Genomic DNA, 55,844 nt, shown 5'->3' with positions numbered 1-55,844 from the left:
GAATCGACCCACGGATCTACCCAGTCTTCAAGCTTGTGCTGCCATTGGTCAAATGGGGCTGATACAAACTTGGTCAAGTGTATTGTTGAATCACAATATTCAATCTGCCCAAGTTTTATTGACTCATGATGACTTGGCTGACCGTCGCCGTTATTTGAATTCTTGTGATGCTTTACAACATTTAATCGATTGGAAAGTGATTCCAGTGATTAATGAAAATGACACTGTATCTACTGATGAGATTCGATTCGGAGACAATGATACTTTAGCTGCAATGGTTGCAGGCCAAGTTCATGCTGATTTATTGATTATTTTGACAGACCAAGAGGGGATGTTTGATTCAGATCCTCGCTCAAATCCTAATGCGAAGTTGTTTCATACAGTTCGCGCATTAGATGAAAGTTTGTTTGATATGGCAGGTGGTGGTGGTAAGTTTGGTCGAGGTGGAATGCTGACCAAAGTACGTGCTGCTCGTTTAGCTGCGAAATCAGGATGTCCTACACTGATTGCCAGTGGAGACAGTAATCATGTGTTAACTCGATTAATGTCGGGTGAAATGCTAGGTACGTTGTTTATCACTGATAATGATCGAATCACTGCTCACCAACAATGGTTAGCTGCGCATTTGCAAACTGCAGGGCGATTGGTGATTGATGATGGTGCTGTGAAAGCGATCAAAGAAAATCATCGGAGTTTATTGCCTGTAGGTGTGAAAGCAGTTGAAGGGCATTTCGAGCGTGGTGATGTGGTGGAGTGTGTGGATCAGCAACGGCATCGCGTCGCAGTTGGTCGTGTCAACTTTAGTTCACGTAGCGCTGAAATTGTCAAAGGCTTACCCTCAGATAAGGTACACCAAGTTTTAGGTGAAGCACGTTCATTAGAAATGATCCATCGCAATCATATGGCAATCTATTAATTTCTTATTAAAAAAAAGCTCGCTTAGGCGAGCTTTTTTTGTTGGGTCAATATCGGGTAATTGATGAGATGATCCGACCATATAAGGATAATCAGCCATATCCAACATCGCTTGATCCTCATAAGAATTTCCATAAGCATAAATTGATTGAAATTGGTCTACATCATATTGCTTGAGTATGCGCTTTCTTTTTTCTTCGCCACTACAATCAGGAGAGGAATAATGACCCGTATAAAACTGATTGAGCACTTCAGTTTCAGTACAAATCAAATCTACATTTAAAATCTGAGAAATGGGTTTTAAATAAATATCAATCGATGCAGAGACAATCGCAATGCGGTCACCACGGAGTTGATGCTTTATCAGTTGTTCATAAATGGGTGAGTTTAAATGTTGTTGTAATGAATAGGCGTATTCAAGTGCAATCGAGTCAGCATCAGATTTATAGAATCCAGCAAACATTGCCTTGAATAGCTTAGGGCGCATTGCATGCGCGGGGTAAATATTTAAAAAATAGGCTTGAATCCAAGGCAGGGTTTTTAGTCCTTGCTTAACAATATGTCGTTTTGATAAGGCGTAAAAGATAAAGCTCGTAAAACTATCTTTTTCACACAGTGTTCCATCAAAATCAAATAACGCTAGGTTTTGATTCTTTTTGCTTTCTGCATACATGTTTGATATCGACCGTTAACTCGCGTAGCAAACCAGTTGGTATTGTAGTCGCGACTAAGCTTAGGACCTGAAATAACCACTTCAGGCATAATGGCATAAAATTTTTCTTTTCCAATTTTCTTTTCGTAAAGCTCAGTCACAGCTTTATAGGTTTGCGTATCTTCAAACTTTTTCTCTTTTTCTTTCTTTAAATCAGCTCGAATTTGACGAGGTGTAATAAATACATTATTTGCGGCAAATACATTGATAAGTTCTTGTTCAGATTGACTCTTTTCAGCTTTTGGATTGCCATTTTTATTGTACAGTAATAAGTCTCCATCAAGCGTTAACTCCGCTGCTGTTAATTCATTGAGCATGCTTTGGAAAGCGGCGTTACGACTTGAATACATGCCTGAATTGTAGTCTGCAAAGCGATATATGGGTTGATCATAATCTGCTGGATACATCATCAGGCGGTGAATACCATAATAGAGTCCGCCATATTGACTATAAAGGTCTGATCTTAGATCTGCGATACTTCCACCTTGGCGCTTATGATCTTTTGCATAGCTAATATGAACTTGCATAGAGCCTAAAGTGGTAATGGGATTTAGTTTTTCACCAATATCTTGACCAACGAGTTTAGCTGCACCAGTGAGTGCACTGACATGGTAGTGTTTTGCCATGTGAGCAAAAATCTCACGATACAATTCATCTAATTCTCGTTCGGTGGAAACTTTTCGCATTTGTTTTAGATAATTGTCTTCAGGTGTTGGTTGATTTTTTAAGACTTCTTGGAAATACCCCGCAACGGTGCCTCCGATACTATCTCCTAATTTATCTTTAAATTTTTCATCTAAACGATCTTCAATTTCTTTAACTGCTTTGGCACCTAGTCCGGGTACATGGGGATCTGCAACAAAATTAGATTCTTGATCGACTACAGCAATAATGGTACACACATTTTCTTTCGTTTGGGGTATACCGAGTTGCTCGGTTATTTTATAAATATCCTCGGCCCATGAACCACGATTATTAACGCGGCCAGGAATGAGTTTTGAGATTTGTTCTGCATCAATCGTTTTATCTTGTGTGTTCCACCATGATGAGTCACCACAAGCACTCATGAATAAACTTAATGTAGCAACACTACAGGCTTTAAAAATTACATTAGAGCGAAAGCTATTTTTCATAAATGCAAAGTATCAGGGATAAAGATTCTAGCGAAGTATACTATTTCATTCACGATTTGTGAGAACTTATATGTATACAAGATAATGGCAGCATGCTTCAAATATAAATCTAAGTGTTGAGCTTAAGTTCATCCATTAACATTCAAGCAAAATGAGATAAAACATATTTTTAGTTTCAAACGTTATATAATTTAATGCTTGTATCTAATTTCAATCTCTCAATGAGTGCAGATTTAAAAAGTTAAGCATTCTGAAACTGTTTCATCATCATTGGTATTATTCATGTCTCAACATCCTGTGATCCGTGATTTATTTGATCGCGAAAAAACAACTCCTGTTTTTGTAGCACCCATGGCAGGTGGGATAGATTTAAAGTAAAAAATTATAATTATTATATATTTGGTATGTATCCGCATGGTGCAAGGTGCAAATATGGTGCAACCATGCGGGATATTTTGAAGAATTCACCATTAATGGTTCATTGCTTCCCAATCTTTCTTAGACTCTTTTTGTATTGATTCAAGCCAGAAAGCCACATCACTTAAATGAACATAAAAAGGTGAGTTACGTCCATCTGATTTGAATGCAGGAAATGGAAGTGTACATTTATTTGCACGCTTGTTCGCCTGTTCAATTGTAAGATGAGGCAAGTAATCAGGCAAGAGCTCTTCAAGTTTGATCACTGGCTTACGATACTTCATCAAAAGCATGAAGCCAATATCAACTGGATCCTCAACTCGTTTGGCCAGTGCACCCATTAAGAAACCTCCTGTAAACTTTGGACCAGTGGATTTTCTAATTCAGCTTTCAGCTTTTTTAACTGTTCGAGGCTGTAGCTGTATTCTTCACCAGTCTTGATTTTAATTTCGATACACACACCTGACTCTTCAAGTGTCAGCCCAAGCACTTTCATACTTGGATCATCTTCATAGTCATCAAATTGCTTCTGAAGCTCAGGGAGAATTTTATTAATCAGATCCAAACTAAGATTCAGCGGATTTTCAGTTTTCTCAAGCATCACACCACCTCATCTTCAAGAAAGGTTGTTTCATTCCACCAATTTGGGTTTTCTGCTAAATGTTTTGCATGTTCTTCAGTTGTGCCATCCCACACTTCAAGAGTGATGGCTTCAGCAATACATTCACCAACTGTTTCAAAAACTTGAATGGCTTCCTGACGCAGACGATTAACGACTTGCTCACCTAATTCTTTAGATGGAATAGGGTATAAAATTTCTTCTGAATCTGGCTCTTCAGGTATATTCACAGCCCATAATTTATTATTTTCCATCACGCCACCATTTCTTCAGTTTTGATCATCGTTGCCACCAATGTTTCACCATCAGTGGTCCATTCGATACGATTAAAATCAAAATACTCCATGAGCGCTTGACCGATCTGATCTTGAGTTAGTTCCAGTGTTGAAGTCTGAACAATCTGAGTTTCAGCCAATTTCATCAGAGCATTTAAAACTGGTTTATTTGAAGCTGTCATTTTGTTTTCCTTAACTGGTTGCTCAGGCTCAATGATCTGAGGTGCATCGACTTGGGTTGAATCAGCCACCACAGATGTGTGGAATTCAATGATTTCTGAAACTGGCTGTTTAGGTTCAGGCTGTGTCAGTTCAGATTTAGGTTTGAACAGTGTGTAGATATAACTGCCTAGTTTTCCAGAACGTTCAATTTTTTTGGCCTGTGTCAGCTTGTAGGTCAAATTTGAAAATTGCTTATCTGAAATTTTTAATACAGCCTGAATATCAGTTTTATTTAGACCGTCAGGGAAGTCCTCAAGCAAATTCAGGAATGCTTCACTGATATTAACTGCAGTTGGTTCTTCTGAAGGTTTAACCGGTGCACTAGGCTTAGCAGTTGGAGCAACTTGAGGCTTGTTTTGAATTTCAACCTTAGGCTTGCCTTTTAAAAAGAACACGCCGTCTTCCTGGTCAACGTCGATCACAGCTAGAACATTTTTAACGGTTTTGATGCTTAACTGACAGATCGTCATAAGTTGTGCAATCGACAAGCCCAGCGGATCCTTTTCTAAAGCAGCAATCACTTTGTTTTTAGCTTTCTGTAAGCGTTGTTCGTTTTCTTCTTTTTGGATGTCTTTTACAGAGCTCATTTCATTCTCCAAGTCGCTTCTTTTAACTTTGCATTGATGACCAAAGTATCAATTTCACCAACGCCTACATTTTCAAAAATATGGGTCATTCTCGCCCCGAACACTGTGAGTGTTCGGGTAATAGAGGAATAGTTGAATTTCATAAGGCACCTATGCATCTGCATGTTGCATTGCAGTCTTACGCTCAGCGTAGATTCGCAATAGCTCTTGGTGATCTTCAGGGTTGAGTTTTGCAGCTGGTATCGCAGGTGCAAGACGTTCCAATGCTTCAATAGAATCCATTTCTTGAATTTTACTGATCAGCATCTTTTTCTTTTGGTTATAAAGCATGTCGATTGGATAACTTGATTGGCCACTACCTGACATTGCATCTTTATACATTGTGTCCTGAACTGCGCTCTTTGCTTGATCGTCAATTAAATCAATCAAGCTAGGTTGCTCAGTTTCAGTGATTTCGTTTTCCACTGGCTCAGGTTGGGCAGTAATCACAGGTTGTTTAGCTTCAAAAAAGCTTTCACGTTTTTCAGCAATACGCTGCTTTAATTGCTCATATTCAACGTTGCACAATTTATGTTGATTGCCATCAAGATTGCGCTCAACACCCTGTAAATCATAGTCAGAAGAACATTTATTAATAGCATCGATAAACTTTTGAATGACTGGATCTGCTTCATCAAGTACTTCATCAACTGAATCTGATTCAGCCTGTGTAATTGATTCGATTTCATCTTGAACTTGTGCTTCAACAGCTGGTTGCGTTGTGCCACTACCGATCACGATTAATGCTTGTGCATGAATGACGGCATGTTCTTGCTCAAGGTGAACTTGGCCACGTTGTAATAGTGCTAAATCCAAGTCTGAGTTTTTCCATTTGAATGACTTGCTAAGCTCTTCAGTCAACAAAGATGGCGCAAAGCATTGAGTACCTTTTGCTGGCGCTTCTTTCAAAGGCTCAGGTACCTGCATTTCACCAATGGTGATGAACGTCAGCGCAATACGGAATTCATACTCAGGATTCACCATAATTGTCGCTGGGAAGTTATCCAGGGAATCAAATTCAGTTGTTTGTTTATGACGCGCTTCAATTTTTTGACCTGCAGAAAGTGCTTCAAAGGCTTCTTTACCATTTAAAATTTTCATGCTGACCATCCCTCCATATCTGATTTCGCCTGACAGGCGTTTAAAATTTGTTGTTCGTACTTTGTGCCTTTGAAGTAGTCCGCAGGCCGATTTAGATCATTGACGTGATTAGCATTCCGAATATCTCTCAACGCAGCCTGATAATCATTTTCTAGGCGTGCTTCATTTTCAGCATGTAGCTGTTGTTCATTAGCTCGTTGTGCTTGTTGGTTACGCTGGATGATTGCGTGAATGCCTGCGCATGTTTCATCAAACTTCTGCTGTTGAACATCGTGAAGACTATTTAGACCTCGTTTGGCACAATACTTTTCAATATCAATTCCAGCTTGTTGCATAAGTGCCTCAAGTTCTAAGAATTGATTGCCATTGATACACGCATTAGCAGATCCAGAGTTCAACCATTGTTTAAGTAGTACACCAGCCTGTTCAGAAAGAAGCATGGGTTCATTAAAAATGCGGGTACGATCTTTTGTTCTAACTGCATAGTTATCGTGAGTTAGATCCAGAACGGTGGTGAACTCATATTCGATACCATCACGCTGCTCAGCTTTCATCCCCACTTTTTCTACTTTCTTTTTACCGTTACCTGCATCAACCTGAACGGTATCCATCTTGCTGCGCATGGTCACAATGATATTGATGCTAGATTGAAGCATTGCATCGATAAACTTACGGTGTCTTGGTGTAACTTGGCTCCATGCACCCCAGCTATTACCCTTGAAAGTTGTGCTGGCAAGTTTGTCTACAATCTCCAAACAACCGCCAACGCCGGACCATTCATGAGTAATGCTATCTAGAATTAAGGTGTCGAAACCTGCTTTTTCTGCAGCATGAATAGCATCAATAAACTTTTCAGGAGTGTAGGGAGGTTGAATGTTCGCATGCTCAAACTCAACAATATCTTCATACAGCTCAGCACTACTATTTTCTGTATCAGCGACAGCAATTTTCCCACCAATTCCTTTAGCTAAAAGAAGTGCACCTAAGGTTTTACCTGAGCCGGTAGGCCCAGCAAGAGCAAGGCGTAATTTTGCATTTTTACGTTGCGCTTTTTTAAAAAATACAGTCGACATTAAACACCCCCTAGCATGCGATTCTTGTGCATGTGAGTGATCAACATTTGATTAATGTTGTAATGGTCATTGTGATCTGTGAAATCTGATACAGAGTTACCTAAGACATCGTGAATTTTGTCGATTGTCAGCGATGTAATCATTGCATCGTCAAATTCACTACCAGGAACGCCGTAATCATTCGTGAATTTTTCATAGTCGAATGACACGTCGAGCGTATATTCATCAAGACGTACTACAGCGTAGCCAGTCGTTTCAGAGGTCAGTTTTAGGGCTGCAACTGATGTTTGATTAGGTACATAGCTTGAATAGCTAAGCTTTAAATCTGTCGCTTGAGGTTGTTTAGTGAAGACTAATGCACCAATCGTTACACTTGATACTAATAAACTTACCGCGACGGTATTGAATGGGGTGAAATTTAGATTCATAATTGATCTCGCAGTTTGCAAAGCACACTTGATTTGACGGTCGGTGTGCTTTTTTTGTTTTGATAATTAAAGCATACTTTAATAAATTAGGTGTGTAAAGCATACTTTAATAATTATTTTAAACTTTGCTTTAATTTGTGCTTTAATAGGCAAAAGAAAACCCACCGCTGGGGTGGGTTGGATGGATTTAAGCAATAGCTAAATTAAGTTACTGTTGATGTTGTTTAGATGGGATATTAACTTTTTTTATATTGTCGCAGTAGATCATTACTTCAGAGCCTTTAACCTTATAATAGGCACTATAGTTAAGTTCATAATCTTCTTGGCGATACCCTAAATAAATTTCTTTAATTTCTGGGCAATTATCATAAGAAACTATCCATTTTGTTCTTACTTTATCTAAAGCTTTTCGAATTTGTACATGATCTTCATGAACATAAAAATTACGATATAAACCCTGACCTTTGACGTAGTAAGGAGGATCTAAATAAATGAGAGAATTTTCCGGAAGTAAAGAATCTACTTTGCTTAATAACTCTAGAGCATCATAGTTGTAGACTTTGATGCGCTCCTTAAACTCTCCAATTTTTTCAATTCGCTTGGCTAAATTTTCTTTATGAAAACGCGCATCAAGCTTATAGTGGCCATCCTGATTTTTACCACCAATTACTCCACCTTTTAAGATCCCTGAACGGTTAGTACGATTTAAAAAGAATGCAGCGAAGCCATGTTCAAGTTCAGAATGTTCAGTGGGAGCAGAAAGAATAGCTTTTTGTTTATACCATTCTTCAATAGTTACTGGAGTATCATACAAGACCTTTAGGAATTCCTCTGTTTCTAAAGTCACTGATTTCCAGAAATTATAAACAGCTCTGTCAAAATCATTGATATGTATATTTTTACAATACTCACTAAAGAGCAAATCTAAAGCTACACCTGCACCTCCCGCGAAAGGCTCGAGATAATCGCCCGAAAGATGGTTTATTTCCATCAGATCTTTTACAAAGGGCGCAAATTTGGCTTTTCCACCAGGATAGCGTAGCGGGGTTGAGAAGCGCATAAAGATTTAGAGCCTTTAGTGTAAGTGTGCAAGAACTTCGAAAAATTCTTGTTTAAATTTTTGAACTGATGAATCGTTCTCAGCGCACCATTTTTCAATAATTTCCATATTATCAAAATGTGTGGTATTGGTGTTAAACCATTTTTTCATAATTTCATTATTAGACATATCACTTTGATTTAATTTGAGTATATTTTGTTCAACATAATCGGATGTATACTTACAATTCTCCCAAAAATCTAAGTTATCATAGTAATTTTTTAATTTGTCATTGAGATAACTATAAATAATATTTTCAGGATTTCTTAAATAAGGAGGAGTGGAGGGGGTAAATGATTTATCCCCAGGTAACGTCAGAATATTCTTTTGAGAAAGTACATATTCCAGATAAGTTGATTTAGTAACGATATCATTATCAAGAATAATAACTACATTCTTAAAATAATCATCTGCTTTATTTAATTTTATTAGAACATCACAACCCAGTGATGCTGAAGTTAATTTAAGAGAACGACCAAACTCAATAAGTTCGTCCTTTAAGTTTAAATATTTCATTATTTTTTCGAAGAAAAAACAAGCTTCTTTATCTTCAAAATAAACTTTAATTGATGGTAAATCTTTAACCTCTTCAATACTAAGAAGCATATCATTTTTAATTTTTTCATATGTTGGAAATGGCATTGGCCTTGGCATTCGAGTATCTTGTAAATAAACTACTGAATCCTTTGGCTCTTCAAACTTACTTTGGTCTTCTTGATCTTTAAGAACAGATTTAATGATAGTAAGAGAGTGTGTCGTAGCCATAATTTGCAGTTTCAGGTCTCTTCCTTGTTTTTTTAATACTTCAATAAGATTCATTTGAGCTTTAGGATGAAGCCCCGACTCTATTTCATCAATAACTAAAATTCCACCAATATAAGCTTCTTTTAATTCTCTTTTTAATTTATTAAAAGAGGCTAAAGCAGTGACGATTGCACTGACAGAATCTTGCCCTAAAGATATAGATAAAGTATTGAAATCCATATTTGGTACTTTAGATCTTTTTTTACTTCCTTTGAAATCATGGTCAATTACTTCAGAAGCAGAAACACTATTTATTCTAATTATTTTATTGAATATTTCATGTATAAACCTTTTATCTTCATCGTCCATATTTTTAAGAATTTTTTTGCTGATATCAGCATCTTCAAACTCCCCAATTGGGGTCATTCGACTCATTCCTAAATATATAGTTGGTAAAGGTATTTTACCATCGCCAGCACCAATTCCAATTTCTTCACTTTGTTCGCGGTCTTCACTTCTCGGAATTAAACGAGGCCTTATTGTTGATAACGTAGTATTTTTACTAATATTGCATTTCTTTTTATGGATTGCACAAAAATCAAAGCCTTCCTTATTTTGTGTTTCAATATAATAAGTAAGGATTGCATGGCCACGATGACCTGGGGGTAGTATTTCAGAATCATCTAGATAAAATAATTCTTCAAATTTTGATTGATAAGTTTTTTCAAAATACGATTTATAATCTGCAGATTTAATTCCTGAACTGTTTGCTATTATTCCAAGAATTGTTGATTTACCAATAGCATTATGCCCAGCTATTAAAGTTATTCTTTCAGTAATAGGTATACTAAAATTTTTTAATTTTCTTATACCTATTTCATCAAAGGATAATTTAGATAACTTTATATATTTCATTACCGCCCCAATAAAAATAAATTCAATAAATTAAAGTTGTAAAATCATAAAATGAAAGTAAATAAAATTTTAAACATCCCTATACAATCCAACTACCTTACCCAAGCCGCATTAGCGGCTTTTTTATCAATCTTTCTTATCAACCATTTTTTGACCCAACTTTCCCTCATTGCACAGCTGGATTAATTGCTCATTACTAAGCACAGGGATGAAATGAAGGTCGCCAATTTCTTCTGAGAGAATTTTAACTTCTTCAGGGTTTAGCGTTAGCGGTTCGTTAGCAGCTGCAGCACTGTTAATACGCTCTATGATTTGATTCATTATTTGTTTTGGGTGCATAAGTATTCTCTATTTTTAAATTTATCCCGCCCGCCAAAACTGGCGACCTATTACTTTAAAATTCCTTCCATTTTCTTCACTTACAATTCTGTCTGGAAACTTCTCGTTTAAGCTATGAAGCACTAAAGAGCCATCAGCTTCTTTAAATATTTGCTTCAACATGCCTTCTCCAGCCAAATACACAGCGTAAATTTCACCATCAATAATATCGGTTTGCGCTAGGTTGATACCGACCAAGTCACCATCCTTGATGAAATCCGCCATGCTTTCGCCTTTGGCTTTAATAATTTTCATGGTTTTTTCAGTAACGCCTTTTTCTTTCATAAACGTAGGTGAAAATGGGATTTTTCCATTAATGGTGTCAAAGTGAAATTCAATTGATTCGCCAGCGCCACATGAAAAGACAGCCTCAACAACATCGATCCACACAAATTCATCTTTGTAGTCTTCAGTTGTAACCACGGTTTCTACAGCAATAAGTGGGTCAAACTTAATTGTTGAATCAACATCGTCTAGCATTTTAAATTTTGAATCGCCAGCTAACCAGTGTGGGTTTACGCCCAAGTACTGTGCAGCCTTTGCGTTTTTTAAACTATCAAGTGAGTTGGTTTGCCCGTTTATCCATTGACCTATGGCAGCAACTGATACACCACAAAACTTTGCCATTTCACTTCTTTTTAATTTTTTTTCATTTCTGCTTGTCAAGAAATGGCTAATAGCAAGGTTAATCCTATCCTGAAGAGTGTTCATAAATAAAACCCACTTTAAATTTAAAGCTAGCTTACAACATGAATAATAAAGCTTGCTTGCAAATATTTATTAAAGTATGCTTTAAAAATAAAGCGTACTTTGAGGAATAAATGTGAAAGTACTGATTAAGACAAGTGATGCTATGAAATTTTTCAAAAATGCATCCCACTTAGCAGACGAGATTGGGGTTACTCCACAAGCTGTAAACCAGTGGGGGGTGTATGTTCCAGACTCATCCGTTGGAAAAATTATGGCTTTGATTCCGAGTATTCATTTCGAGATCCGCCGTGATAAGTCAGTTTCATCTATAGCTCCCGTATTAACTGCATAAATCAATTATTAACCAATTGATTTTATTTAAACACGTTCAAAGGAAGCCGATATGAACATCACTGATGCTGCATATAACACAGTTCACGATTATCCAGGCGGAGCAAATGCACTTGCGCCACGCCTTGGCATTAAAAGTCCTGCTGTGCTGAACAGCAAAGTCAATCCTAATACGGAAACCCATCATCTAACGCTTGTCGAAGCTTCAAAGTTAATCGCAATCACAGGGGATTGCAGGATTTTGCAAGCACTTAATGCTGAACACGGAAAGGTCTCAATTGATCTTCCTCAGATTCCTGAATGTAGAGATACGGCGCTAACAGATCTAGTTTTAAGCATAGGTAAGGGTGGTGGGGATGTATGTGAAGTCTTTAGGGAAATGATGGCAGATGGTCGAATTACGCAAGGAGAAGCCTTGGACATGTCTAAAGTCATACATCAACTGCATTTATTTTTAGCAAAGCTGGATTCGCAAATTCATGCATGCGTAGACGAAAAAGCCTGACGGTCGAGGTCAGGCTTTTAGGCATTCAATAATTTAGGAAATCATGAATGAAAACAAATCTATCACAAGACCTTATTCAAAACAATCCAAACACAGACTTCTTGACTGGTGATGTCGTGGTGTACATGAACCATATCAAAACTGATGACCTCGTGATGGTTGAGGCATTTCAACCTGCAGAATATTACTGGTTAGAAGGTGGCCAACTTGTACATCGCGCGGATATCCGACTGGCAACACCAGCAGAGCTCAAATTAAAACGCCGTTTAACAGATGCTGAAATGGCATTAGCGGAGGTTTCATGAATACTCAATTTCAAAAGCAACCTGACTATAAACAGCAACAAGGTGTGCAGTCATTCTATGAGCCGACACTGCAGTTGTTAAATGAAGTTTTAGCAGTAAAAAAAGAAAACCTTAAACGTCGTGGCTATAACCAGGATAACGCTGCAGTAACGAAAGAAGAACTCGCGCAAAGGATGGCATATCGCTTTCGCATCACAATCTGGTTAGCGCAGCAAGTTATCTTGAGTTTAATTAAGGCGGATCAAGTGGTGACATTTGGTGGTTATGTGAAGCCAAAGGAGAGTGAGGTAAATCCATGAGCTTAGATGCAACGGTATGGGCTTGGAAAACTGAAATGCCCACCAAAAAAGGCGGAGCTTTAAAACCCCTTAAAAAATTAGTATTGCTCTCACTTGCTGATCGTGCCAGTGAAGATCATTGTGCATATCCAAGCATGAGCAGATTGGTTGAAGATACAGAAATGGACCGTAAAACTGTTCTTAAAATCATCGATGAGCTAATCGAAGATGGATTAATTGCAGATACTGGTGAACGCAAAGGCCGAACTAAACAAGTTAAAGTCTATCAATTAATAGGTGTAAATGGCCGTGAAACAGCCCCAACAACGGTACCCTTTAATACTGAAAATGATGATTTAAAGAGTCCCAACAGTGGAACAGTTCCAACAATGGAACAGTCCCAACAATTCCATGAAAGAGTCCCAACAATTCCGTTAAAGGGTCCCAACGTTGGGACACGGAATCTTTCAAAGAATCTTTCAATAGAATCTAAAAATAAAAAAGGCTGGCTTTGCTTCAAAAAACTTCGTGAAGAAATTTTTTTGGCTGATCCCGATTTGGATTTTGAAATGCTCATGAACGCAACTTGGGGTGATCGTGAAAAACGTGCATTTGAAATCTACAACGCTGGAAAGAATCTCTGTGATGAACTGATGAATTTCCATTTTGCAGATTGGTTGATCAACGCATACCGCACCAAGTACTCAAATTCGAATGGCCATCAGAAATCAAACTCTACTGCAGAACCAAAATACCTCACAGAAAAACAGATCCAGGTGTTTGCTCAGAAATTAGCTAATCACCCAGAGTTTGCTGGTAAGTACGCTGAGCCAGGTGAGTCCTATGAAAACCTTGCAGCACGTATCGCGATGAAGCTTGAAAAACCTGAACAGGCTAAAAAGTGGGAATCCTATTTGAAACAGGTAGGTTTTAACGGCGTTTTAATGGGAGGTGTAGCGTGACTGAAGCTGATCGCACGATTACAAACCTGATGATCTTGAGAATCATATCTTCAACGAATGGAAGAATCTCTGTGAAACAAATTTTCGATGAGATTCAACCGAACATGGGAATTTCAATCCGTAGCCTGCAACGTTATTTGAATGGACTAGCGAATTGGGGGCTCGTGGAAAAGGATGGCCAAACTCCGCAGGGATTCAGATTGAGCAAATCAGCAAGGGAATTATTTGCTGATATCGCTTTTGGAAAATCAGTATGACAAGTATTTCCCTTGCTGAATATAAAAGCTTGTACGGCTCAAAAAGTAAAAATTTAATTAAGTCAAAATCTCCGCGCCGTGATAAGCAAATTGAAAGTATGGGAGAGTCGATATTAGCTTTACAACTTAAGGCGCACAGAATCGAATTTGAGAGAGAGTTTAAGTTTCACCCCAAACGTAAATGGCGTGCGGATTTTCATTTGATAGGTAAAAAAATATTGATTGAGGTTGAAGGCGGTATATGGAGTGGTGGACGTCACACTAGGGGCAAGGGGTATATCGGTGACATGGAAAAATATAATGCAGCAACGATGATGGGTTACCAGGTAATACGGTTTAGTACAGAGCAAGTGAAGTCAGGCTCAGCGATTGAACAAATTGAAAAGATGGTAGGGGATTTGGGATGAAACGTAGAAATAATGACTGGCTTTGGATTGCTGGTTTCATCTTGTTGATGATGCTTGTTGTTGCTGTAAACACATGGAATACGGTTCAGGTTTGTAAAAGTCAGGATGTGTACTGGGTTAATGGTACCCAACATACATGCAAATTATTTAAATAATTGGGTGAAGGAATGAATGCAGCGCTAACAATTATGCAAGCGACTAATTGGCAAAAATATAGTTTTGAAGAGTGGTCAAGACAGTTAGGCGCATGGATTAATGGTGATAATGAAAGATTAGTAATGATCGTGAAAACCATGCCTACAAAACGCATCACTCAAAAGCAACGTGAAGCATTGCTGGCAATGTATATGAAAGGTGAAAGTCTGGTTGATAGATTGAGAGTTAAGCGTACAGGCACATGTTGTCAAATTGATAATAATGAAGCACGTGCTATTCATAAACTGTATTTGGATTTACAAGTCATTGAAGATGAGGTTTTACAAGATTGGATTGGTTCAATTTGGTCGCATTATGTCATGGATGAATCGATACGAGATATTGCTGCTAGCAATGATACGTACGTATCTCAAATTCAACAGGATATAAAATGTGGTTTAGCTTTTATTAAATCTCGATATCCTCAATTTAGTTTTGAAAAATTCACCAAAAAACCAATCGTTTTAAAGTCTGATAATTGTGCTTGACGTGTATATACGGGGTATGGCATATTTGTGATATAGTGACCGAAGTGTACGTTGATACATGAAGTTAACTTAAAAGCTCGCCAAATGGTGGGCTTTTTTGTTGCCTAGAGAAATGTCATGTGTAAGCAATATCTAGGTAAATTAGGCGGCATTCCTTAATCGTAGTGGTTTAATGTGAAGCGCCGCCCACCTAATTCTAGGAGAACCACATGCTCCGTAAATTGCTTTGTATTTTAGGTTTTCATGGCGCTACTGAGATCGATTACACGATTGATGGTGATCAAATAAAAGTGTGCCGAGATTGTTTGAAAGGAGTTAAGTAGGCCCACTCATAGGAATGGATCACGTCTTGCTTTTTTTGATTCAATGTAAGTTAAGATTGAGGCCACAACTAACAATGCTCCAATTGCCATGAAAAATAAATCCTTTGTATAAATCCCAAGCCCAAAACCAATGACACCTCCAGTAAGTAATAATACGAAGAATATCAGTAAAAAAGTGTATTTCATAACTTTCATCACATTAAGGAAATAATCGAATGAATAGTAAAGTATTGTTGTTAATGTTGCATTAAAAAATAATTACATTTGCCGAACGGATTGCGGCATGCAAAACCCTGCTCAATTCTAGATATTGGCAGGGTTTTTTATTAATTCAACGTAGCGCCGTGCGGAGAGTATCGATGACAGACCGTGTACAAGCCAAACAAGATTTACAGTTCTGTTGTGCGGAGCTGGCGAAATATCAAAACCTCAGCCGTTCAGGTCTTAAGCGTCATCAAATGATTGCCATTGACGAAATCATGATTGAGCTGAAAGATCGCATTCGTAATTTACGGAATGTGCTTGAAAATTAATCAACAATCCATATATAACTCAGATAACAAATAAATATTTTATGAGGGGTTATATGGATTGGATTAAAGAAAAATGTGAAAGCCTTTTAGGGGTCTTTTTTGAGTTTCCGAGAGTGTTTATTCTTACTATGTTTTATGTGGTAGCTGCGCTTGTAGTAATGTTGGCTTTTTTCCCAGTTTTGCATTCAATCGCAACTTTTAATTTAATGGGTAATACACCATTTTACAATTTAATAGCGGATAATTATCACATCCTTAAATGGGGATTCTTGGCAGTACCTGCAGCAATTTTATTATGGGGTTGGGCAGATGCTGAAGATCTTTACCTAAAATTAAGAAATCGCAAATATCGTTTTTAAAAGAACCTCCTTCGGGAGGTATTTTTTTGGGTGAAATATGGATGAAAAAGCATATAAAGCCCTGACCGATAAATCCATTCCAAAGAAAAAACCACGTAATACGCCGTTGCCAAAAGCATCAGAAAAATACTTGGATGCTTTTGATCGCATCAAATACATGCTTGATCTATTGGAAATCAAATACGAAGAATATTTTCATTTCAAAAGCACGAAACATTGGCGTTTTGATCTGCATCTTATTGAATATCGAATGCTGATTGAAATCGCTGGTGGTCCATGGTCAGGTGGTCGTAAAGGTAAATTAGCTAAAAAAGCGTGGAGTGTGGATCGATATGACCATGCCGAAGAGATGGGTTATCGATTCCAACAATTCTTGCCTGCCGACATTATGATGGGTCGTGCGTATATTTGGTTGAAACAATTGAAGGCTTCTTATGGAACAACAAATTCGACCGTTTCCACCTCAAGATCTGATTGATCAAGCCGAAGATGAAGACGCTATTCGATTAGCACCTGCGCCTGAACTTTACCAGTGGGTAGTAAAGAATTGGCTCACCTTGGGTGGTGAACTTCACAACCCTGACCATGACCATATTGCTGAACTCATTCACGACAACGAAGAATTCCTTGCATTCGCATGGGCATCAAGTGCCGCCGTGTCAAAAAAGCGTATGGTCCTTGGTCAATGCGAAAAAGTGATGTTTAACCAAGGTGGATGGAAAAAAGCACGCCAAGAACAACAAATGCGAGATTGGTTCGGCTTTGTGCCTCAATACCTGATTACTGTTGATGCTGCATTCTGTGAGCAAGCTACTGATCGTGAATTCTGCCGTTTGATTGAACATGAGCTATATCACATTGGTGTAGAGCGTGATGAAGACGGCGAAATCATTTACAGCGATATGACTGGTTTACCTAAGCATTACTTAGCTGGCCATGACGTTGAAGTGTTCTTTGGTGAAGTAAAACGATGGGGAGCAGATGACTCTGTGAAGCGATTAGTTGAACTTTCAAAACAAGCGCCGTTTGTATCTGAAAAAAGTATGGCTGCGTGCTGTGGGAACTGTCTAATCGGTTAGATTCAAATTTTTTTGCCCACTTTCCTTGATGTACCTTGATGGATGGTGATTTATGGCAAGACTTAAAAAACTCGAAAAAGCCTTTATTGTACGGTCACTTGCACAGTTCATGACACCGACTCAGGTGGTAGAAGAGATCAAGGTAAAATTCAATATTGATGTCACACCTCAGCAAGTCGAATGCTACGACCCAACCAAGGTGGCTGGTGCTGATTTATCTGAAGAGTTTGTGGATCTATTCCATGAGGCACGGAAGAAATACATTGAGCAGCCGATCTACAACATTGAAGGCGCAAACGACATTGTTCAGCTGAAAATCCTCAGTGATCTTCTGATTAAGAAGAAAAATAATACACGTGATGCAATCAAGCTTTCCGATCAGATTCAAAAAATCATCAAGGGCTTTTACGAAAAGAAATTTGAAATCACAGGTGCTGACGGTGGACCATTACAAAGCGAAAATGTTACCTACGTGGATGCTAGCCCTGAATTAGTGAAGCAGGTGTTAGATGAACTCGAAAGTAAATACTAGACCGCTTGAGATAAAGATCGAACGTGAGAAATGCGAACGTGAACATTTGTTTTTCACACGGCGTTTTTTCATGCCGAGAATGGGCTTTAAGTTCTCAGTCAATTGGCATCATGAATACATTGCTTGGGCAATTGATGAGGTCATTGCTGGTCGCATTGATAACTTGGTGATTAACGTCCCACCTGGTAGTGGTAAAACTGAATTACTGACAAATCTGATCGCACGCGGTATCGCACGAAACCAGCGCTCACGATTCTTGTATTTGTCATTCTCGCAGTCACTTGTAGAGGATGTTTCATCCACGGCGCGAAACATCGTTAAATCGGCAGATTTTCAGGGCTTATGGCCAGTTAAGATCTCGACCAGTACCGATGCTAAGGCAAGCTGGAAAACGACTGTAGACGGCTATGAGGCAGGGCACGTTTATTCAGCTTCGATGGGTGGTCAAGTTACGGGCCGCCGTGCAGGTACTTTGGCAGATGCTGGATTTACCGGTGCCATTATCCTGGACGATCCGCTCAAGCCTGAAGATGCATTTAGTAAGACGGCACGTAACAAGGCAAATCGTAAGATTCTGAACACGGTCAACTCACGTAAAGCCAAATCATCTACACCGATTATTCTGATTATGCAGCGTTTACACGTTGAGGATCCGACTAACTTTGTGATGACTGGCAACGTGCCAGGGAAATGGCATCAGATCTCGATACCGGCACTGATTGATGATGCTTACATCAATACCTTGCCTGAGCATATACGCCGTAAAGTGCCACGTGATGTCGAGCGTGATGAGAAAGGACGTCAGAGTTATTGGCCACTGAAAGAGTCGTTACAGTCATTACTGCAGTTAGAGAAGGGCGGTCAGGATAAAGACGGCGCTACAGTGTCACGTTATACGTTCAGCAGTCAGTACCAGCAAGAGCCTAAAAAGCTTGGTGGTGATCTTGTTAAGGCTGAATGGTTCGATAGGTACCATGAGTTACCAGTACTCAAGTGGCGTGCAATATGGGCAGATACGGCGCAAAAAACCAAAGAGCATAACGACTATTCAGTGTTCTTATGTGCAGGGCTTGGTTATGACAATCGCTTGTACATCATCGACGTGCGCCGTGGCAAATGGGAAGCACCTGAGCTGATTAAGGAAGCTAAGGCTTTCATCAATAAGCATAAGGAAAGCAATACCAAGATCGGCAAGCTTCGATACATGGCCATTGAGGATAAAGCATCTGGAACGATGCTGATTCAAAACATTTCGCGTGAAACCACATTACCGATCAAAGCGATTCAGCGTGATACAGACAAGCTGACTCGTACTATGGATGTGGTGTTCTATGTTGAAGATCGCCGTGTTGTTCTACCTGTGAGTGCACCGTGGTTATTGAATTATGTTGAAGAAATCGAGGGTCTTAAAGCCGACTTCACACATGAGCATGATGACCAATGGGACCCTACCATCGATGCGATTAATGACTCACTTGCGAAAAAGCCGACTGTATTTGATTAGAGGTATTTATGGCTAAAGATAAAAACAATGCAGACGGCAAGCTTAAAACCATGGTCGCTGATGCTGTCAAAAAAGCAATCAACGCCATTGGCGATGCTGGTGCATATACCAACTTGGTATCCAATATTGGTACCGAGCGTGACAAAGCTACAGGTGGCAAGTTCGTCCGTAAAGACATTGACGATGATCAACTTGAAGCGGTGTATCAGAATTGGCTTGCACGCCGTATTGTCAATCGCCCTGCATCTGACATGCTGCGTGCTGGATGGTTCTATGAAGGCATTCAAGGTGATGATTTAAAACGCCTTGAGGAAGCGTGTAAGGCATTTAACTTAGAGCATGTGCTTTTATCAGGCCTAATCCTGTCTCGCCTCTACGGCGTTGTGTATATCCTGCTTGGAACGGCTGACGGCGCTGCCTTAGGCCAATCTTTAGATATTTCCAAACTCGGCCAAGGTCGTTTGGAATTCTTTACGGTCGTGAAAAAGAAATACATCACGGCGGATAAAAATAGCTATTTGCCACCGTCGGCATGCTGTGGATTGCTAAAACAGCCTGAATTTTACGAAATGAAAATGGGGAGTGAGGCGAAAAAGCGCATTCATCATACTCGCTTGATTCGTATTGCTCATGCCGATGTGGTCAATGAAGAGCCTCAAAGCATTCTGCAAGAAGTCTATGAGGATCTGCTGGATCATGCCAGCGTGAAGCGTGGATCTGCTAGCCTTATTCATGAATCAAAGATTGATGTCATTCAAACGCCGAACTTGGTCGATAAGATTAGAGAAGATATGAAAGGCGTCATGGAACGTTTCATGTCTGTGGGGCTGATGAAAAGCTTAAACGGCATGCTGGTCCTTGATGCCGAAGAAAAGTACGAATCAAAAACGTATAGTTTCGGCGGCTTGCCTGACATGATGCGTGAATTCTCGGTACAGACGGCGGGTGCGGCAGATATTCCCTATACGATTCTATTTGGACAATCACCTGCGGGAATGAATGCAACCGGTGAGCATGACACTCGTAATTATTACGACTCGATTGCCACTAAGCAGGAATGGGACCTCAAGCCGATCTTGATGAAGTTTCTCGCCGTGATCTGTCAGTCTACATTTGGGCGTCAAATACCTGAGCTGAATGTCGTATTTAATCCGCTTTGGCAATTAGATGCGAAAGTCCGTGCAGAGGTGGAAAAAGCCAATGCTGAGCGTGATGAGAAGTATCTCAATATGGGAATCATCACTGAGCCACAGATCGCACGTCAGCTTAATATCGACGGCGTTTACTCTGTGATTGGTGAAGATCACATTAAATTGCTGGAAACCATGGTGAAGCCAAATGACGACGATCATACAGATCCTTAAGCCTCAAATTCAGCAGATCAAGAAGCGCAAGAAAGGGCGCAAGGCTAAACCTAGGGCAGTCAAGGTCAATCGCCGTGTTGAGTTGTTCTATACACGTCAGCTTTTGGAAATCTCCAAATATTGCCAAGACCAAACCAAGGATTTTGTTTTACCTGCGGTAGGTCAGAACATTGGTGATAGCTGGGTGACGGATCTATTCACGGCGTTACGTGAAAAGATGGTCAAGTACACCATGGAAGTATCAGTATCTTTGGCCACTAAAGTGGTCATGGATACCAGTAAGGAAGTGGATAAGCAGATTGCCAGCCATACCAAGACCATCCTTGGTGTGGACCTTACGCCGTTTTTCCGTGGTTCTGATATTCAGGATGTAATTGATAATCAGATTGCTGCCAACGTTTCGCTGATTAAGTCTATTCCAAGTCAGTACACCGATAAGCTTGAAGCCTTGGTGATGAATGCCTTGCAGACAGGGCAGACCAATGAGGAATTAGCTCAGGAAATTAAAAAGCTAGGGCATAGTACGGATATTCGTGCACGACTCATTGCGCGTGATCAGATGGGCAAGATCAACGGCGCAATCAATAAGAAGCGTCAAACGTCGATGGGTGTGGAAACATACGATTACTTAACGGCAAAGGATGAAAGGGTTCGACCTTTATGTCGTCGTCATCATGGGCAAACATTTCGATGGGATACGCCACCTGAAGGTGGTCACCCTGGTGAAAAGATTGGTTGCCGATGCACGGCAGTGCCGAATTATGAAGACATCCTGATTGATTAAATTTTATAACTTTCATAAAGTTGATTCTCATTAGATAGGAATTATTTATGAAAGTTGAAATTATTAGTCATGATCATTTAGCCATTGATGCAGATTTAGAGGTTGTGCCTCGAATTGGTGAAATATTTTCCGGTACAAATGAAAACGGCGACGAAGTTTCAGGTACCGTTCGTGACGTTGAACATAGTTATAATGCTGTAAAACGTGAACACCATATACGAGTGTTTTTAAAATCTTGATTGATCTTGAACATTGACCCACTTCGGTGGGTTTTTTATTGCCCACAGAAAGGTGATGTCATGCGTAAAAAGAAATTTTCCAAGGAGCGTTTTTATCGCCGTCTGGAAGCTCAGAATATCAAAGCAGTGCCTCTGCCTACTGACTGGGATGTGATGCAAAGCGGTTACCCTGATTGCTTAATTTACCCAGACTTCTGTAGCAATATGGAAGCAGATCTGATTCGCAATCCACTCTATTCAAAACGCCGTGGACGTGGTGGCTTCGTAGAGCATGAAGCCTTGGGATTTGATGAGTCATTCCAGCAATTACAAAGTGCTGAATCAGCAGAAAACTTAAGAGCCGATGGGCTCTTTTTTAATGCCCAAAATTCAGCAAAACAGCCTGAGCCTAAACCTGAATTTGTGCCACCTCCACCATTAGAAGAGATTGGAGCATCTGAGCCGGAAAACGATTCAGGATTGTTTGGATTGTGCTTTTTACACATGGCGGCAATCGTAGCTTGTGCACTTCTTTTATGCGGCATCTTACAAAAGCTGAGTCATTAACTCATGAAACTCATTTACCAACTCAAAATTGGTGACTTTGCACCAAGCGAAAGTACACGCTCATTTACTCAAGAAGGGTATCTGAAATGCGTCAATGTACGCTTGGCCAAAGCACCTCAAGTCCGTCAGTACTACGCTTATGAATTTCCGAATTTGGAAGGCTATTCAGCGGATCAGGTCATCAATGTCTATGTGGCAGCCGATGACTTATTTAAGCCTGAAGTAATCAAAAGTTTCAACGGCGTAGATACTACAGACTATCACCCACCAAAAAATGAAATCAATGCTTCCAACTGGAAGGAATACCACATTGGCGAATGTGAAAACGTGCGCCAAGAAGGTGATTTCATGGTCGGTGACCTGATCATTAAAGATCAGAACAGTATCAATGCCATTCAAAACAATGAGCGTGTCGAAATCTCATTGGGCTATGCGGCTGATCTTGTCCTTGAACAAGGTACAGCACCAGACGGTACGCCGTATCAAGCCCGGTTTATTAATTTTAAAGGCAATCACGTGGCGCTGGTGAAATACGGTCGCTGTGGCGGTGATTGTCGCGTCGGTGACCAAAACCCAAACCCAACAGAGGGAAAAACAATGGAAGTAGTTGTAAACGGTATTCGTTTCGATATCGGCGATAACAAGCCCTTAGCGGATGCCTTAAAAATCCAGCAAGACCAGATTGAAAACTTGAAAGCGGCAAAACTGAAAGTCGGTGACAAGCAATTTGCCATTGGTGATGAATTACCAGCGGTTCAAGCAGTGGTTGATACCTTGCAGACTGAAAATGCTGAACTGAAGCAAAAAGTTGGTGATCTTGAGAAAAACCAAATCACACCGGAAAAGCTTGATCAGGTCGTCGCTGAACGTGCGTCAGTGGTTGCGGATGCCGTTGCATTGGTACCAGGTATTAAAACTGAAGGCTGTTCATGTGAGCAAATCAAACGTGATGTGATTGCAGCCAAAGCAGGTGACACATTGGTGACCGCTGTACTCGGTGGTGTCGCCGTGGGTGATGCTAAACCTGAACAGATCGACACGGTCTTCCGCGCACTGTCAGCAGTGAAGTCGACCACACCAGGCAATGCAGTCGGTGATGCATTACATCAACAGCAACAACAGCAAAACCAAGGTCAAGCCCCTAAAGAAAATAAGGGTTATGACAAGTCTGCTGCATACAAAACAATTTAAGGGGAACTTTAATCATGGTTCAGCAATTAAATGCGGTAGTCGGTCAACGTGGCCGTTTAACTGCCAAAGAGGTTGTACTGTCCTTACCGCTTTCAGGTCTGACTTTAGTCAATGATGGTGATGTGGTTGTCCGCACGACTGATGGCAAATCTGTAACGGCTGTGTCAGGTGCTACACCTGCACGTTTTGGTGTCGTGGTACGCCACGGCGTTGGTAAATCAGGCAAAACGGCGGCTGGCAAAGAAGCCTATAAAGCGGCTGATATGGTGCCAGTGATGTTTGAAGGTGCTATTTGGGTCAAGCCTACAGCGCCAATCACTGACATTACTGCCAAGGTTTATGTGAAGACTGCCAATGGTACGACTGCAGCACCGTTGGGTTCATTGTCGAGCTCAGCAACTGATGGAACAGAATTGCCTGGTGCAGCATGGGAAACCGTGACTGGTGCCGATGGTTTAGCCCTTCTTAATCTTCGTGGAGCTTAATAGAACATGAGCAAATTAGTAAAAATGAAAGCGCGTTTAACGCCGATTTCATACGCCATTCAGGCACAGGTGGGTGATGCGTTCAATATGGACGCATTGGCACAGCTTTTCATTAAGCTTGAAGAACAAAACGAAATTACTCCACAGCTTCAGCAGGTTCTGGACTATGCCAAATTCATTCCAGTGATGGATGTGCAAGCGGTGTACGGTGGTGGCGAAATTCTTTCACGTAAAAAAGGCGTGGGTATCGGCAAAGACTATGCAGGTACTGGTGATGATATCCCGCTTGCAGAAGTGGAATACGATACTGTGCAATTGCCTGTGAAAGTCGGCACGATCGGTTACCAATATTCAATTGTTGAATTGGCAACAGCTCAGGCAATGAACCTTACGCTTGAAGCTGACAAGGTTCAGGCGGCAAACTTGGCTGCAGAAAAACACATGTCAAATGTGGCTTGGTATGGCTACACCACTGCCAATGCAAGCGGTCAGCTTACTCAGGTCAATGGCTTCCTGAATCAAACAGGTGTGACTGTTGTGACGGCGCAATACAACTGGGCAACTGCAACGATTGAACAGGTTCTTTCAGACTTCAATAAATCGCTTGCAGATGCAACGAATCAGTTTGATGGTGATGCATCGATTGAGCCTGACACATACATCCTGGCATCGAATCAATATTCGAATCTTGCCAACCGTATTGTGCCTGATTCAGGCGGTAAAACGTTCCTTGACTGGGTGACTGAAAAGAACATTTTCGCTACTCAAGGCAAGCCATTGACCATTCGTGGTTCTGGTCGCGGTAATGGTAAAGGCACTGCAAATGCAGACCGCTCGATCATTTATCGCCGTGATCCATCATGCATCCAGTTCAAAGGTAACAGCGTTGAGTTCTTGACGGCACAACCAAAAGGCTTAGATGTGCTGGTACCTGGTCACTACAAATATCAGGGTGTTTGGCTGAAGCGTGTTGATTCGCTTCGTTACCTTGACCATGCATAAGGATTAAAACCACATGGCTAAATATTCATACACATACAGCGGCTCTAATGCCGCTTTTGTTTTTGCGGGTATTGCGTCTTTGCCCACAGGTATAGCCGTATTGCTTGAAGCCGATCAGCACAAAGCACTTCAAAAGAATAAGTTTGCCAAGCATCTGACTGATGCAGGTGAGCTAAGCATTGAAGAAATTGCAGAAGTTGGTGACTCAAAACCTGCTTCAGGTCGTGGTAAAGGCGCTCAATCAGGTAAAAATGACGACGGTAAAGGCAAGGATGAATCCAAACCTGCTGAACTTACGATTGATGACGTGCGTAAGGCACTGACTGATCTTGAAATCACCTTTGCTGAAGATGAAACCCTTGAGCAGTTGCAAGAAAAACTTGCTCAAGCTACCGAATAAGGTGAGCTATGGACCCACAAGCTTTTAAGTTGAAGTTTAAGTACGACACGGCGCTGATGAATCTACCCGATGCAGAAATTGCAGACGCATTAGAGGAAGCGGATCTCGTAGTGAAGTCACTTGAATTTGGTGATCTGAAAGAACGTGCTGTGGGTCTATATGCAGCACACATTCTCAAGGTTGCACTCAAATCAAAGTCAGGTAACAGCTTTTCAGATGCCTCGAGTATGACCATTGCAGGTCAGAGCGTGAGCTTTTCACGTTCGGGTACCGATGCGTTTTATAACCAAAGCATTTATGGCCAGCGTTACTTGGCATTAAAAAATTCAATTCCAATTGGCAATGATGGTACCAATCCTAATCGTTTGGGTGTTGGTGCTTTCGTTGTTTAGGAGCAAGGCATGTCATTTAAGTATCAAGCGCCTGAAAATTTCAAAGCGACTTCGCTTGAAATTGCAGGTACCACATACAAGGTTAAAGACGGTGTGATCGAGTCGGATACCGACATTGCGCACATCTTGGCACCGCATGGTTTTAAACGTGCTGTAGAAACCAAAGCAGAACCTAAAAAAGAAACTGCTGCTGCAAAGTAGGTGATGTATGAGTGATTACCGTGTTGATGCTGATGTTGATTTTAACGAGGTCAATGAGCGTGTACGTGCTGAAATACGGCGCACGGTAAATGCACTCACACTTAAACTTCAGCGCACCATTCAAGAAGACATGCTGACAGGTCAGCGCTTGAATGTGCAGTCTGGGCGTTTAAGAGGATCCGTTTCATCCAAGGTGGAAGAGGATAAGGACTGGATCGAGGGTACAGTCGGTGCAGGTGGTGCTTTGGTACCGTATGCCTTTGCTCATGAATTTGGGCTTAAGGGTGCAATGGCCATTAAGGCGCATCTTCGGATGATCAAGAAAGTCTTTGGTCAGCCGATCACACCGCGTCAAATCATGATCAAAGCCCATTCACGTAAAGTGGATATGAAAGAGCGCCGTTTCATGCGTGATTCATTGGATGAAGTGGCGAAGATCGTACCCAAGAACATTGATGCTGCAATTCAAAGGGGTTTAAGCAGTGAATAGTGAAACCATTTACCAGGCATTGTTTAACCGTCTTTCAGGCATCGATGGTTTTGTGACGACATCACGAAGACTTAAGCATTTCAACAATGTGGCACCTGATGCGCGTCCAGCTTTGTTTATCACTCAAGGCAATCAAACCGAAGTCCCTGTGAAAGGCTTGGATGCCAAGGTTGAGCTTGAAGCGGAAGTGTATATCTACATTCATGAAAATGATCCAGCCATACCGCCGTCAGTACAGTTGAATCAGATGATTGATCGGGTTCGTACTAAGCTTGCGCCTGACCATCCTGATATGTGCGAATACCAAACCTTAGGTGGCTTGGTCGAACATTGTTGGATAGAGGGCACGATTGAAGTCTTCGAAGCCGTTGAAGGTATGCTGGATGATCAAGGTATTGCCATCATTCCGATACGGATCCTCACCACAACCTAAAGCAAAACAATATTCATGACCGCCACTACGGCGGTTTTCTCATTTTTAAGAGGTCAATATGGCTCAATATTTATTTGGTGCCGGCAAAATCTTTGTCACACCATTACAGGATGTGCATGGTAATCCCATCACCAATGGCACACCAGTTGAAGTCGGTGTACTGCAATCCACGTCAGTGGATATCAGCTATGACTTAAAAGAACTCTATGGCCGTGGTCAGTTCGCCGTAGATGCCGCACGTGGTAAAGGTTCGATTAAGTGTAAAGCGACCATGGGTCGTATCAATGGCGCATTACTGAATTCTGTGTTCTTCGGTGGCGTGGTCACTGATGGTGGTATTACTGCAGTTGCTCAAACCATCAATGGTGAAGTCGTTGCAGCGTCAGTTACGCCAGTGGTCCCGAATAGCGGTACATTCGTAAAAGATTTGGGTGTGACGGATGGTAAAGCAATTCCGTTAAAGCGTGTTGCAACCGCACCGACCACAGGTCAGTACAGCGTAGATGAAGCGACAGGTGTTTATACCTTTGCAGCAGCTGATGTCGGTAAAACCGTATTTATCAGCTTTAAATACACTGCGACGGTGGCAGGTGCCAAGTCTGGAATCGTAAGTAACTTGGATATGGGTTATACGCCTGAATTCAGTGTTGATCTGATGCGCGACTACAAAGGTAAATTCTTTGGAATGGAATTCTTCCGCTGTGTTAGCAACAAATTGGCGTTCAGCTCAAAACAGGATGATTACGATCTACCTGAATTTGAATTCCAGCCAATGGCTGACGACTTAAACCGCGTCTTCAAATGGACTACTTCGGAGTAATACCAAATGCAATTTAACCAGGTCGAAAACCCACGTGGTAATCCGCTTAAAATTAATGGCCAGATTTGGATTTTTGCGCCGTTGTCCTTAGGTGCTGCTGAAAAGCTGATGCCGAAGCTTAAAACCTTTGATCCAAGTGACTTTGCTTTAGTGGCAGATGTTGCTTTTAAATCCTTAAAGCGCAATTACCCTGACATTACACGTGAATACGTGGCTGATGAACTGCTAGATATTGGTCACGTGAATGACGTATTTGAAACGGTCATGGGTGCATCAGGTCTGGTTTATACAGGTGATGAACCTCAAGAAGGTGAATCGGGGGAATAGACTGGGAGGAGCTGTACACGCATTTGGTGCTGACTTTGGGCAAGGATTACGACTATGTGCGTAATGAATTGGATTTCCCTAGAGTTAAGGCATTGAATGCGTATCATAAGCAGTGTCCTCCCAGCCATGTCGGTATTCAGCGTTTATGCCGAATCCTTGAAGCGTTTATGGGGATTGAAGACAGTACCAGTTCAGATGATTTGCAAAACGATGATGAAGATGATTTGTTTGCGGATCTGCAGAACTTTCCTCAGGGTGGCTAAGGTTGCCCTGATTGATTTATATACTTGAGTTGGTTAAAGTTTGTATGACTTATATAACAATCAACTGAGTTCTTTATGAAAAATATTTTAATGGCTGGGGTAATTAGTCTTTTTTTAGTTGGGTGCAGCAATCCAAAATCAGCTCAAATTCCTACAGATCCAGAGAAATGGGAAGAGCTCAAACCTCAAATTGAAAAGTTGAATGAAGAAGATAAAAAATTACTTACTCAATTCTTGATGCGTAAAGGAATGGGGGCAGCTTTCGGTGGAGATGGTATCGAACCTGGAACAACAGTAGGCGACGCTATTAAAGAACAAAAAAAATGGCTAGAAGACAAAGATGCTAAGGAAAAAGCTCAGGCTGAATTAAAAGCAAAGATTGAAGCTGAAAATGCAGCTGTCAAAAAACAAATGGATGGAATTCTTACAGCAGCAATTGTTTCCAAGTCTGGGCATGCTCGTTATGAATATATTGATAAAATTACTGATATCGAATTCCAACTAGCTTTTGAAAACCATAGTGATAAAGATATCGCAGGATTTAAAGGGATAATATCTTTTAAAGATATGTTTGGTGACACTATTAAAAATTTAACTCTTTCATACGATGATGGTGTTAAAGCTAAATCAACTGCCAAGTATGAAGGAAGTACGGATTATAATGAATTCATGGCAGAGGATAGTAAGCTATTGAATACAGACTTGGATAAAATTAAATTTGAGTTTAAACCATCAGTTATCATGTTCACAGATGGAACAAAGATCGAATTAAAGCATTCAGAGCAAGATTAATTTCTATTTTTTAATTCACACATTTTGTTATTTGGAATAATCATGAAAAAAATATTAGGTTTGAGTTTATTGGTGTTAGGTTTAACAGGTTGTGCTACTACATATAAAGCACCAATAACATTAAATCAAAGTGCCAGCGAGCAGGTTCAAGGGACAAAAGAACAAATATTCAAAGCAGCTCAAAGAGCTTTGGCTATTAATGGTGAGCAAATCATGAGTGCTAATGCAGAAGCTGGAGTTATTTCAACTGCAGCACGAGATTTTCGCTTAACCCCATTACAAGCTGACTGTGGCACAACAATGGGTATCGATTATTTGAAAGATAATCGAACCAGTACAAAGGTTGCATACAATATTTTGATTGATAATGGTTCTTTAGATGTCAGAACAACTTTACAAGGTGATTATAAAGTTGGTGACGTGACTCAGAATATAACTCTAACTTGTGTATCACGAGGTGTTTTAGAACAGCAAATGATTCAGAAGATTAAGGCTGAAATAAAGTAATTACATAGAGTTTCATTTTTATTGAAACCGTCCGAAAGGGCGGTTTTTTTATGCCTGTGAGATAGGAATTATGAGCAACAATCGAGTGGAAGTGCACGTTGGTGCGAAGACTTCCGAACTTAAAAAAGGCATGAATGATGCTGAAAAGATCGTTAGCGACGGCGCTAAACGGATTGAGGATACAGGGAATAAAGTAAAATTTAAGCTGGATTTCTCAAGTATTAAAACTGGTTTGGATGACATAACCAAGAATATAAATAATAGGTTTGAGGATATTGGCAAATCAATCTCAGGAAATCTGACTAAAAGCTTTGCTGCGATCGGAGTTGGTATAGCGGCTTCTGTTGGGACAGCAGCTATTGGATTGGCGTCATTAACATCTGAAGTTGGTCGAGCATCTAAAGAATTGGAAATTCAAGCACGCTTGGCTAATACAACCACAAAAGAATTCCAAGAGTGGGCATTTGCTTCTAAATCAGTCATGGTCGAGCAAGACAAACTTTCTGACATCATGAAAGATGTGAATGATAAGTTTGGTGACTTCATGCAAACCGGTGGCGGAGAAATGGCTGATTTCTTCGAAAAAATTGCACCGAAGGTAGGTGTAACCGCTAAAGAGTTCCAAGGTCTTACTGGTCCACAAATCCTCGAAAAGTATTATCAAACTTTAGAGAAAGCAAACGTATCCCAAGCTGAGATGACTTTCTACATGGAGTCAATCGCTAATGATGCAACGCTATTGGCTCCATTGCTTGAGAATAATGCAGAAAAGTTAAAGCAATATTCAAATCAAGCACATGAGCTTGGCTTGATTATGGATCAGGATGCAATTGCGAAGACTAAGGAATTCAATACTGCTTTAAGTACAATCCAGCAAACGATCGACGGTGTATTCACAAGACTGGCAGCTCAAGCAGCACCAGCGCTGACAAACCTGGCAAATGATTTCCTTGGTTTTGCATCAAGATCCAGAGAGGGTATTGATAGTGCAGTCACGGCGATAATCACAACATTCGAGAGCCTCCTCGATATTGTTCAAAGTGTATTTAGTACGATAGGCGGTATTTGGAGTGATTTAACTGCCGATATTGGTGATGGATCAATTCAACAAGTAGGATTCATGGATTTGGTCGCTGGTGCGATGAATGGATTCGCTGCCGTAGCCGTTGGCCTAAAAGTTAGTATTGAAATTGCTTTTGCTGCTATTCGTGCGGTCGTTGCTACAGTGTGCCAAGCAATCAATATTTCAGTGAACACTGTGATGAATGTATTTGGAGGATTCCGAGATACGATTCAATACGGTCTTGATGTCTTGTCTATCAAGTTTCAGACCTTTGGCAATGTTGTCAGCAATGTTTTGAACTTTAACTTCTCAGCTGCCAAAGCATCGTGGGAAAGTGGTCTATCACAATTAGGTTCAATTACTGATCGCTATACAGGTCAGATGCAGTCCCGTCTAACTAATCTAAAAACAAGTTGGAATACCGGTGTAAGCAACACAGCTAATGCTTGGGGTACAGCAGGTTCAGCTATTGTTAATTCTGCAACAACGGGTGGGCAAAGACTCCAAAATCTGTTCTTAAAAAATCCTACTGTAGTCGGATCTGCACCACCACCTACACCATCACCGACATTTAACCCGGGTAAAGGTATTGGCACAGGGGTCAAAGACTCTAAAGGAAGTTCGGCAAAAGCTAAATCTGATGCCGATGCAAAAGCAAGGGAAAGGGCTGCAGAGCAAGAAGCTAAAGCAATTGCTGATATTCGGTATAAGTATGCTACTCAAGAACAGAAAATAAAGCTGGATCTTGAAAAAGCGCTTAAAGAAATTGAAAAAGCCAAAATCACCGATGCTGAAAAGGCTGCTTTTAAGGTACGTGCAGAAAAGGATGCTAGTGACAAGATTGCTGTATTGAATGCTGAAGAGTTTGAAAAAATTAAAGCTATTCGCGAAGCTGAAATTCAAAATAAGCAGCAACAAGCTCAGCGAATCTATGAGATTGAAAAGGCTAATATCCAGGCTGAATTCGATGCTAATAAAATTTCAAATGTTCAAAAAGCACGCCTTGAAAAAGAGTTGGAGGATCAGCTCAGAGCTATCAAGCGTAATGGCTTGCAAGAGCGCCTTGATTTAGAAAATCAAATGTCTGGTATCTCAGGAAAACAGGGTAATCAGAATCAGATTATGAACAATTTTTCTGATTTAGATACTGATCAAAAGGTTTCTGATACCAAACAAGTTGGAGTTCTTTCAGATGCAGAAATGAAAGACTTTGAGGATAAGTTTGGTGGTCTAACATCACGAATGTCTGGTCTATGGGACAAAGGCATTCAGTCCATGATGAATGGAACACTGACTTGGAAAAATGCCATGAATGCCATTTTCACAGAACTTGCAGGGGCATTTATTCAAAGCATGATCACGGCGCCAATGAAAAAGTATGCTGCAAGCTTAGCGACTCGATTGGCTGTAAAGCTTGGATTCATCAAAACTGAAACCGCTGCTGAGGTCACAGGTCAAGCTGCTCAAACTGGCGCCGTAGTCGCTGGTGAAACCACCAAGACCATGGCAACCAGTACAGGTGCTTTAGCGCGTTTGGCCATCAAAGCAGGTGAAGCGATTAAGTCCATCATGATGTATGCCTGGGAAGCGATGGCAGGTGCATTTAAAGCCATGGTATCCATTCCTTACATTGGACCAGTGCTCGCCGTAGCTGCTGGTGCTTCTGCATTGGCATTGGTCGGTGGTCTTGCTGGAAAAATCAAATCTGCTCGAGGAGGTTACGATATTCCTGCAGGTGTGAACCCAGTAACTCAATTGCACGAAGAGGAAATGGTCTTGCCTAAACAGCATGCCAATACGATCCGTGCCCTGGGTAAAAACTTATCCTCCGATGGAGGAATAGGTGGAGGCGGTGGTAGTTCAGCGCAAACCTTTAACAATTTCACGATTCAGGCATGGGATTCAAAAGACGTTCGCCGTTTTATGGAAAAGCATGGTCGTGAATTGGCGGGTGGTCTGAAAGGCTATAACCGTAATTTTGGTCGATAAGGGAGAAAATCGTGTCAGATGTATTGTTTCCTGAATTGCCAGGACTCGAATGGGATCTCAGCAAGAAGCCCATTTTCAATACAAAGATCATGGAATCGGTGAGCGGTCGGGAGCTTCGAGCAAGTTACCAGGCCGTTCCTAAGTATGAAATATCTTTGTCATTTGGTTTTTTACGTGAATCGAAAGGGAAGAATGAATTACAGCAACTCGAAAGTTTTTTTCTAGAACGCCGTGGTGCATTCGATTCTTTTCTTTTCAAAATGCCTGAAGATTGCGATTACACGTGTTCTTACACTGGTGATGGAAGTACGACAAGTTTCCAACTGTATAAGCAGATGCATACATCCGTGATTCCTTTAGCACATACAAAGGCTGAAACGACATTTCAAGTGGATCCAACGTTCTGGAATGAAAACGACAATCAGCAATTTTGGAGTGATAACGACGACGATCTGTTTTGGGATGATACAACTGCAATTATTTCAAAAGATGGAAAGATCACGTTATCCAAACCAATAGACGAAGGCATTAAGTTTGAAGTCGATGGAACATATTACTACCGCTGTCGATTTGCTGATGATGAACAACAGTTTACGAATTTCATGCATAAACTTTGGAATGCAAAAAGAGTTGAACTCGTTGGATCACTAGGAAATAAAGTATGAGAGAAGCTTCTCCAAAATTAATCGAATTGCTTGATGCTGATAAGTTTGTGATGGCAGACCTCTACACCATCACCACTGTTCAAGGTGATGAATTCAGGTATACGAATTATGACTTTGATTTAGTCGTGGCAGGTCAAGTTTACAGCTGTGAAGGTCCAATTATTAGCCGTGAAGGGATCAGTCTGTCTCTCGGTATTGAAGTTGATAATTTATCCATCAATATTGATTGTACTGACGATAACAAATGGAATGGCATCAATGTTGTACAAGCATTTCATAATGGCCAGCTGGACGGTGCTCGATTTAAGTTAGAGCGCATTTTCATAGACATGAACACACCAACAGATACCAGTGCTGGCACAATCAAGTTGTTTGAAGGTCGAATCATTGAGCCTGACTTAGATCGTAATTCAATTCAAGCCAGTGTTGCATCAGATCTGGATGAACTGAACGTGCAGATGCCTCGAAATCTGTATCAGCCAAGTTGTACGAATACATTGTTTGACAGTGCATGCGGTCTATTACGTCAAAATTTCATGGTGCAAACGACTATTGAAACGGGCAGTACTGCAGCACGAATTTTATGCCAGGTGAATCAGCCACAGGGTTGGTTCACGCAAGGCGTAATTGAGTTTTTAGACGGTGGCAATACAGGTCTGAAACGGACGATTCGCATGCATGAATCGGGGGCTTTGTTATTGACTTTGCCATTGTTGGAAGCACCGCAATCAGGGCAACGAATTAAAGTTTATCCAGGATGTGATAAACGTTTAGAAACTTGCCAAAACCGTTTTAATAACTTCAGTCGTTTCCGTGGTGCGCCCTTTATACCAGTGCCTGAAACAGCCGTTTAACCAAATTTGTATTAATCCATACCCAGCAAATGCTGGGTTTTTTTATGGTGAAAAAAATGAGCATTAAGCCAGATGTTAATGATATTCTTGCAAAGACGATTACTGAAGCCGATTTCAGGAATAAATTTAAAAATATAATTGGATTTATATACAGTCACTTATTTAATTTAGAATTAGGCCCAGCAGAAAAGAATCTAAATAATATTAGTGAAAACTCGATATATCAGTTCTCAAGCGCAGATGTTACACAAGCAAATAACTTTCCAAATGTTAGCAATGTTATGACGGCTTACGTAACAACTTTGAAAAACGCTACTAGTTTAGTAACCTATCAAAGCATAACTGTTATAACGCATAGCTCTGGTATTAAAGAGTTTAAAAGACACGCTGTATCCGGTTCATGGGGTTCTTGGGATGAGCTATCGAAAGACTTTATTATCTCAACGATGACTGCTAATAAATTAGCATATCCGGCGCCTAGCCCAGCAGAAAAGAATCTAAATAATATCAGTGAAAGCTCGACATATCAGTTCTCAAGTGCAGATGCTACACAAGCGAATAACTTTCCAGTTGTTAGCAATGTTATGACGGCTTACGTAACAACTTTGAAAATTGGTACAAGTCTAGTAACCTATCAAAGTGTAACTGTTATAACTCATAGCTCTGGCATTAAAGAATTTAAAAGACGCTCTGTGTCTGGTACATGGAGTTTGTGGGAGGAAACTTCTGCAAACGCGCTCACATCTAACCCATTTGTTAATCCTGTATATGATCCAACAGAAAAAAATCTAAATAATATTTCGGTAAATTCTGTTTACCAATACCCATCAACTTACGCAACAGTAGAGAATAATTTTCCTGTAGTTGGTGAGCGCACTTACGTTGAAACATTCAAACTTCCAGATAGTGCATTTATCACACAAAGAGCTACTGTAATTATTTTCGGTGCGGAACCTAGATTATTTATTAGATCAGGTGCTCAGGGATCTTTTTGGCCGTGGACTGAGGTTTTAACGGCATCTCCGACTAAGAATTTAGGGTTCGATGATGCGGCTTGGTACAAATATACACGAGCAGATAGCCAGCCAATTTATCAAGACAAGTTACCCAAATTCAGACGTAGTAATCTTTTAAAAGACAAGGATGTTTGTGTTGTTATGACTGGTACATCACTAACAGCAAGCACAAGTCAGCACTGTACATTATTGCCAGATGCTCATTTGCGCCCACCAAATATGCACGCCGCTGCATTTGGTTCATATATATGGGACACACTAAAATGGGAAGGTCAACAATATCGCAGATATGATGCAAGCTATTTCACAGAAGTCGGCACGTTTGAAACAAAAAGCAAAGACAATTTATGGGATGACCCAACAAGGGATGGTCTAACCCGTATTAGTGCAGATGCAAACGCATCTGTTGGGTTTGTTATCCCAATTGACGCTTGGCAGTTTAACTTTATTTATCGAACTGAATCCACTGGCTGTACAGCTTCTGTTTCAGTTGCTGAAGGTAATGGAAAAGTCCAGGTTTATGATGAAACAACAGCATCATGGGTTGAGGCAAATGGCTATCAATTTAGTATGTTAGAAACTACACCAGTTACGAGAACAGTTGTTATTCCGAACTTAATTACGGAAGCACCAGAAAACTATACATTAGCTAGTAAGGCTAATACAACTTATCAAAAACGGTTAAAAATGCGTTGCCGCAGTTCTGATGGAGCATTTGATTCTCGAGCATCTGCTAAAAATGTAACTATTGCAAATGCGTCATCTAATGGTCGTTTACTGTACTGGGGTGTTGAATGGAGTCCTCGCGAATATATGATGACATTCATTAATAGTTCACGCGGCTCACATGCTACGGATGCACGCAAAACAAGTGGTTTGCCGCGTTATCAAGATAATGAGGTATGGGGGTTCAAACCTGATTTGATTTTAGCTGAACTAGCAATTCATAATGATGGCGCGAGTGGAGCAGGTGCATTACCTGTCGGTACTTGGCAACAACTTGCAAAGCAGTATGTGACTGATACTAATTATGAATTGTCTTTGTATAGCAGAGCAGCACATTTCAACTTAGAACCTGAATATTCTTTCTTCGTTGGGTCAATTACTTGGAACTTCGGTGGTATTAATGAAGATGGAACATTGAAATTCAGCACTCAGACAGCAAGCGTTCTAGGTGATGCGAGATCAATGTCAGCATTGGATAAATATCAAGAAGCAATTAATTACTTACGAAGCCAAAACATCGTTTGTCTAGATACGGCTGAACATTGGGTTGAAGCATGTAAAGCGGTTTTTGGTGATTTGAAATCCGCTACGGTGGCAAGTGGTAAAACAGGTGCTACTTTCACAGATGAGGGTTCGCACTGGAACAATAATGGTGCAAAAGTTATGGCAAAAGCTGTAATACCTTTGATTAAGTAAATTTTATGAAAAACCTAGAAGCCGTTAATGAAGCTATGACTTGGCTCGGTACGCCTTATCATCACCAAGGTCGTGTCAAAGGTGTTGGTGTGGATTGTGGAACGCTGATCTGTGAAGTCTACGAAAAAGTGGGTTTGATGGATCACTTAGATCCGCGACCATATCCACCTGATTGGCACATGCACCAGCTTGGCCAACGATATTTAGAGCACGTTTTATCCGTGTGCTATGAAGTCGATGAGCCACAGCCTGGTGACATTGTTCTCTATCATTTTGGCAAGTGCATCAGTCATGGTGCAATTGTCGTTGAATGGCCAACAATCATTCATTCATACATCCATCAGGGGGTCATCCTGCAGGATGGCACCAAAGGAAGTTTAGCCCGGCGAATTGCCGGGTTTTTTCGTATGAAGAGGCTAAAAGAATAATGGGCGGAATATTTGGAAGTACAACAGTCAGTACATCTGATAAGCGCATCAACTCGATGCGCATTCAGCAATCTGCTTATGGTCTGACACAGCCATTGGTTTACGGCAAAAATCGTGTTGCAGCAAATATGTTTTGGTACGGTGATTTTAAATCGACTGCCCACACGACAACCACTAAATCTGGTGGTAAAGGGGGTAAAACTAAGACCAAAAACACAACATATACTTATTCAGCATCATTGATGTTGGGTCTTTGTGAAAACAAAATCAAAGATATTGGTATTGTTTGGCGAGATAAAGAACAGATTGTCACTAAGACTGAAGGCGGTGTGCAGCTCAAGCCGATTGATCAAGTTGGATTTGAACTTTTTGATGGCGACCATAATCCTGTTTGGGGCTATTTGGCATCAAAGCATCCAGATGAAGCAGTGCATTATCCGTTTCTTGGATACGTGGCATGTGCCAATTATGATTTGGGGGGCAGTGCAGCATTATCGAATCATAATTTTGAAGTGATCAGTGATATTACATTTTCAGAAACGATTCATGATGCTAATCCAGCAGATGTGATTGAAGATTTCATCACCAATCCACGTTACGGTGCAGCACCTAGCCTGAATATGGCTGATTTATCTGAATTTCGAACCTATTGTGCAGCCACAAATTTGTTGATCAGTCCTGCTTTGACTGAACAGCGTGAAGCATTTGAAATCATCAATGAAATTGTTGAAGCGGTGAATTGTGCTGTGGTACCGAGTCCAGACGGCTTGAAAATCCGTTCATACGGTGACAGTGCAGTGACGGGTAATGGAGTGACATTTACGCCAAACCTTGAACCGGTATATCACTTAACAGATGATGATTTCTTAGGTGAAGATCAGCCGGTACGTGTACGTCGAAGCCGTGATACAGATGCGTATAATCATTGCCAAATTGAGTACGTGAATCGTTTTAACCAATACAATACTGAAACGGTTGAAGCAAAGGACCAAGCAAATATTGAAATGTTTGGTTTGCGTACACAAGATCCAGTCAAGTTCGACTTTTTCTGTGAGCCAAAAATTGCCCGTCATGCGGTGCAATTGCTGTTACAGCGAAAACTGTATGTTCGAAATGAATATGAGTTTGAATTGGGGTGGAAGTACTGCCGACTTGAGCCGATGGATATTGTGACCATTACAGATGAATCCTTAGGTTTGAATCAGTTTCCAGTACGGATCACACGGGTAGAGGAAGATGAAGAAGGTGTGCTTTCGATTACAGCTGAAGAGCTGGCAGTCGGATCTCGTTCAGCAGTTGAGTATGATCTGCAATCATCGAATGGGTATCAAGGTGGCAATGAGGAACCAGGTAACGTCAATGCACCGGCAATTTTTGAGCCTCCTTTAGAATTAACCGGTGGCAAAAATCAGATCTGGGTCGCTGCGTCAGGTGGTATCAATTGGGGCGGTTGTAATGTTTGGGCAAGTTTAGACAATACCACTTATGAAATGATCGGCACCATTTATGGATCTGCACGTTACGGTACATTAGTTTCAGCAATTGATGCAGATGACACATCGATGCAAGTGCAATTGAACACATCAAGTCAAATCTTTAGTGGTACGCTTGAAGATGCTGAAGTTGATGCAACATTGTGCAAAGTCGGTGATGAATATATCAACTATGTTGATGCAACATTGGATGGCTCTGGTCTTTATACACTCAGCGGCATGCTTCGTGGTCGATTTGATGATGCAGGCTCACATAATGCAGGTGAATCATTTGTTCGTCTTGACCGTGCCATATTTGAACATGATTTCAACTCGAATATGGTTGGCAAACAGATTTATCTGAAGTTCACAAGCTTTAATGGTCTTGAACAAAAAGAAGAAACCTTGGATGAAGTGACTGCATACAGTTACACCATCAATGGTGGTCGTCCAGCTGGTGTCAAAGGCTTATCACTTCAGTCTGCATTTGAAGAAATGAGCTTTAAAGTCCAATGGCAAAGTGCAGCTGGTGCATCGGGTTATGTTGTTCAAATTTGGTCTAATGGTGTATTACTTCGAACAGTTGAAACGACGAATACAGATTATTCATACAGTATGGATGAAGCGAAAATCGACGGTATTCAACGTGCTTATACAGTACGTGTTGCGAGTAAAAACGGTTCGATTGTCAGTACCTTTGCTGAGCTGAATATCAGTAATCCAGTGCCGCCACAATTGTTGAACGTGTACACATCGGCAACGGCTGATTCGATCACGGTGACTTGGATACCAAGTGAAGTACCGGATCTAAAAGATTACCAGGTGTGGATCAGTACCAATGCAAGTTTCGATCCTGATACAACGGCAGCACGTTGGACAGGTATTGAAAATGCTTGCACGATTACGGGCTTGCAATCAACGACCACGTATTATGTACGTGTTGCAGCAAGGGACGTCTGGAAGCCGACTTCGTGGAATTATTCATCACGGATTACACAGGCAACTGCTGATAGTTAAAATTCTCAACCATAAAGCACCTTCGGGTGCTTTTTTTATTATGGGGTAATAAAAATTGCGAGATATAGTCATTAAACAGGGCTTTAATAGACCTATTCCATTGGATGTTGAAAATGAAGATGGTTCACCATTTGATTTTAGTGATGTCGTACAAATCCGAGCGAAGATTCGAAATATCAGTCGTGAAGTCGTAGCTGAATTAAATATCACAGTCGATCAAGAAACCCCTGGCAGGCTCATTATTGAAACTGGGCCAACGGATGACTGGAAAGTTGGGGATCATGTCTGGGATGTTTACTTCTATTTAAATAACGGCGATGTATTTCCAATGCCAGAAAAAGGCGTATGCAAATGGACCGTTGATGAGCGAATCTCATAGTGGAGCTTAAAAATTATGAAGTCTGGAGCTCAGAAAGTAGTTGTAAAAAATAGCTCATTAAGAGTTAAGGCAAGTTCCCCCAGCAATAAAGCCACGATGAAAATGCCAATCAAGGTTGTTCACGTGAATGAAGCTGGGCGTCAAGGACCTAAGGGCGATCCTGGATTATCTATTGAAGAAATCGATCAGCGTATAGATGAAAAACTCAATGAAAACAAAATACTGTTTAGGGATTTAGCGGGAAATATTTATGGTATAGATTCTTGATATTATTTTGAAAGACGAACTACACCCGAGTTTAGCGATCAATGCTGAAAATCAACTTCAAGTTAATGTCGATAATGACACGATCAAGATAAAACCAAATGGATCAATTTCATTAAGTTTTGAATCACAGCAGTTCATCAATGCAGTAAAAGCAAATCAGTCATTAACAGCAATGTCGTCAAGAATTGATGCTGAGACTGGTGCGCGATATATCACATACATCAACGAGAATGGTCAGACGACTGAGATAAATTTTACCGCACTTGTAAATGATATCCATGTTAATGGCGGAACGGTTGAAGGGAAGGTGCTAATTTTAACGGACACCGCAGGTGATCAGGTTCGAATTGATTTAACTCAATTTATGAGTGAAGTGGAAGTTAGAGCTTTGATTAAAAGTATGTTTACAGTTGCCTTAAGAAATTTAAAAGGTGAGATAAAGGGGTGGATTTTGCCTTATGAGTCAGAACAACCTGCTGCAGATGCCGAGTGAATTTAAAGTACCTGAGCTAAATGAATTTTCAGATGATTTTATTTTTTATAACAATCAACTTTATGTCGATTGGAATAAAGCGGGGAACGTACTTAAATCAGCAAATGGAAGCCCGCGAGTAGTTTATGAAGGTGAAGTAGTTGCTGATGAGACAGATGCATTTTTTACCATCAATATACCAGAAGGTGTCTTCGCCGAACCTCCTAAGATTTTAATCACTGGCTTTGCTTTAAATCCCGAAACAAACACCGCCGTTGGTAATGCAGCTTTCGCTTGCTTATTTCCTACCAGTATTACAACTACACGTGCCAGAGGGCGAGCCAAGACCGCAAACGCGGCAGGACTCTTGGCAGCAATGGTACTCACAAATGCAGTCGGGGCGATTATTCAATTCGTCGCGATTGGAAAACCATACATAGGAGGACAACATGCACTTGCCGCCTGATGATACTCAATTCTTTTCAGATTATTATCGAAGTCAGATAGGTGAACACTATTATTTGAAGGAAGAAAATGGCGTTTGGTTTGTTTTTAACTTTCAGCAATGGGTGCCATTGCCTCCACCTGATCAATGGATTTTGGGCTATAAAAAGCCACTATTTGAATTTACTGAATGGGACTATAACCCATTTAATGCTTAACCACCGTAAAGGTGGTTTTTTTATTGCCAAAAAATAGGGGAAGTATGTGGAGCCAGTCTCTAGCAGTATTGCTGCATTTTTAAAGTTTTATGGAATGATGATTGTCACGACTTTGGCGATCTTAATGGTTGCGACCGTTGTGCTCATGATGCGTATGCCACGATCACCACAAGAATGGGTTACTGGCCTAATCTGTACAGTGGTTTCAAGTTTGGCAGGTGGCGCATTCATTATTGTTAAATTTGGCTTGCACCAATGGGTGACAGACATTTGGGGAATGATTGCATTAGGCGGTTTTTTCTTTGCCTGTGGTTTACCTGGTTGGGCTTTAGTTCGTTGGGTGTTTAATTTTATCGATCAGCGCGAAGGTCGAACACTGATTGAAATCATTCGTGAAGTTAAAGGTGAGTATAAAAATGTCAAAAAAGATAACGACAGCCCAAATTTATGAACAAGCACTAAATCTTGGTATTGAATACGCAGCATTACGCGCGGTCATTGAAGTTGAGTGCAAGGGCAGTGGTTTTAATGCTGACGGTACACCAGTGATTCTATTTGAGCGTCATGTATTTCGGCAGCGATTGATCGCAAATGGTCAAGCTACAATTGCAGATACAGCTATGCGTAAACGACCAGATCTATGCAACAAAACAGCAGGCGGATATGGCGTGTACTCAGCACAGCATGGCCGTTTAAATGCCGCAGCTCAGTATCACCGTGATTCTGCATTGGAGTCTGCATCATGGGGCTTAGGTCAAGTGATGGGTTATCACTGGAAAGCTTTAGGTTATTCAACACTGCAATCATTCATCAATGCTATGTACAAAGACGAAGCATCACAACTTGATGCTATGTGCCGATACATTAAAGTAAATAATCTTACCAGCGCTTTAAAGAACAAAGACTGGGAGGCTTTTGCACGTGGCTACAATGGTCCAGCTTATGCAAAAAACAGTTATGACATTAAACTTGCAAATGCATATAAGAAGTGGGGTGGTCAGTGATTAAGACAACAATCCAAACGTTTTTAGCCAAATTTTATAAAGCCGTCATCATTGCTCTGACGGCTTTTTTTATTACTTGCGCTCATCGGCTTTGGTGTGCAGACATGGCGTGTTTCAAGTTGGCAGGACGATTACGCACTACTTGATTCGAAATACCAAACAGATCTGGCCAAGGCTGAAGCATTAACCGAAAAAGCGAAAGCGGATGCCATTGCTGCAGAAAAGAAATGGTCTGAAAAGCTATTAAAAGCGGAGATCCAACACAGTGAAGATATCAAACAAATCATTGCTGATAGCAATGGCGCTAAGTCCGCTATTGATCGGCTGTCAAAGCAAATCGATACAGCCTCAAATCGTATGTCCACAGCTACCCGAGAAACCATCATTGAGTACGCCAGTGCCAGCGGTGTCGTACTCGAAAATGCGTCAATGAATATCGAACAGTGGCGCAACGAGCTGATGAACACGCAGCTGATGCAAAACGATTAAGTGATACATAGCCATAATAAAAAGCCCTCAAGTGAGGGCTTCTAAAATCAATATTTATTTTCTTTCCAAAATGATATTGCCAAGTCCATACTGATCTGAATCGAAATAAAGCTTAGCGATGTAATTTTTTTCATTTAACGTTAAGTAATCTTTCAAAACATTTATGAATTTTTCTTTCGATACTGTTGTAGGTGTCATATCAGCTAGAGTGCCTGAAACAATATCAGGTATTCTATTAAAATGATCTAATTCAGGTTTTCCATTATCTATATGGTTAAAGAAACCTAAATGGTTTTTTTTAGGGGATAAAGAGTGGTAGCTTGCATTAATTAACGTGAAAATTAATGGTGATGATAAATTGGATTTATTAAATGTGAGTAAGGCATCTCGATCTGAGACCCAAAATAATTTTAGATCTTTTTTTTGATGCGCAGTAGAAATTAAAGTAAAAATAGATGTTACGGCTGCATTAACAATTTCAATGTCACGAAAAATTGATAAGTTTATTGATTTGCTATGGAACTTTCTTTGAATATTTTTTAGATCATCAACTATCCTAGATTTATCTGTACTGTTAGCAAGGGGCAACATGCTTGCTCTATGATAGTATTTCTCAAGAGATTCATATCTCATTTTCAAAAAAGTTACTTCATCGAATCCATAGGCTTTAATAAAGTTTCTATTATCCGGCAGTGAAAAAGATACATTAAATATGGGTAATAGTGAGATAAATTTTAAAAATGCAGGATTAATTGAAGATGACTTTTTAATATCCTTGCTTTGCAATACCTTTAAGACTTTACCAATATTTATGAAGTCTTCTTTCTCTTGAAGTGCCACAATTGAGAAAGTCATTATGTTGCTAGGTTTATTTTTATCATCTAAACAGTAATCGCTAAATACAAACCATGCAGAAACCTCATTATTTTTCTTAATAAATGAGTTTAAGTGTTCGGATTTAACTAAATTTTGATAAATATCAATCATTATATATGGATGCATTAAGTGATTGAGATGATCGTTTTTAGTAGGATCAAAAGATAGTGATTTATATTTCATCTAATTATGCTCTTTTAATGTGTTTATCATCAATTAGATACTGCCCAAAACTATCCATCCATCCTTGAATTGAATCATCCCATAAGTATGTACGTGTCTTTAACTTCTTAACGATCGTAAGGTCTTTCACAGCAAAATGCGTACTGCCTTCGGGCATTTCATCCCAGTCTACTTTTCCATTTTCAATGAACCAATCTTCCCAGGCTAATTGAATGTCATGGGCAACAAAACGATTATTTTCATTATCCCAAGCAAATGGATTGTTGCTATTCAGCTTATTCACATGCAGGCGTTTAAAGTATTTATTGTTCTGGTGAATCTCAATAAATACATCTAAATGTTTTTTAATGAAATCAAATTCGACATTAATTACGCCGTCATCTTCAAAAGCATCGTTTTTATCCACCAATGCCATATAGCGCTGTTTCTTACTCCATTCCTTGTAATAGCTATTATAGTTTTCCTCAGCAACACGGATCGCTTCCTCAAACTCTAACCGGGTACCACGTTTTTTTAAGTTCACATACCGCTTTAAGGTATTCCATGATTCATGCAGGGTAATGGTCTGCAATTGTGGAATAGTAAAACCATCCTCAGCATAACGTGTGGCAGCTTCATGGCGTAGATCGTGAAATCTTAAGTCAGCAATACCGCACGCATTACATGCCCGGGTAAAGTAAGTCGACACGGTTGCAGTATTTACCGGTATTAAAATGTTTTTGTCATAACCCAAGGAAAGCATACGTTCACGTACTTCAGGCTTCATAAATTCATCAATCATATTGATGGCCCTTGGTTCCATGTGAGCATACTTATGATTGCCCAGGGATCCGTTTGGATTTTTAGCATCACGCACTAGCCATTGACTATTCAAGTCGTCATAGTCATCCAAGCGCAGTGAGCACAATTCATCTTCTCGGCGTGCGGTGTATACAGCAAACCACATGATTAAGTGCATAGGTGTTGAATTCTTGACGCGCTTCCAGCTTTTATAAAAATAGTTGGTCAGCATTTGAAGCTCTTCAGCCGTTGGCAAACGATCACGCTGTTTAGATCGAGTCACAATCCGAGACTTTTGCAAACCGATCATAGCTTTTTCAAATTCCACCAGGACAGTTTCTAAAGGTTCACCCCAAACAAATTCAGCGTGCACGATAACCGCTTTGATATGGCTAAGGTCCTTAAGTACCGTTGCAGGTGCAACTCCATCAGTGCCTTTAACTGGATCACCTTTACGACGCATAATGGCGTAATCAGAAAAGTCTTGTCGCGTTAAAGAATAGATATTCTTTTCAGAAATATCTAAACTAGCGATATGCTGTAGTGCTCCTGTTTTTGTCCTGGCAAAACTGTCCGCTTCATCCAAATACTGAAATATGAATTCTCTGAGGGTTTTATGCTTAAGTTGCACCTCAGGGTTCAACATTTTTTCAGGGTGCAATTCGATTTCTGCTTCCGTGCGTTTGATCCACTCTTCAGCCAATGATTTTTTGCTGAAGGTCTTGGATTGCTTGAATTCAGGGTAGCCTTGACGTTGTACACGGACTTGAGCTCTATACCGAGTTGTACCGTCTTTTGTTTGTCGCTTAGTGACCGTGCCCATGAATTTGCACCATTAAAATATTGTGGTGCAAATAGGGTGCAACTAAAGTGCATGAGAAGTCAATACGGAGCGACTAAACGAAGTTAAACGAGGTTAAAGATTTTGAGTAAAAACAATGTAATTGAAGAATTGTTTGGAAGATCAATAGATAAGAAACTTTGGGTCGCTCCCATGGCAGGTGTAACGGATCGACCATTTAGAACCTTGTGTAAATATTTTGGTGCAGGACATGCAGTTAGTGAAATGATGACTTCTGACAAAACGCTGCGTATGAGCAAGAAAAGTCTCTACCGAGCCAACTTTGATGGTGAAATTGCTCCAATTTCAGCACAAATAGCAGGATCAGACCCACGGGATTTAGCTGAAGCTGCACGATATCAAGTGTCAAATGGTGCTCAAATCGTTGACATCAATATGGGTTGTCCAGCGAAAAAGGTGTGCAATAAATTAGCAGGTTCTGCACTGCTACAGGATGAAGACTTGGTAGCCAGAATTTTAGATGCGGTGGTCGAGGCAGTGGATGTCCCTGTAACACTTAAAACGCGCTTAGGATTTTTAAACGGACATGAAAATATTATGCGTGTGTCGAAGCGCGCAGAACAAGCGGGTATTGCAGCTTTAGCATTGCATGGTCGTACACGGGAAGATATGTATTTAAATACTGCACGTTATGATCTAATTAAAGAAGTGAAGCAAAATATCTCTATTCCAGTCATTGCAAATGGAGATATTGATAGTCCAGAGAAAGCCAAGTATGTATTAGATCATACTGGTGCTGATGCCGTGATGATTGGCCGAGCAGCACAAGGTCGTCCATGGATTTTTAGAGAAATTGCTCATTATTTAAAAACGGGACAGCCACTTGCAGCGCCATCGATTGCTGAAGTAAAAGAAGTTCTATTGGGTCATCTGAATGAGCTATATGAATTTTACGGTGAGTACTCAGGCTGTCGCATTGCACGTAAACATATCGCGTGGTACACCAAGGGTCTCCACTCAAGTAATGAATTTCGTCAGAATATGTACAAAGTAGAAAGTACATCGGAACAAGCCAAGGTCGTAGCCAATTATTTCGATTTACTTTTGTCAGAAGGGCAAATTATGAGTGATGTTCAAGTGGAATCTGTGGATTTATTAAAATCAGGTTGAGTTTCTATATGTCAGCACTCAACTGAGATAAGTTATTCATACATTCTACTGTTGAGATTCAAGAGGTTGTAAATTTATTTCAGAATCCGATTTTTCTCTTCAGAAGAATGTGATTGATCTTGATTTAAAATTTGAGCATCTAGCTGCTCAACATTATGTTGAGTGGACTGAACTTTATCTTGAGCATGTGAATAGGTGTCTATTCCGAATCCAATCGCCACAAGTGCTAACAATACAAAACCCATACTTTTCGCTACATAATTTAACAATTCATTGTAAATTAAAAAACTACATCTCGGTATGGGTTTTATCGATTATTTAAGCATCATATTGATCAATTTCTAATATGATTTGATTGATTAAATCAGGCGCTTCTAAAGCTCTGATTTGATTTACATTACTTCCTGCCCAGAATGCACCGAAACTTTCATCTTTGTTGGTTAATGCTGTTGCATTAAGTTGTTTACCTAAATCATATGCATAAGGGTAGGGAGCAACTAACTCACGCTGAGGTAAATCTATGACAGTTGACCAACTGTTGATTATCCCTCTCGCTGGTCGCCCAGAGATGCTTGAAGTGATTTGAGTTAAAGGCTTGCTTAATAATGCATTACGATAAGCTGCATTAGCAGCTGAACTCTTGCATTGTACAAATGCAGTACCGAGTTGTACGGCTGAAGCTCCGAGATTCATCATATATTTAGCTTGAAATCCATTCATGATTCCACCAGCTGCTACGACAGGTATCTTGCAGGCAGGAACAAGTAATTTTACTAAATCAGCTGTTTTGATTGCACTGTCAAAATACTCATTAAAAATACCACGGTGTCCTCCCGCTTCAATACCTTGTGCAATGATGATATCAATACCAGCATCTTCAATTGCTCTAGCTTCCGCTAAGTTCGTTGCTGATACCATCGTGATAATACCAGCCTCCTTGAGGGCAGATATTTGATGTGCATGAGGTATCCCAAAGTGAAAGCTCACCGCCTTAGGTCGAGTTTCTAAGACTAAATCTAAAAAATCATCATTATCTAAAAAACTGGGGTAAATACATTTTAATTCTTTGGGGGGCTCAGTATTAAAGTTATCAAAGTAAGGTTTTAGATAATTAATCCAGTTTCGATTCCGTTCAGACTCAAGTTGAGCTGGTTTGTGGCAAAAGAAATTCACCTGAAAGGGTAAATCTGTTAATTTTTGAGTTGCAACAATTTGTTGACGAGCATTTTCGATACTGGCAGCACCTAAACCAAGAGACCCTAAACCACCTTGATTGGATACTTCAGCTGCCAGTTCTGGTGTGGATACCCCAGCCATTGGTGCTAAAAAAATAGGATGCTGAATGGATAATTGTTCGAGTAAAGACATAATCAAGCTCCATGATTTAATTTCACTTTGCACAATCATGATTGGAGAATCAAATTATATTCATTATTTAGTGCGAAAATGCAAAGCGTCAAACTGTGTCGCATGAATGATCAGCGACATTTAGTAGAATAAATAAACAATTATAATATTCGAAATCTCATTGCTTCCCCATACATATATGTCTGATCGTATCCGTGAAAAATTACAGATTTTAGCTGATGCTGCCAAATATGATGTGTCTTGTTCATCAAGTGGTAGTAACCGCAAGAACAAAGATAAAGGTCTTGGTAATACAGGTTCCGGAATTTGCCATAGTTATACCGAAGATGGTCGCTGTGTTTCATTATTAAAAATTTTATTCTCAAATGTCTGTATTTATGATTGTGCGTATTGTGTCTCTCGCCGTTCAAATGACGTAAAGCGAGCGGCATTTACCGTCCAAGAAGTGGTAGATCTGACCATTAATTTTTATCGTCGAAACTATATAGAAGGGTTATTTTTAAGTTCAGGAATTTTTAAATCCGCGGATTACACCATGGAGAGAATGCTTCAAGTCGTAAAAAAATTAAGACTGGAAGAAAATTTTAATGGGTACATTCATCTCAAAACTATTCCGGGTGCTTCGCAAGAAATTATTCATGAGGCTGGACTGTATGTCGATCGGATGAGCATTAACTTAGAAATGCCGACAGAAGAAGGCTTGGTGAAATTTGCACCTGAAAAGTCGCATGCAGAAGTGCAGAAAGATTTAGGTATTGTGAGAGACCGTTTGATTGAATTGAAAGATGAGAGAAAACTAATCAAGTCGGTTCCTAAATTTGTGCCTGCTGGTCAGACAACACAAATGGTGGTCGGTGCGCATCACGAAACAGATCGTGATGTAATCTTGATGGCTGACAAGCACTATAAAGATTTTAAATTAAAACGGGTGTATTACTCAGGATATATACCTATCAATCCAGAAGAGTCTGCTTTACCTGCTGTAGGTTCTGCACCGCCGTTATTGCGAGAAAATCGCTTATATCAATCAGATTGGTTAATGCGTTTTTATGGATTTGAAGCCAACGAAATTGTGGATGAAGCACATCCCAATTTAGATTTAGAGGTTGATCCTAAATTAGGTTGGGCTTTAAGACATCCAGAGCAGTTTCCAGTGGATATTAATACTGCTGAATATAAAATGATTATGCGTGTTCCTGGCATTGGTGTGAGATCTGCTAAGAAAATTGTACAGGCTCGCCGTTTTGGAAAAATTCATATCGATCAGTTAAAGCGCTTAGGCGTTGCTTATAATCGTGCTCAACATTTTATTCGATGTGCTGATACACCTAAGTTTAAAAGAGAACAGCACGCTCATCAGATCCGCCAGCAAATTTTACAAAGTGGGCAATCAAAATATGTGAAACAACTGTCACCTCAACTAGGATTTGGGTTTTAAATGGCTGTGTATGTTTTTGATGGTACCATGACTGGGTTGCTGTGCTGTGTTTTTAGAGCTTTTCAATTCAAAGAGTTCGACGTAAAAGTTCAAACTGAAGGAAACGCTCACCAGAATTTATTTGATGAGTCAGTCCGAGTTTACAGTGAAGAAAAGCAAGCTGAACGAGTCTGGCAAGGTTTAAAATCTAAAATTTCTGCTTCAAGTTTGCGTAATTGGTATTTTACTTTTTTGTCTGAGCAGGAAGTGGCATACCAACATCTATTTGATTATTCCATTTATATCTTTAAGCACCAATATGCCGTTGAAAAAAATTTCGGTCATCATGATGTTTTAGCGCTTGCACAATGGGCTAAACAAGTTGGTCGTGAAAAGCACCGAATGGAGGCATTTGTTCGCTTTAAAAAGTGTAAGGATGGTTTATTTTTATCATTAGTAAGACCAGATTTTAATGTTCTGCCTTTAATCTCTAAGCATTTCAAAGCACGTTATCAAGACCAGCGTTGGTTAATTTATGATGAGAAGCGGCGCTACGGAATTTACTATGATTTAAAACAAGTCCATCAAGTTAATTTAAATGCAGCCGAAATTGATCAAAATATCCATATAGGTTCTAGTCAATCATTTACAATCGAACTGGATGATCAAGAAGAGCTATATGATCAACTTTGGAAGGATTATTTTAAGAGTGTAAATATAGTGGCACGTGATAATCCTAAATTGCATGTTCAATACGTACCTAAAAGGTATTGGAGATATATGAATGAAAAACAGGTTTAGTCTGATTTTTTAAAAATAAGTTATTGAATTTATTTAATAAAATATAATAAAAACGATTATTTAAGAGTGTTTTAAATTTATACAGCTAAAATTTTTAATATTTTTTGATTATATTTATTTAAGGGTAATTCATATAAATTATTGAATTATATATTTATATATTTTGTTCTTAAATTACATTGAAATTTAATTATACTTTATAGATATATATTGGGTCATAAAATAAAATTTTTTGTATATTTAATATTCAAAATTCACTTATAAATTTTTAATTTCAATTTTTTTTCTAAAAATATCAAAACTTAATTTTATACGAGTTAATTTTGATAACGATTCATATTTAGCCATCTCAGTTCAATTAGACTTCGTAAATTTTTTTTTCTTAGACTAATAGTTAAGCCCAATTTATTCATTCAAAAAGTGAATATCACTAGAATTTCGACCTTTGAAACTATTTAACGCGCAATTCGTTTTTGAGTGTGAAATTTATTGCATTTAACAATGGATTCACTTTTTGAATTAGAAGGGTCTTCCATGGATATTCACGTTGATGAGCAATCTCAACCACCTAAGAAGCAAAAGTTTTATCAAATTTTATATGTTCAAGTCATCTTTGCAATTATTGCGGGTGTCACACTTGGACATTTTATGCCTGAGTTGGGGGCAAGTTTAAAACCTCTTGGCGATGCTTTTATTAAAATCGTCAAAATGATCATCGCACCCGTTATTTTCTTGACTGTGGTCACGGGTATTGCTGGTATGACGAATATGGGTGCAGTGGGGCGAGTGACGGGTAAAGCAATGGCTTACTTTTTAACTTTCTCTACGCTTGCGCTGATTGTGGGCATGATTGTTGCCAATCTTATTCAGCCGGGTAAAGGTCTTAATATCGATCCTGCTGCTTTAGAAGGTGACAAAGTTTCAACTTATGTTGAAAAAGCTCAGGATGCCTCTATTGTTGACTTCTTCATGAATATCATACCAAAGACTTTAATCAGTCCTTTGGCGGGTGGTGATATTCTTCAGGTTTTATTTGTTGCTGTTCTATTTGGTTTAGCGCTTGCAGCGGTGGGTGAAAAAGGGAAACCAGTTACAGACTTCTTAACGACACTGACCGCTCCGGTATTTTACCTTGTCGGTATGTTGATGAAACTAGCTCCAATTGGTGCATTTGGTGCGATGGCGTATACGATTGGTGCTTTCGGTATTTCAAGTATTGGAAATTTACTATTATTAATCGTAACGTTCTATATTACTTCACTTTTATTTGTTCTGCTTATTCTGGGAGCAGTTGCACGATACAATGGATTTTCTATCATTGATCTCATCCGCTATATCAAAGATGAATTATGGTTAGTATTAGGCACGAGCTCTTCTGAAGCTGCACTGCCAACGCTGATGAATAAAATGGAAAAAGCGGGTTGTGAAAAGTCGGTCGTTGGTTTGGTCATTCCAACTGGATATTCATTTAATTTAGATGGTACAAATATCTATATGACGATGGCTGCTCTTTTTATTGCTCAAGCCTGTAATATCGATTTGACCATTTGGGAACAGATTACAATTTTATTGGTAGCGATGATTAGTTCAAAAGGGGCTGCAGGTGTAACGGGTGCGGGCTTTATTACTCTCGCAGCTACATTATCTGTTGTTCCTGCATTACCTGTTGCAGGGATGGCGCTTATTTTAGGTATCGACCGCTTTATGTCTGAATGCCGCGCGTTAACTAACCTTGTTGGGAATGCTTGTGCAGCAATTGTTGTAGCACGTTGGGATAATGCATTAGATAAAGAACAATTAGATGCAACTTTGAAAAAGAAAGTAGAGGCTTGATTTCACGTTTAATATCTAAATCTTAAGCCCATCTACGGATGGGTTTTTTATATAGATGATGCAGCATTTAACAAACTCAGAGTAAGCGCATTAAGATTTATTATAAGAACAAACTTTGGTGGCGTAGCTGATTTCAATCGGCTAAAAATTTAATACTCCTTTCTTTTTCTTTCTTATCCTCTTGAATGGTTGTAATTGCATTATAGAAAGATAAAAAAACGCCCAATTGAAATTAGGCGTTCTTAAATATCGATATTTGCTGATTAGCAACCTGTAAGTTTTTCAGGCTGAGGCTTTTCATTCGGAAAAAATATTGGACGAAGTTTCACACCTATACCATTACCAATAAAAGCGAAAATCAGCCATAACCAACCATGTAAACTGCCTGATGCAATGCCGCTGAAATAAGCACCGATGTTACAACCGTATGCTAATCGAGCGCCATAACCCAACATGATACCCCCAATGACTGCTGCGAGAATTGAGCGTTTAGGGATATTGAGACTCGGTGCAAATTTTCCAGCGAGACCTGCTGCAAGTAAAGCGCCGAGCATGATGCCAAAATTCATCATGGAGGTGATATCAAACCACAACGAATTTGCTAAAGCTTTCGCATTTCCAGGTTGTTGCCAATAGTCCCAAGCTGTTACATCAATTCCGACCAATGTTGCACCTTTCGCTGCCCATACTGCGAGTGCAGATGTGACACCCCATGGGCGACCAGCCAATGCAAGCGTGGCGAAATTAAGCAGGGTGAGAATAATACCACCCCAAATTAAAGGCCATGGTCCCTTTAGGAAACGTTTCCAGCCTTGATGTGCTGTAACAGGTTCTTGTTCAAGCTGACCGTGGCGTTTTTTCTCGAAGTAGACTGTTGCTAATGCGATCAAACCAAATAGCACGAAATTGAGTATTAGCGCTGGAATAACACCAAAGCTTTGTACTACTGAAATAGGGGCTAAATGTGGCAGTGCAAACCACCATTCAATATGTGAAGTAGCGATCAGTGAGCCTAAACAGAAAAAGAATAGAGTGATCAGCATACGTGAGCTACCACCACCGACTGTATAGAGTGTCCCAGATGCGCAACCACCACCCAGTTGCATGCCAATTCCGAAAATAAATGCACCAATCATCACGGACATCGATACGGGATTGACGTTGCCTTTAACTGGTTGACCAAATAACTCACCTGCACCTAAAGCTGGGAAGAAGAGCAGTACTGCCAGTGCGAGCATAATCATTTGTGCACGTAAACCACGACCTTTGCGTTCTTTAATAAAAACGCGCCAGCTCGATGTAAAACCAAATGATGCATGGTAGAGCGTCATACCAAGCGCACCACCAATAAGGAATAACAGGGCTTGATTAATTCCCACAATTTGATAAGCACCAAAGGTGCCTACAATCAATAAAACAATAGCGATCCAGACCGATGACTGTGATCGGTCAGATTGAGCTGCAATAATGGACATGAAGATAAGAAAAGCTGATAAAACACATCAGTATTTTAATTGATTGATTGTGGGTTGATAGTCCTACACTGCATTTATGCATTAAATGCTGCTGAGTAATATTGATTTTATATATTTGTAATTCTTATATGTTAGCCGACATGTACATTAAACAGTGAGCCAATCCAACTTGAAAATGCCATCGCTGCGATTCCCCAAAGCGTAATTCGCAATGCAGATTTTACTTTAGACGTTCCAGCAAAATATCCAGATAAAGCCCCTAGAATAAATAACGCTAAAATGCAAAAAAAGGCAACACTGTATTCTAAATATGCAGGAGGACTGATCAGTATAGCGATCATCGGGCAAGCTGCGCCTATTGAAAAGGCGGTGGCAGAAGACCAAGCGGCTTGAAAAGGTTGAGCTGTTGTATTTTCATGGATACCAATTTCATCACGTGCATGTGCAGCTAACGCATCATGCTCGCTCAGTTGTATAGCAACTTGATGAGCAAGTTCGGGTGATAGTCCTCTTTGTATATAAATATGCGTTAATTCTTTCAGTTCGATTTGTGGATTTCGTGCTAACTCACTTGCTTCAAACTTTAGATCAGCTTCTTCAATATCAGACTGAGATTTTACTGAAATATATTCACCAGCTGCCATGGACGTTGCGCCTGCAATCAAACCAGCAATACAAGTGATTAAAAGGGTATGTTGATTCGCGCCACTTGCTGCCATCCCCATGATTAAACTAGTGACTGAAATTATACCGTCGTTGGCACCAAGAACAGCAGCTCTTAACCAACCTGTGCGATGTATATAATGTGGTTCTGTATGGTGCGAATAGCTCATAGGATTTTGTCTTATTATCTGAAAATGTTATTCAAAAATGAGTTGCTATTCATACAGTATAGGCTTGATTCGTATCTTGGGGCTGTAAAATTCCTCTGTTAGAGAAAAAATTAAAGCCTCTAAAGAGGCTTTAATTGGTAAAACTCAAATTATTGTTGAGCTTTTTCTTTTACATTCGCTGCACCTTCTTCTACAGCTGCCGCAGCATTAGCAGTTGCTTCTTTAGCCGCTTCTGAAGCGTTGTGCGCAGCGTTTTCAGCATGTGCAGCAGCATTATCTGCAGCTTGTGCTGTCGCATCAGCAGCATTGTCGACTGCAGTTGCAGTTGATTGAGCTGCATCTTCAGTTGCATTTTGAATATCTGCACCCGCTTGTTCAGCAGCATTTTCTAAATGTTCACCAGTTGTCGCGCCAGTTTCAGGAGCTTTATCCTTATTACACCCAACCAAAGCAACTGTAGCAGCAAGACCTAAAGCAACAAGAATCTTATTCATTTTATCTTCCTTTTTTAATTCAATGAGTATCCAAGTAGCATGGATGAGAACAATATAAGCAGATTTTAAATAAAGTTTTATTCAAAAATTGTAAAGATAATATTGGCTTATAAAAAAGCCCTGAGAAAGAGTTTTCTCAGGGCTACACTTGAATGCGGTATGTTGAGGCTGAAATTACTGTCCAGAACGAATGATGTAATCAAACGCTGACAGTGAAGCTTTCGCGCCTTCACCAGTGGCAATGATGATTTGTTTATAAGGTACTGTTGTACAGTCACCCGCAGCAAATACACCTTTTACATTGGTTTCGTTGCGATCGTTAATCACAATCTCACCACGGTTGGTTAATTCAACTTGAGTTTCTTTTAAGAAATCCGTGTTGGGTAACAAACCAATTTGTACGAAGATGCCCGCAAGTTCAACAATGTGCTCTTCATCCGTCGCACGGTCTTTGTATTTCAGTGCAGTCACTTGTTTGCCATCACCGACTACTTCCGTAGACAACGCATTTTTGATGACCGTCGTGTTTGGAAGACTGGTTAACTTGTCTTGAAGGACTTGGTCAGCACGCAGCTTAGTATCAAACTCAACTAAAGTGACATGCTCAACAATCCCAGCCAAATCAATCGCAGCTTCAACACCAGAGTTACCACCACCGATCACAGCCACACGTTTGCCTTTGAACAATGGACCATCACAGTGTGGGCAGTACGCAACACCACGTGTTTTGTATTCTTGCTCACCGGGTACATTCATTTCTCTCCAACGTGCACCTGTAGACAGGATGACCGTTTTCGATTCAAGTTTTGCACCATTCTCTAAAGTCACTTCAACTAAACCGTTGGCAGTTTCATCCGCACCTTTGATGTCAGACACACGTTGTAAGTTCATGATGTCGACACCATATTCACGAACATGTGCTTCCATTTCAGCAGAAAACTTAGGACCTTGC

Annotated in this window: 73 protein-coding genes (1 of these 73 running past the window's edge); 51 read left to right on the top strand and 22 right to left on the bottom strand. The window is 40.1% G+C overall.

Features of this window, described 5'->3' with window-relative positions; all coding sequences use genetic code 11:
* Positions 1-916, top strand: partial view of a glutamate 5-kinase gene (gene proB, locus CL42_RS04170; RefSeq protein ID WP_035265485.1) — the 3' portion only. It extends 218 nt beyond the left edge of the window; 916 of the gene's 1,134 nt are visible here — the last part of the coding sequence; its start codon lies beyond the left edge, outside the window; it ends in the stop codon at positions 914-916.
* Here proB and CL42_RS04165 read toward each other — a convergent pair.
* The 14 genes from CL42_RS04165 to CL42_RS04105 form a co-directional block, all read right to left on the bottom strand.
* Positions 878-1,588, bottom strand: a complete 711-nt coding sequence (locus CL42_RS04165; RefSeq protein ID WP_051586519.1) for an HAD-IB family hydrolase — start codon at positions 1,586-1,588, stop codon at positions 878-880. The two genes, proB and CL42_RS04165, sit on opposite strands and share 39 nt — an antisense overlap.
* The gene (locus CL42_RS04160) at positions 1,555-2,760 is read right to left on the bottom strand and encodes a DUF1615 domain-containing protein (RefSeq protein ID WP_035265483.1); all 1,206 of its coding nucleotides are present in this window, start codon (positions 2,758-2,760) and stop codon (positions 1,555-1,557) included. Before CL42_RS04160 ends, CL42_RS04165 begins: the two co-directional genes overlap by 34 nt.
* A 470-nt stretch (positions 2,761-3,230) precedes the next feature.
* Positions 3,231-3,518, bottom strand: coding sequence for a pyocin activator PrtN family protein (locus CL42_RS04155; RefSeq protein ID WP_035265482.1), 288 nt, complete (start codon positions 3,516-3,518; stop codon positions 3,231-3,233).
* Positions 3,518-3,778 (bottom strand): hypothetical protein, encoded by a 261-nt coding sequence (locus CL42_RS04150; protein ID WP_035265481.1) that lies wholly within the window; start codon positions 3,776-3,778, stop codon positions 3,518-3,520. The genes CL42_RS04155 and CL42_RS04150 overlap by 1 nt, the downstream gene beginning before the upstream one ends.
* Positions 3,778-4,050: a hypothetical protein gene (locus CL42_RS04145; RefSeq protein WP_035265480.1), complete on the bottom strand. Its 273-nt coding sequence runs from the start codon at positions 4,048-4,050 to the stop codon at positions 3,778-3,780. Before CL42_RS04145 ends, CL42_RS04150 begins: the two co-directional genes overlap by 1 nt.
* The gene (locus CL42_RS04140) at positions 4,050-4,880 is read right to left on the bottom strand and encodes a hypothetical protein (RefSeq protein ID WP_035265479.1); all 831 of its coding nucleotides are present in this window, start codon (positions 4,878-4,880) and stop codon (positions 4,050-4,052) included. The genes CL42_RS04145 and CL42_RS04140 overlap by 1 nt, the downstream gene beginning before the upstream one ends.
* Positions 4,877-5,023, bottom strand: a complete 147-nt coding sequence (locus CL42_RS17230) for a hypothetical protein (protein WP_171076749.1) — start codon at positions 5,021-5,023, stop codon at positions 4,877-4,879. Before CL42_RS17230 ends, CL42_RS04140 begins: the two co-directional genes overlap by 4 nt.
* A 7-nt stretch (positions 5,024-5,030) precedes the next feature.
* Positions 5,031-6,020 carry a hypothetical protein gene (locus CL42_RS16440; RefSeq protein ID WP_051586518.1) on the bottom strand — a complete coding sequence of 330 codons (990 nt, stop codon included), beginning with the start codon at positions 6,018-6,020 and terminating at the stop codon, positions 5,031-5,033.
* Positions 6,017-7,093 (bottom strand): ATP-binding protein, encoded by a 1,077-nt coding sequence (locus CL42_RS04130; RefSeq protein ID WP_035265478.1) that lies wholly within the window; start codon positions 7,091-7,093, stop codon positions 6,017-6,019. Before CL42_RS04130 ends, CL42_RS16440 begins: the two co-directional genes overlap by 4 nt.
* On the bottom strand, positions 7,093-7,521 hold the full coding sequence (locus CL42_RS04125) for a hypothetical protein (protein WP_035265477.1): 429 nt from the start codon (positions 7,519-7,521) through the stop codon (positions 7,093-7,095). Before CL42_RS04125 ends, CL42_RS04130 begins: the two co-directional genes overlap by 1 nt.
* 208 nt (positions 7,522-7,729) lie before the next feature.
* A complete protein-coding gene (locus CL42_RS04120) occupies positions 7,730-8,581 on the bottom strand; it encodes a DNA adenine methylase (protein WP_035265476.1) in 852 nt (283 codons plus the stop codon).
* A gap of 15 nt (positions 8,582-8,596) precedes the next feature.
* Positions 8,597-10,279, bottom strand: a complete 1,683-nt coding sequence (locus tag CL42_RS04115; RefSeq protein WP_035265474.1) for an AAA family ATPase — start codon at positions 10,277-10,279, stop codon at positions 8,597-8,599.
* Positions 10,280-10,405: 126 nt separating this feature from the next.
* On the bottom strand, positions 10,406-10,618 hold the full coding sequence (locus CL42_RS04110; protein ID WP_035265472.1) for a hypothetical protein: 213 nt from the start codon (positions 10,616-10,618) through the stop codon (positions 10,406-10,408).
* Between the two features lie 21 nt (positions 10,619-10,639).
* Positions 10,640-11,368, bottom strand: coding sequence for an XRE family transcriptional regulator (locus CL42_RS04105; protein WP_051586517.1), 729 nt, complete (start codon positions 11,366-11,368; stop codon positions 10,640-10,642).
* A gap of 112 nt (positions 11,369-11,480) precedes the next feature.
* On the opposite strand from CL42_RS04105, the gene CL42_RS04100 reads away from it, so the two are divergent.
* From CL42_RS04100 to CL42_RS03880, 46 genes are all read left to right on the top strand, one after another.
* A complete protein-coding gene (locus CL42_RS04100; protein WP_035265470.1) occupies positions 11,481-11,699 on the top strand; it encodes a bacteriophage regulatory protein in 219 nt (72 codons plus the stop codon).
* Between the two features lie 51 nt (positions 11,700-11,750).
* Positions 11,751-12,203, top strand: a complete 453-nt coding sequence (locus tag CL42_RS04095) for a phage regulatory CII family protein (protein ID WP_035265469.1) — start codon at positions 11,751-11,753, stop codon at positions 12,201-12,203.
* 47 nt (positions 12,204-12,250) lie between these two features.
* Positions 12,251-12,508, top strand: a complete 258-nt coding sequence (locus tag CL42_RS04090) for a hypothetical protein (protein ID WP_035265467.1) — start codon at positions 12,251-12,253, stop codon at positions 12,506-12,508.
* A complete protein-coding gene (locus tag CL42_RS04085) occupies positions 12,505-12,807 on the top strand; it encodes a hypothetical protein (RefSeq protein ID WP_035265466.1) in 303 nt (100 codons plus the stop codon). The genes CL42_RS04090 and CL42_RS04085 overlap by 4 nt, the downstream gene beginning before the upstream one ends.
* Complete coding sequence (locus tag CL42_RS04080) at positions 12,804-13,748, top strand: helix-turn-helix domain-containing protein (protein WP_035265464.1); 945 nt, start codon at positions 12,804-12,806, stop codon at positions 13,746-13,748. Before CL42_RS04085 ends, CL42_RS04080 begins: the two co-directional genes overlap by 4 nt.
* Positions 13,745-14,005, top strand: a complete 261-nt coding sequence (locus CL42_RS04075) for a hypothetical protein (protein ID WP_035265462.1) — start codon at positions 13,745-13,747, stop codon at positions 14,003-14,005. Before CL42_RS04080 ends, CL42_RS04075 begins: the two co-directional genes overlap by 4 nt.
* Complete coding sequence (locus CL42_RS04070; RefSeq protein WP_035265460.1) at positions 14,002-14,412, top strand: DUF559 domain-containing protein; 411 nt, start codon at positions 14,002-14,004, stop codon at positions 14,410-14,412. The genes CL42_RS04075 and CL42_RS04070 overlap by 4 nt, the downstream gene beginning before the upstream one ends.
* Positions 14,409-14,567, top strand: coding sequence for a hypothetical protein (locus tag CL42_RS17225; RefSeq protein WP_171076748.1), 159 nt, complete (start codon positions 14,409-14,411; stop codon positions 14,565-14,567). The genes CL42_RS04070 and CL42_RS17225 overlap by 4 nt, the downstream gene beginning before the upstream one ends.
* A gap of 12 nt (positions 14,568-14,579) precedes the next feature.
* The gene (locus tag CL42_RS04065; RefSeq protein WP_035265459.1) at positions 14,580-15,095 is read left to right on the top strand and encodes a hypothetical protein; all 516 of its coding nucleotides are present in this window, start codon (positions 14,580-14,582) and stop codon (positions 15,093-15,095) included.
* 682 nt (positions 15,096-15,777) lie between these two features.
* Positions 15,778-15,951: a hypothetical protein gene (locus CL42_RS17220; RefSeq protein WP_171076747.1), complete on the top strand. Its 174-nt coding sequence runs from the start codon at positions 15,778-15,780 to the stop codon at positions 15,949-15,951.
* A gap of 53 nt (positions 15,952-16,004) precedes the next feature.
* Positions 16,005-16,310 carry a hypothetical protein gene (locus tag CL42_RS04055; protein WP_035265457.1) on the top strand — a complete coding sequence of 102 codons (306 nt, stop codon included), beginning with the start codon at positions 16,005-16,007 and terminating at the stop codon, positions 16,308-16,310.
* Between the two features lie 37 nt (positions 16,311-16,347).
* Positions 16,348-16,788 carry a hypothetical protein gene (locus tag CL42_RS04050; protein WP_035265456.1) on the top strand — a complete coding sequence of 147 codons (441 nt, stop codon included), beginning with the start codon at positions 16,348-16,350 and terminating at the stop codon, positions 16,786-16,788.
* Positions 16,745-17,389: a putative metallopeptidase gene (locus CL42_RS04045; protein ID WP_035265455.1), complete on the top strand. Its 645-nt coding sequence runs from the start codon at positions 16,745-16,747 to the stop codon at positions 17,387-17,389. The genes CL42_RS04050 and CL42_RS04045 overlap by 44 nt, the downstream gene beginning before the upstream one ends.
* 52 nt (positions 17,390-17,441) lie before the next feature.
* Entirely contained in the window at positions 17,442-17,921 is a 480-nt protein-coding gene (locus CL42_RS04040; protein WP_035265454.1) for a DUF2280 domain-containing protein, read from the top strand.
* The gene (terL, locus tag CL42_RS04035; RefSeq protein ID WP_035265453.1) at positions 17,899-19,425 is read left to right on the top strand and encodes a phage terminase large subunit; all 1,527 of its coding nucleotides are present in this window, start codon (positions 17,899-17,901) and stop codon (positions 19,423-19,425) included. Before CL42_RS04040 ends, terL begins: the two co-directional genes overlap by 23 nt.
* 50 nt (positions 19,426-19,475) lie before the next feature.
* The gene (locus CL42_RS04030; protein WP_035265522.1) at positions 19,476-20,789 is read left to right on the top strand and encodes a DUF1073 domain-containing protein; all 1,314 of its coding nucleotides are present in this window, start codon (positions 19,476-19,478) and stop codon (positions 20,787-20,789) included.
* Positions 20,764-21,573: a phage minor head protein gene (locus CL42_RS04025; RefSeq protein WP_035265451.1), complete on the top strand. Its 810-nt coding sequence runs from the start codon at positions 20,764-20,766 to the stop codon at positions 21,571-21,573. The genes CL42_RS04030 and CL42_RS04025 overlap by 26 nt, the downstream gene beginning before the upstream one ends.
* A 47-nt stretch (positions 21,574-21,620) precedes the next feature.
* A complete protein-coding gene (locus tag CL42_RS04020) occupies positions 21,621-21,812 on the top strand; it encodes a hypothetical protein (RefSeq protein ID WP_035265450.1) in 192 nt (63 codons plus the stop codon).
* A 60-nt stretch (positions 21,813-21,872) separates the two neighbouring features.
* Positions 21,873-22,358, top strand: coding sequence for a hypothetical protein (locus tag CL42_RS04015; RefSeq protein WP_035265448.1), 486 nt, complete (start codon positions 21,873-21,875; stop codon positions 22,356-22,358).
* 3 nt (positions 22,359-22,361) lie between these two features.
* Complete coding sequence (locus CL42_RS04010) at positions 22,362-23,549, top strand: DUF2213 domain-containing protein (RefSeq protein WP_035265446.1); 1,188 nt, start codon at positions 22,362-22,364, stop codon at positions 23,547-23,549.
* A gap of 14 nt (positions 23,550-23,563) precedes the next feature.
* Positions 23,564-24,034, top strand: a complete 471-nt coding sequence (locus CL42_RS04005) for a hypothetical protein (protein WP_035265444.1) — start codon at positions 23,564-23,566, stop codon at positions 24,032-24,034.
* Positions 24,035-24,040: 6 nt separating this feature from the next.
* Entirely contained in the window at positions 24,041-25,036 is a 996-nt protein-coding gene (locus CL42_RS04000; RefSeq protein WP_035265443.1) for a DUF2184 domain-containing protein, read from the top strand.
* A gap of 13 nt (positions 25,037-25,049) precedes the next feature.
* Positions 25,050-25,436, top strand: coding sequence for a hypothetical protein (locus CL42_RS03995; RefSeq protein WP_035265441.1), 387 nt, complete (start codon positions 25,050-25,052; stop codon positions 25,434-25,436).
* Between the two features lie 8 nt (positions 25,437-25,444).
* Entirely contained in the window at positions 25,445-25,828 is a 384-nt protein-coding gene (locus tag CL42_RS03990; protein WP_034703003.1) for a DUF4054 domain-containing protein, read from the top strand.
* 9 nt (positions 25,829-25,837) lie between these two features.
* A complete protein-coding gene (locus tag CL42_RS03985; protein WP_035265439.1) occupies positions 25,838-26,029 on the top strand; it encodes a hypothetical protein in 192 nt (63 codons plus the stop codon).
* 7 nt (positions 26,030-26,036) lie between these two features.
* Entirely contained in the window at positions 26,037-26,519 is a 483-nt protein-coding gene (locus CL42_RS03980) for a hypothetical protein (protein ID WP_035265438.1), read from the top strand.
* The gene (locus CL42_RS03975) at positions 26,512-26,952 is read left to right on the top strand and encodes a hypothetical protein (RefSeq protein WP_035265436.1); all 441 of its coding nucleotides are present in this window, start codon (positions 26,512-26,514) and stop codon (positions 26,950-26,952) included. Before CL42_RS03980 ends, CL42_RS03975 begins: the two co-directional genes overlap by 8 nt.
* 58 nt (positions 26,953-27,010) lie before the next feature.
* A complete protein-coding gene (locus tag CL42_RS03970) occupies positions 27,011-27,772 on the top strand; it encodes a hypothetical protein (RefSeq protein WP_035265434.1) in 762 nt (253 codons plus the stop codon).
* A gap of 6 nt (positions 27,773-27,778) precedes the next feature.
* Positions 27,779-28,099 carry a hypothetical protein gene (locus tag CL42_RS03965; RefSeq protein WP_035265433.1) on the top strand — a complete coding sequence of 107 codons (321 nt, stop codon included), beginning with the start codon at positions 27,779-27,781 and terminating at the stop codon, positions 28,097-28,099.
* Positions 28,100-28,125: 26 nt separating this feature from the next.
* On the top strand, positions 28,126-28,362 hold the full coding sequence (locus CL42_RS03960; RefSeq protein WP_035265520.1) for a hypothetical protein: 237 nt from the start codon (positions 28,126-28,128) through the stop codon (positions 28,360-28,362).
* Between the two features lie 75 nt (positions 28,363-28,437).
* Positions 28,438-29,154, top strand: coding sequence for a hypothetical protein (locus tag CL42_RS03955; protein WP_035265431.1), 717 nt, complete (start codon positions 28,438-28,440; stop codon positions 29,152-29,154).
* Positions 29,155-29,196: 42 nt separating this feature from the next.
* A complete protein-coding gene (locus CL42_RS03950; RefSeq protein ID WP_035265429.1) occupies positions 29,197-29,661 on the top strand; it encodes a hypothetical protein in 465 nt (154 codons plus the stop codon).
* A 70-nt stretch (positions 29,662-29,731) separates the two neighbouring features.
* Positions 29,732-32,713, top strand: a complete 2,982-nt coding sequence (locus CL42_RS03945) for a cell envelope integrity protein TolA (RefSeq protein WP_035265428.1) — start codon at positions 29,732-29,734, stop codon at positions 32,711-32,713.
* Positions 32,714-32,724: 11 nt separating this feature from the next.
* Complete coding sequence (locus CL42_RS03940) at positions 32,725-33,378, top strand: DUF2460 domain-containing protein (protein WP_035265427.1); 654 nt, start codon at positions 32,725-32,727, stop codon at positions 33,376-33,378.
* Positions 33,375-34,232 carry a DUF2163 domain-containing protein gene (locus tag CL42_RS03935; protein ID WP_035265426.1) on the top strand — a complete coding sequence of 286 codons (858 nt, stop codon included), beginning with the start codon at positions 33,375-33,377 and terminating at the stop codon, positions 34,230-34,232. The genes CL42_RS03940 and CL42_RS03935 overlap by 4 nt, the downstream gene beginning before the upstream one ends.
* A gap of 281 nt (positions 34,233-34,513) precedes the next feature.
* Complete coding sequence (locus CL42_RS03930) at positions 34,514-36,670, top strand: pyocin knob domain-containing protein (RefSeq protein WP_155756952.1); 2,157 nt, start codon at positions 34,514-34,516, stop codon at positions 36,668-36,670.
* A gap of 5 nt (positions 36,671-36,675) precedes the next feature.
* Positions 36,676-37,098: an NlpC/P60 family protein gene (locus CL42_RS03925; protein ID WP_035265423.1), complete on the top strand. Its 423-nt coding sequence runs from the start codon at positions 36,676-36,678 to the stop codon at positions 37,096-37,098.
* Positions 37,098-39,587 carry a phage tail protein gene (locus CL42_RS03920; protein WP_035265420.1) on the top strand — a complete coding sequence of 830 codons (2,490 nt, stop codon included), beginning with the start codon at positions 37,098-37,100 and terminating at the stop codon, positions 39,585-39,587. Before CL42_RS03925 ends, CL42_RS03920 begins: the two co-directional genes overlap by 1 nt.
* Before the next feature lie 55 nt (positions 39,588-39,642).
* Positions 39,643-39,966 carry a hypothetical protein gene (locus CL42_RS03915; protein ID WP_035265418.1) on the top strand — a complete coding sequence of 108 codons (324 nt, stop codon included), beginning with the start codon at positions 39,643-39,645 and terminating at the stop codon, positions 39,964-39,966.
* A gap of 15 nt (positions 39,967-39,981) precedes the next feature.
* A complete protein-coding gene (locus CL42_RS03910; RefSeq protein WP_035265416.1) occupies positions 39,982-40,233 on the top strand; it encodes a hypothetical protein in 252 nt (83 codons plus the stop codon).
* Positions 40,234-40,240: 7 nt separating this feature from the next.
* Positions 40,241-40,726, top strand: coding sequence for a hypothetical protein (locus CL42_RS03905; protein WP_035265414.1), 486 nt, complete (start codon positions 40,241-40,243; stop codon positions 40,724-40,726).
* Entirely contained in the window at positions 40,692-41,171 is a 480-nt protein-coding gene (locus tag CL42_RS03900) for a hypothetical protein (protein ID WP_155756951.1), read from the top strand. Before CL42_RS03905 ends, CL42_RS03900 begins: the two co-directional genes overlap by 35 nt.
* The gene (locus CL42_RS03895) at positions 41,155-41,367 is read left to right on the top strand and encodes a hypothetical protein (RefSeq protein WP_035265410.1); all 213 of its coding nucleotides are present in this window, start codon (positions 41,155-41,157) and stop codon (positions 41,365-41,367) included. The genes CL42_RS03900 and CL42_RS03895 overlap by 17 nt, the downstream gene beginning before the upstream one ends.
* 46 nt (positions 41,368-41,413) lie before the next feature.
* Complete coding sequence (locus CL42_RS03890) at positions 41,414-41,818, top strand: hypothetical protein (RefSeq protein WP_035265407.1); 405 nt, start codon at positions 41,414-41,416, stop codon at positions 41,816-41,818.
* Positions 41,784-42,371: an N-acetylmuramidase family protein gene (locus CL42_RS03885; RefSeq protein WP_035265405.1), complete on the top strand. Its 588-nt coding sequence runs from the start codon at positions 41,784-41,786 to the stop codon at positions 42,369-42,371. Before CL42_RS03890 ends, CL42_RS03885 begins: the two co-directional genes overlap by 35 nt.
* Positions 42,372-42,467: 96 nt before the next feature.
* Positions 42,468-42,860 (top strand): hypothetical protein, encoded by a 393-nt coding sequence (locus tag CL42_RS03880; protein ID WP_228133227.1) that lies wholly within the window; start codon positions 42,468-42,470, stop codon positions 42,858-42,860.
* 54 nt (positions 42,861-42,914) lie between these two features.
* Here CL42_RS03880 and CL42_RS03875 read toward each other — a convergent pair whose 3' ends face one another.
* Positions 42,915-43,919, bottom strand: a complete 1,005-nt coding sequence (locus tag CL42_RS03875; RefSeq protein WP_035265403.1) for a hypothetical protein — start codon at positions 43,917-43,919, stop codon at positions 42,915-42,917.
* Between the two features lie 4 nt (positions 43,920-43,923).
* The gene (locus tag CL42_RS03870; RefSeq protein WP_035265401.1) at positions 43,924-45,522 is read right to left on the bottom strand and encodes a tyrosine-type recombinase/integrase; all 1,599 of its coding nucleotides are present in this window, start codon (positions 45,520-45,522) and stop codon (positions 43,924-43,926) included.
* Between the two features lie 129 nt (positions 45,523-45,651).
* Between CL42_RS03870 and dusB the strand changes: the two genes are divergently transcribed.
* The gene (gene dusB, locus CL42_RS03865) at positions 45,652-46,671 is read left to right on the top strand and encodes a tRNA dihydrouridine synthase DusB (RefSeq protein WP_035265518.1); all 1,020 of its coding nucleotides are present in this window, start codon (positions 45,652-45,654) and stop codon (positions 46,669-46,671) included.
* A gap of 74 nt (positions 46,672-46,745) precedes the next feature.
* On the opposite strand, the gene CL42_RS16970 is transcribed toward dusB, so the two are convergent.
* Both CL42_RS16970 and CL42_RS03860 read right to left on the bottom strand, forming a co-directional pair.
* On the bottom strand, positions 46,746-46,916 hold the full coding sequence (locus CL42_RS16970) for a hypothetical protein (RefSeq protein WP_155756950.1): 171 nt from the start codon (positions 46,914-46,916) through the stop codon (positions 46,746-46,748).
* Positions 46,917-46,989: 73 nt separating this feature from the next.
* A complete protein-coding gene (locus CL42_RS03860) occupies positions 46,990-48,039 on the bottom strand; it encodes an NAD(P)H-dependent flavin oxidoreductase (protein ID WP_035265516.1) in 1,050 nt (349 codons plus the stop codon).
* 178 nt (positions 48,040-48,217) lie between these two features.
* On the opposite strand from CL42_RS03860, the gene CL42_RS03855 reads away from it, so the two are divergent.
* The 3 genes from CL42_RS03855 (at position 48,218) to CL42_RS03845 (ending at position 52,090) form a co-directional block, all read left to right on the top strand.
* Entirely contained in the window at positions 48,218-49,477 is a 1,260-nt protein-coding gene (locus CL42_RS03855; RefSeq protein ID WP_035265399.1) for a putative DNA modification/repair radical SAM protein, read from the top strand.
* Positions 49,478-50,257, top strand: a complete 780-nt coding sequence (locus tag CL42_RS03850; protein ID WP_035265398.1) for a TIGR03915 family putative DNA repair protein — start codon at positions 49,478-49,480, stop codon at positions 50,255-50,257.
* 534 nt (positions 50,258-50,791) lie between these two features.
* Positions 50,792-52,090 (top strand): dicarboxylate/amino acid:cation symporter, encoded by a 1,299-nt coding sequence (locus CL42_RS03845; RefSeq protein ID WP_035265514.1) that lies wholly within the window; start codon positions 50,792-50,794, stop codon positions 52,088-52,090.
* A gap of 263 nt (positions 52,091-52,353) precedes the next feature.
* Here the strand turns inward: CL42_RS03845 and CL42_RS03840 are convergent, their stop codons facing one another.
* The 4 genes from CL42_RS03840 to CL42_RS03825 form a co-directional block, all read right to left on the bottom strand.
* The gene (locus tag CL42_RS03840) at positions 52,354-53,565 is read right to left on the bottom strand and encodes a YeeE/YedE family protein (RefSeq protein ID WP_035265396.1); all 1,212 of its coding nucleotides are present in this window, start codon (positions 53,563-53,565) and stop codon (positions 52,354-52,356) included.
* 131 nt (positions 53,566-53,696) lie between these two features.
* On the bottom strand, positions 53,697-54,398 hold the full coding sequence (locus CL42_RS03835; RefSeq protein WP_035265394.1) for a VIT1/CCC1 transporter family protein: 702 nt from the start codon (positions 54,396-54,398) through the stop codon (positions 53,697-53,699).
* A gap of 149 nt (positions 54,399-54,547) precedes the next feature.
* Complete coding sequence (locus tag CL42_RS03830; RefSeq protein WP_035265393.1) at positions 54,548-54,892, bottom strand: hypothetical protein; 345 nt, start codon at positions 54,890-54,892, stop codon at positions 54,548-54,550.
* A gap of 174 nt (positions 54,893-55,066) precedes the next feature.
* The coding region (locus tag CL42_RS03825; RefSeq protein WP_035265392.1) for an FAD-dependent oxidoreductase at positions 55,067-55,844 on the bottom strand (778 nt) is incomplete at its 5' end.

The sequence above is a fragment of the Acinetobacter sp. Ver3 genome, from assembly GCF_000632455.1.
Lineage (GTDB): Bacteria > Pseudomonadota > Gammaproteobacteria > Pseudomonadales > Moraxellaceae > Acinetobacter.
Note: the sequence above shows the minus strand (reverse complement) of the source record. Positions and strands in the feature narration are given on the sequence as shown.

What these genes read in the sequence shown, in the direction of transcription:
- CL42_RS04165 (WP_051586519.1), bottom strand. Translation starts at nt 1,588, where the DNA reads ATGTATGCAGAAAGCAAAAAGAATCAAAACCTAGCGTTATTTGATTTT.
- CL42_RS04160 (WP_035265483.1), bottom strand. Translation starts at nt 2,760, where the DNA reads ATGAAAAATAGCTTTCGCTCTAATGTAATTTTTAAAGCCTGTAGTGTT.
- CL42_RS04155 (WP_035265482.1), bottom strand. Translation starts at nt 3,518, where the DNA reads ATGGGTGCACTGGCCAAACGAGTTGAGGATCCAGTTGATATTGGCTTC.
- CL42_RS04150 (WP_035265481.1), bottom strand. Translation starts at nt 3,778, where the DNA reads ATGCTTGAGAAAACTGAAAATCCGCTGAATCTTAGTTTGGATCTGATT.
- CL42_RS04145 (WP_035265480.1), bottom strand. Translation starts at nt 4,050, where the DNA reads ATGGAAAATAATAAATTATGGGCTGTGAATATACCTGAAGAGCCAGAT.
- CL42_RS04140 (WP_035265479.1), bottom strand. Translation starts at nt 4,880, where the DNA reads ATGAGCTCTGTAAAAGACATCCAAAAAGAAGAAAACGAACAACGCTTA.
- CL42_RS17230 (WP_171076749.1), bottom strand. Translation starts at nt 5,023, where the DNA reads ATGAAATTCAACTATTCCTCTATTACCCGAACACTCACAGTGTTCGGG.
- CL42_RS16440 (WP_051586518.1), bottom strand. Translation starts at nt 6,020, where the DNA reads ATGAAAATTTTAAATGGTAAAGAAGCCTTTGAAGCACTTTCTGCAGGT.
- CL42_RS04130 (WP_035265478.1), bottom strand. Translation starts at nt 7,093, where the DNA reads ATGTCGACTGTATTTTTTAAAAAAGCGCAACGTAAAAATGCAAAATTA.
- CL42_RS04125 (WP_035265477.1), bottom strand. Translation starts at nt 7,521, where the DNA reads ATGAATCTAAATTTCACCCCATTCAATACCGTCGCGGTAAGTTTATTA.
- CL42_RS04120 (WP_035265476.1), bottom strand. Translation starts at nt 8,581, where the DNA reads ATGCGCTTCTCAACCCCGCTACGCTATCCTGGTGGAAAAGCCAAATTT.
- CL42_RS04115 (WP_035265474.1), bottom strand. Translation starts at nt 10,279, where the DNA reads ATGAAATATATAAAGTTATCTAAATTATCCTTTGATGAAATAGGTATA.
- CL42_RS04110 (WP_035265472.1), bottom strand. Translation starts at nt 10,618, where the DNA reads ATGCACCCAAAACAAATAATGAATCAAATCATAGAGCGTATTAACAGT.
- CL42_RS04105 (WP_051586517.1), bottom strand. Translation starts at nt 11,368, where the DNA reads ATGAACACTCTTCAGGATAGGATTAACCTTGCTATTAGCCATTTCTTG.
- CL42_RS04095 (WP_035265469.1), top strand. Translation starts at nt 11,751, where the DNA reads ATGAACATCACTGATGCTGCATATAACACAGTTCACGATTATCCAGGC.
- CL42_RS04090 (WP_035265467.1), top strand. Translation starts at nt 12,251, where the DNA reads ATGAAAACAAATCTATCACAAGACCTTATTCAAAACAATCCAAACACA.
- CL42_RS04085 (WP_035265466.1), top strand. Translation starts at nt 12,505, where the DNA reads ATGAATACTCAATTTCAAAAGCAACCTGACTATAAACAGCAACAAGGT.
- CL42_RS04080 (WP_035265464.1), top strand. Translation starts at nt 12,804, where the DNA reads ATGAGCTTAGATGCAACGGTATGGGCTTGGAAAACTGAAATGCCCACC.
- CL42_RS04070 (WP_035265460.1), top strand. Translation starts at nt 14,002, where the DNA reads ATGACAAGTATTTCCCTTGCTGAATATAAAAGCTTGTACGGCTCAAAA.
- CL42_RS17225 (WP_171076748.1), top strand. Translation starts at nt 14,409, where the DNA reads ATGAAACGTAGAAATAATGACTGGCTTTGGATTGCTGGTTTCATCTTG.
- CL42_RS04065 (WP_035265459.1), top strand. Translation starts at nt 14,580, where the DNA reads ATGAATGCAGCGCTAACAATTATGCAAGCGACTAATTGGCAAAAATAT.
- CL42_RS17220 (WP_171076747.1), top strand. Translation starts at nt 15,778, where the DNA reads ATGACAGACCGTGTACAAGCCAAACAAGATTTACAGTTCTGTTGTGCG.
- CL42_RS04055 (WP_035265457.1), top strand. Translation starts at nt 16,005, where the DNA reads ATGGATTGGATTAAAGAAAAATGTGAAAGCCTTTTAGGGGTCTTTTTT.
- CL42_RS04050 (WP_035265456.1), top strand. Translation starts at nt 16,348, where the DNA reads ATGGATGAAAAAGCATATAAAGCCCTGACCGATAAATCCATTCCAAAG.
- CL42_RS04045 (WP_035265455.1), top strand. Translation starts at nt 16,745, where the DNA reads ATGGAACAACAAATTCGACCGTTTCCACCTCAAGATCTGATTGATCAA.
- CL42_RS04040 (WP_035265454.1), top strand. Translation starts at nt 17,442, where the DNA reads ATGGCAAGACTTAAAAAACTCGAAAAAGCCTTTATTGTACGGTCACTT.
- terL (WP_035265453.1), top strand. Translation starts at nt 17,899, where the DNA reads ATGAACTCGAAAGTAAATACTAGACCGCTTGAGATAAAGATCGAACGT.
- CL42_RS04030 (WP_035265522.1), top strand. Translation starts at nt 19,476, where the DNA reads ATGGTCGCTGATGCTGTCAAAAAAGCAATCAACGCCATTGGCGATGCT.
- CL42_RS04025 (WP_035265451.1), top strand. Translation starts at nt 20,764, where the DNA reads ATGACGACGATCATACAGATCCTTAAGCCTCAAATTCAGCAGATCAAG.
- CL42_RS04020 (WP_035265450.1), top strand. Translation starts at nt 21,621, where the DNA reads ATGAAAGTTGAAATTATTAGTCATGATCATTTAGCCATTGATGCAGAT.
- CL42_RS04015 (WP_035265448.1), top strand. Translation starts at nt 21,873, where the DNA reads ATGCGTAAAAAGAAATTTTCCAAGGAGCGTTTTTATCGCCGTCTGGAA.
- CL42_RS04010 (WP_035265446.1), top strand. Translation starts at nt 22,362, where the DNA reads ATGAAACTCATTTACCAACTCAAAATTGGTGACTTTGCACCAAGCGAA.
- CL42_RS04005 (WP_035265444.1), top strand. Translation starts at nt 23,564, where the DNA reads ATGGTTCAGCAATTAAATGCGGTAGTCGGTCAACGTGGCCGTTTAACT.
- CL42_RS04000 (WP_035265443.1), top strand. Translation starts at nt 24,041, where the DNA reads ATGAGCAAATTAGTAAAAATGAAAGCGCGTTTAACGCCGATTTCATAC.
- CL42_RS03995 (WP_035265441.1), top strand. Translation starts at nt 25,050, where the DNA reads ATGGCTAAATATTCATACACATACAGCGGCTCTAATGCCGCTTTTGTT.
- CL42_RS03990 (WP_034703003.1), top strand. Translation starts at nt 25,445, where the DNA reads ATGGACCCACAAGCTTTTAAGTTGAAGTTTAAGTACGACACGGCGCTG.
- CL42_RS03985 (WP_035265439.1), top strand. Translation starts at nt 25,838, where the DNA reads ATGTCATTTAAGTATCAAGCGCCTGAAAATTTCAAAGCGACTTCGCTT.
- CL42_RS03980 (WP_035265438.1), top strand. Translation starts at nt 26,037, where the DNA reads ATGAGTGATTACCGTGTTGATGCTGATGTTGATTTTAACGAGGTCAAT.
- CL42_RS03970 (WP_035265434.1), top strand. Translation starts at nt 27,011, where the DNA reads ATGGCTCAATATTTATTTGGTGCCGGCAAAATCTTTGTCACACCATTA.
- CL42_RS03965 (WP_035265433.1), top strand. Translation starts at nt 27,779, where the DNA reads ATGCAATTTAACCAGGTCGAAAACCCACGTGGTAATCCGCTTAAAATT.
- CL42_RS03955 (WP_035265431.1), top strand. Translation starts at nt 28,438, where the DNA reads ATGAAAAATATTTTAATGGCTGGGGTAATTAGTCTTTTTTTAGTTGGG.
- CL42_RS03950 (WP_035265429.1), top strand. Translation starts at nt 29,197, where the DNA reads ATGAAAAAAATATTAGGTTTGAGTTTATTGGTGTTAGGTTTAACAGGT.
- CL42_RS03945 (WP_035265428.1), top strand. Translation starts at nt 29,732, where the DNA reads ATGAGCAACAATCGAGTGGAAGTGCACGTTGGTGCGAAGACTTCCGAA.
- CL42_RS03935 (WP_035265426.1), top strand. Translation starts at nt 33,375, where the DNA reads ATGAGAGAAGCTTCTCCAAAATTAATCGAATTGCTTGATGCTGATAAG.
- CL42_RS03930 (WP_155756952.1), top strand. Translation starts at nt 34,514, where the DNA reads ATGACGGCTTACGTAACAACTTTGAAAAACGCTACTAGTTTAGTAACC.
- CL42_RS03925 (WP_035265423.1), top strand. Translation starts at nt 36,676, where the DNA reads ATGAAAAACCTAGAAGCCGTTAATGAAGCTATGACTTGGCTCGGTACG.
- CL42_RS03920 (WP_035265420.1), top strand. Translation starts at nt 37,098, where the DNA reads ATGGGCGGAATATTTGGAAGTACAACAGTCAGTACATCTGATAAGCGC.
- CL42_RS03910 (WP_035265416.1), top strand. Translation starts at nt 39,982, where the DNA reads ATGAAGTCTGGAGCTCAGAAAGTAGTTGTAAAAAATAGCTCATTAAGA.
- CL42_RS03900 (WP_155756951.1), top strand. Translation starts at nt 40,692, where the DNA reads ATGAGTCAGAACAACCTGCTGCAGATGCCGAGTGAATTTAAAGTACCT.
- CL42_RS03895 (WP_035265410.1), top strand. Translation starts at nt 41,155, where the DNA reads ATGCACTTGCCGCCTGATGATACTCAATTCTTTTCAGATTATTATCGA.
- CL42_RS03885 (WP_035265405.1), top strand. Translation starts at nt 41,784, where the DNA reads ATGTCAAAAAAGATAACGACAGCCCAAATTTATGAACAAGCACTAAAT.
- CL42_RS03875 (WP_035265403.1), bottom strand. Translation starts at nt 43,919, where the DNA reads ATGAAATATAAATCACTATCTTTTGATCCTACTAAAAACGATCATCTC.
- CL42_RS03870 (WP_035265401.1), bottom strand. Translation starts at nt 45,522, where the DNA reads ATGGGCACGGTCACTAAGCGACAAACAAAAGACGGTACAACTCGGTAT.
- CL42_RS16970 (WP_155756950.1), bottom strand. Translation starts at nt 46,916, where the DNA reads ATGGGTTTTGTATTGTTAGCACTTGTGGCGATTGGATTCGGAATAGAC.
- CL42_RS03860 (WP_035265516.1), bottom strand. Translation starts at nt 48,039, where the DNA reads ATGTCTTTACTCGAACAATTATCCATTCAGCATCCTATTTTTTTAGCA.
- CL42_RS03855 (WP_035265399.1), top strand. Translation starts at nt 48,218, where the DNA reads ATGTCTGATCGTATCCGTGAAAAATTACAGATTTTAGCTGATGCTGCC.
- CL42_RS03850 (WP_035265398.1), top strand. Translation starts at nt 49,478, where the DNA reads ATGGCTGTGTATGTTTTTGATGGTACCATGACTGGGTTGCTGTGCTGT.
- CL42_RS03845 (WP_035265514.1), top strand. Translation starts at nt 50,792, where the DNA reads ATGGATATTCACGTTGATGAGCAATCTCAACCACCTAAGAAGCAAAAG.
- CL42_RS03840 (WP_035265396.1), bottom strand. Translation starts at nt 53,565, where the DNA reads ATGTCCATTATTGCAGCTCAATCTGACCGATCACAGTCATCGGTCTGG.
- CL42_RS03835 (WP_035265394.1), bottom strand. Translation starts at nt 54,398, where the DNA reads ATGAGCTATTCGCACCATACAGAACCACATTATATACATCGCACAGGT.
- CL42_RS03830 (WP_035265393.1), bottom strand. Translation starts at nt 54,892, where the DNA reads ATGAATAAGATTCTTGTTGCTTTAGGTCTTGCTGCTACAGTTGCTTTG.